The sequence below is a fragment of the Pantoea sp. genome (genome assembly GCF_039594315.1).
Classification (GTDB): domain Bacteria; phylum Pseudomonadota; class Gammaproteobacteria; order Enterobacterales; family Enterobacteriaceae; genus Pantoea.
In genome coordinates this window covers 56,967-114,637 of the sequence record NZ_JBCNNP010000010.1, presented here as the reverse complement: position 1 = coordinate 114,637, position 57,671 = coordinate 56,967, and the positions used below count along the sequence as shown (strand labels likewise).

The window sequence follows — 57,671 nt, the reverse complement described above, 5'->3', positions numbered from 1 at the left end:
TCAGCGCACCGGCGCGCCGATTTCCACCATGATTATCGGCACCTTGCCGGTGGTGATCACCGTAACGGCGAATCTTTGTTATGGCCATCTTGAAGGGCGATTACCGTGGCGCAAGTTGACGCCAGCGTTGCTGATTATTGCCGCAGGTTTAGCGTGTGTGAATGCGGCTGAGTTACAAACCCAAGGGCCCGACTTTGATTGGTCGCGCTATTTAACCGGCTTGTTGTTGGCGGTGCTGGCGGTGGCGTGTTGGACATGGTATCCGCTGCGCAACGGTTTATGGCTGCGCGCACATCCACAACATAAACCCTCAAGCTGGGCGACTGCGCAAGGTTTGGTGACGCTGCCGCTGGCGTTGATTTTCTATCTATTAGTGTGTGGGCAGTTGTATTGGCAGCAGCCAGAATTCGCGCTGCCGTTTGGGCCGCAGCCGCAACGCTTTCTATTATTAATGCTGGCGATTGGGCTGATTTGCTCATGGTTGGGCACGCTATGCTGGAATGCCGCCAGCCAACGTGTGCCGACGGTGATCATGGGGCCGCTGATTGTGTTCGAAACGTTGGCTGGTTTGCTGTGGACATTTCTCTGGCGCCAGCACTGGCCGCCGCTGCTCACGGCCATTGGTATCTGTTGCCTGATTATTGGCGTGATTTACGCGATGCGCATTAAGCCACAACCGCAAGTCACCGCCCTTTAACGAAGCTAAAATAGTACGGCTGAACGGAATTCAGCCGTACTTTTCCCTGTATTTTTAAGAATTTGACCAGCCCCTCAACCGCTTCTAATTGCTTTTTACTGCGTTACACCCGCCTGCGTTATAACGATAATGCGAATTAAAGCTGCTTTTTTAGCCACTATTGGGCATATATACGCGCTCGTTAGCCACACCAACGCGTGGCAATGCGTTTCTTCAGAGATGGTTATCCACTCTTAAGCTGTCATTTAGCCGTCTAAAGCGCAGACAATTGGCAATAAAGCACCGGCACAGAGCGCTAAAAACATGCATTCAGCCTGCTTTTTATTGCCGTTTGGCACTGAAGATTATCACTGGAAAGCCACTTTAAGCTTAAGGGAATGGGCCGATGTTCAGACAGTTTCCATAATTGTCAGATAAAAAACCATTAAGCGCGGCGATGATTAAGGCAGGTAAATTTAACTTATCTGGCGTTTTTTAATAGTTATTGTTTAGGAGGTATAACGTATTTGATCCGGATTATTCCTGGCGGCGAATGAAGCAACAACTGCTACCTGCAGAGTAGAAAGTGAATTTTAGATAACACAGTAGATCCAATTAAAATTAGAGATAATGTGTGAGCGGTTACATGGCGTTGTTCATGAATGCTTAACAGAATTGTCTGCATTCAGTGCTGATGATTAATGTTGGTAAAGTAATAATCGAAGCGCCAATCTCACGTTAATGAGATTGGACTTCGGCTAAATGGCTTGAATAGAGAGACTTTTGCTGATGTGAATCAATTTTACCGCAAAAAAGGAAGCAATTCCGCGATGATATTCATCAGGAAAAAATGGAGCGAATTGTTATATCGTGAACGCCGAATTAAATGATCTTCATATCTTCTGGTAAGAACAAATCTCAGCATTAAGTCAAATAATATCGGCCTTAATGGAGTTAGCGATTATCTGTTCCTGAAGGGTAGTGATAAACACTGCGGCTAATATCCAGCAAGCGACAACTGCGACGAGTACCAATGTCGAAGGTGGTTTGCAGGAAGTTAACCGCCTGGCGCTTTTCATTTGTAGTGAAGAAGTTTTTCAGCACGCTTTGCAGCATTTCTTTGTCGGAACTCAGTGATTGCAGCTCGCGCGTGAGGTTAAGAAGCTGATCTTCTAGCTCCTTGATTTTGCGACCTTCTTCGGAAGAAAGACCAGAGAATTTCTTCTTCCAACTATAGAAAGTGGCCTCGGAAATGCCTAGCTCCTCACAAATCTCCCTGACTTTCACTCCCGTTTCAGAAGCTTTAATGGCATTTGTGATTTGCTCTTCGCTATATCGTGACTTTCTCATAAATGCTATTACCTTTCTTATCAATTAGTGGATGAGAATTACTGTATTAATATCTGGCACTGCAAAAACACTATTAATGCAGTATTAAAGTGCGCGATTAGAATTGCGAGGGTTAAATTAAGATATTTAGAATAAATATCATCATGGGATAAATCTTATTTTATTCTCAATGGCGTTGAACGCCTTCCTGGCTTTAGGTTTTTGATATAAATTCATTCCATCCCAAATGCAGAAAAATACTACATTCATTGTGAATTCGGCATAACCCAGTTGCGTAAATATCGGGGTGTGCTAGTAAACTTTTGCTTAGAATTTAGGCTGAAATCGTTTACATCCACTGAGTTTCGCACCGGATATAATCAGAATTTTCCTGAATATATTTTCTAATACCTGACGCGAATCTCATTTTTCGGACCAGATTGGTTTGAAGTTCATAAATTAAGTCAGGCCCACTGAGCGCTTGTTAATTCATTTCAAGGACGTTGTACCGAAAGTTGTGGTAGTACGGAATACTAAGGATCAGTCAATGAAATTGAGCGTAATGTCGAATGCCGCCTGGATGATGTCTGAAAAGATTGTCTCCGTGTTCGGCGTCATATTTGTGACCTCCTACGTGGCAAAATCCTTTGGCCCAACCATCTTCGGCCAAATGGCGTTTTCGACCTCGCTGTTTTCGATGGTGCAGACCGTGGCGATTTTCGGCACGGAAACCATTCTGTTTAAACGCATCAGTAAGAGTGCGCCAAAAGGCTTACGCCTGATGACGGTCGCACGCAATATGCGCATGGTTTTACTGCTGCTGACATCGCTGCCGGTGTTGATTTGGGTCTGGTACAACATGCAGGAGAATTTCCTCGCCTTTGCTCTGGCCTCGTTTATCTCCTCGGTTTTTGTGACGCAGGATACGTTCAGCGTCTATAACAACGCGCGTTTAGCCTCGCGGCTCAACACCATCGCCAACTCCGTCGGATTGTTGCTGGGCTTCAGCTTGAGTTTCACCATTGCCTGGCTGCACCTCAATCCGCTGTGGCTAACAGTGTCGATTGTGGCTGTGACGCTGGTGCCTTACGTCATCAAGCGTTTCAACTTCTATCGCGAAAATCAGGATGTGGCGCCGCCGCAGGATAAGCGCAACACCTATTTGCGCTATCTGCTGTACGCCGGATTGCCGCTGGCGATCTCCAGCATCTTTATCTCAGTACAGGTCAAAGCGGCGCAGATGTTCTTAGCCGGTATCGCTTCGGCGCGCGACCTCGGTCTATTTGCCGCAGCGAATACTATTTCGGCTTCATGGATTTTTATCCCCGTGGCCATCATCACTTCCTGCTTCTCGGAAATATTCCGCGAGCGTGGAGAAGCCGCCATCAAGCTCACCGCGCGGCTTAATGGCTATGTCATGGGTGTTTCATTGTTGTTGTTAGCGATGATCGCGATGTACGGCGAAAAAATCATCATCGCTTTGTATGGTCACGAGTACACACAGTCAGGAAGTCTCATTACGTTGTTGTCGTTAGCAACCTGCTTTTCGGCGATGGGCACCGTAGCGTATCGCTACATGGTCAAAGAGGGCGGGTTCAATTATCTGCTGAAGAAAATCGTTTGCCTGATGGTGATCAGCCTGCCGCTTTCATGGTGGCTGATTCAGGGCTACGGCATCATGGGTGCCGCCTGGAGCGTCTTCATCTCAGAATTGCTGTCTCTTACCGTAATGAATTACTTCTTCAAAAACGGCGTCATCCAAAAGATTCAAGTTTCCTCACTCAACTACAAAACCTACAAATGAGGTCCGATATGCTCAAGTTGAAAGATGAACTCAGAAGAAGTTTGCAGTATTTCATCAAGAAGATGCCTTGGTCTTACCAGGACCGGATTTACTATTTTCACAAGTTTCGCAAATTGCCAAACCTGCGTGAGCCAAAGGTCTTCAATGAGAAAGTGATGTACCGCAAATTCGTTCACGGCGATTACCAGATTTATGGTCGTCTGTCGGACAAATATTCGGTACGCGAATACATCGCTGAGAAAGTGGGCAGCGAATACCTGATCCCGCTGGTGTATGAAACCAGCGATCCGAGTTCGCTGCATACGCTGCCGCGCTGGAAAAATACCGTTATCAAGCCGAACCACGGTTCCAACATGGTGGAAATCCTGCTGGAAGAACCGGACGCGCTGAAGAAACAGCAGATCATCAGCGATTGCCATCGCTGGCTGAAAACCGATTTCGCCAATGAAGCGCGTGAGATTCACTATCGCTACATTAAGCCGCGCATTCTGGTGGAGCAGTACATTGGCGATGGTAAAACCGCGCCGATTGACTACAAATTCCACATGTTCAACAAGCGCGATGGCAGCTTTGAATATGTGTTGCAGGTGATCTACAACCGCTGCAATCCGCTGTTGTCGATGAATTTTTATGTCAACAATCTCAACGAGGCGTATCACAAAATTCGTGATACCGGGCTGGATGTGTCGAAACAAATGGCGCAGTTACAGCACGCGTTAGATTTAAGCAAAAAGCTGGCGAGTGATTTCGATTACGTCCGCGTGGATTGGTACATCGATGGCGAGCAGATCTACTTCGGCGAACTGACCTTTACGCCGGGTGCAGGATTGGTGACCGGTTTGGATCGGGGACTTAATCAGATGATGGGTGATATGTGGATTCAGGATCGTCGCGGTGCAAAGATACCGGGCGTCTCGGTGGGCGAAGTCGCGATTCCCGCCGTATTGAAGAAAATTTGATAATCACACAGCAAAATAAAAAACCCCGCAGATGCGGGGTTTTTTATTGGCGGCGATTAAGGCATCGGCCAATCGGTTGGCGTCTGGCTCATCACCTGAATAAAGGCGTTTTTGGAGATTTCCATAAAGTTGTGCAAATTCTCCATGCTCAAAGTAATACCGAGCAGGCCGGTCACGAACCAGCAAGACATGCCAACACCAATGCCACCGCACAGCAGCGCCATCACGTGATGACTGTTTTGACGCAGTCGAATTTTCATGGTGCTGGCGAAGAACATCATTACCGCACTCAGCAATTCCCAGCGCATAACAATCAAACTGGTAGTTAACGTAGCCATCTCTAAAGCCTCTTAAATCAGTGATATCCCCGACATTCGATCGACATCACTGGCGGCAAAGAAGGAAGGTCAGGGAGGCCCTTCTGGCCGTCTACGGCATGGTGGAAAGTGTGACTTGGCTCACATTATATCACTCGATTTTAAATTTTGAACAAAATTTATACCGGGTCAGGTAGAAAATTTTTTATCGAAGCGAGACGGGAAAGGCGAGAGAGGATGACGCTTAAAGAGGTGCGCCCGCGAAGGGCGCGCAGAAAAGGTCAGCTAACCGGGCAGCACTCGCCGGTGGTGCGCTGGGCAAAACTGTTCATGTTGTTGTCGGCGCAGTCAAAACTCAGCAAGCGTGGACGCTGAATCATCGCCTGACGGCGCATAGTGTGGCGATACGCGGTGGGCGTTTGCGAGAACTGACGGCGGAATACGCGCGAGAACGTCTGCTGCGAGTCGTAACCGTATTGCATGGCGATATCGAACACCGGGCGTTGCGTCTGGCGCAGCGCTTCGGCAGCCAATGTCAGGCGGCGTTCGCGAATATAGCCACCCAGCGTTTGTTTCGTGACTGCACGGAACATACGTTGCAGGTGCCATTTTGAATAACCTGATTTTGCCGCGACTTCATCAATCGACAGCGCTTTATCCAGATTCTGATCGATCCAGTGAGTCAGTGAATGAATGATTTCCTGTTGCATCATAGCCTCATCCTTCTGATGGTTTTTTGCCTGGTGAGAAATTCGAAGTTTTACTGGGGTGCGAGTATAATTCCTCAAGTTAACTTGAGGTAAAGGCCCTAAATGAAAAAAGAACGCAATTACCCGAAGCCGGTGCTGACGCCCGGTGAAGTGGCGAAGCGCAGCGGCGTGGCGGTCTCGGCGCTGCACTTCTACGAAACCAAAGGCTTGATTTTTAGTTCGCGTAACGGCGGCAATCAACGGCGTTATAGCCGCGATGTGTTGCGCCGCGTGGCGATTATCAAGATTGCCCAACGCATCGGCATTCCGCTGGCGACAGTCAGCGACAGTTTGAATCACGTGCCCGCCAACAAGCGCATGTCGACGCAAGAGTGGGACGCGCTCACCCAGCATTGGCGCGAAGAGTTGGATAAACGCATCGAAACCCTGACGCGGTTGCGTAACGATCTGGACGGCTGTATCGGCTGCGGCTGTTTATCGATGCGCGATTGCCCGCTGCGTAATCCGGGTGACCGCTTGGGCGAGCAAGGTTCCGGCGCGGTGTTGCTCGATCCTGAACAAGACGAACAGAAGCGTTAGGCCCGTATCCGCTATACTTGCCGGGAAACATTTACCGGCAAGGAAAACCGCATGATCACCGTTCATCATCTGGAAAACTCCCGTTCGCACCGCGTGTTATGGCTGCTGGAAGAGCTGTCGGTGCCGTATCAAATCAAACGCTATCAGCGAGAAAACACCTTGCTGGCGCCGGATTCATTAAAGAAGGTGCATCCGCTGGGCAAATCGCCGGTGATCACCGACGGCAACCGGGTGATCGCCGAATCGGGCGCGATTCTCGAATATCTGCAATTGAAATACGACAGCGAGCACCAACTGGCGCTAACCGATGAAGAGGAGCAGATTCAGGCGCGTTACTGGCTGCATTACGCGGAAGGTTCGCTGATGCCGCTGCTGGTGATGAAATTGGTGTTTGCGCAATTGGGCAAGAAGCCGGTGCCGTGGCTGCTGCGTCCGGCGGGCATAGCATTGAGCAAAGGTATTCAAAAAGCGTGGCTGAACAAGCAATTGGCGCTGCATGGCGGCGTGATCGAACAGCATCTTAGTCAGCATCGTTATTTTGCCGGAGCGCGTTTTAGCATTGCCGATGTGCAGATGAGTTTCCCGCTGCTGGCGCTGCAAATGCGCGGTTCGCTGCGTGAGATGCCCGCCACCGCCCGTTGGCTGGAAACCATGCAGCAACGCGCCGCCTGGCAACGCGCGCTGGAGCAGGGCGGCCCGATTCAGTTTCAGAGTTGATTCCCGCACATTCCGTAGCGGCGCGATTTATCGCGTTCAGTTGATTTTAAAAGTCAAAACAACGCAATAAATTGCGCCGCTACGATATCTGCACGCTGTGTGATTCGCCGTGTCCCTGGATTTGTCCTGCTCTACCCACGATTAGTAGTTGAAAACCCCATGCCAAACGCCAGATAATCGTTTGCCTTTTTTCCGCGCCCCTTTTTACGGATCGGAATACGCGGCGACGTAAACGTTTGCCTGGATTTTCAGCACGAAAAACCGCCATCAGGGATCGGCAAAGGTGCGCCGCGCGGCGACTCACATCACAAAAAATATTGAGGAATAACTATGTCTGGCGAATCGCGCCCGGCCAGTGGAAAACTGGACGCTTGGTTCAACATTTCAGCACGCGGCAGCAGCGTGCGTCAGGAAGTCTTAGCGGGCTTAACCACGTTTTTGGCGATGGTCTACTCGGTGATCGTGGTGCCCGGCATGCTGGGCAAAGCCGGCTTCTCACCGACGGCGGTATTCGTTGCCACCTGTTTGGTCGCCAGCTTTGGCTCAATCATCATGGGCTTGTGGGCCAACCTGCCGATGGCGATTGGTTGCGCTATCTCGCTGACCGCCTTCACCGCTTTCAGTTTGGTGCTCGGTCAGCACATCAGCGTGCCGGTAGCGCTGGGCGCGGTGTTCCTGATGGGCTTGTTGTTCACGCTGATTTCGGTCACTGGGATTCGTGCGTGGATACTCCGAAACTTGCCGATGGGCGTGGCGCACGGCACCGGCGTAGGTATCGGCCTGTTCCTGCTGCTGATCGCGGCAGACGGCATTGGCCTGGTGGTGAAGAATCCTGCGCCGGGCTTGCCGGTGGCGTTGGGCCACTTCGTCTCCTTCCCAGTGATCATGTCGCTGATTGGTCTGGCCGCTATTTTCGGTCTGGAAAAACGCCGCGTGCCAGGCGGTATTTTGCTGACCATTATTGCGATTTCGGTTCTCGGTCTTATTTTCGATCCGGCGGTGACTTATCAAGGCTTATTCGCCATGCCGAGCCTGAAGGATGCTAACGGACAATCGGCGATGTTTAGCCTCGATATCATGGGCGCGCTGCAACCCGTAGTGCTGCCAAGCGTATTGGCGTTAGTGATGACGGCGGTATTTGATGCTACCGGCACCATCCGAGCGGTAGCGGGTCAGGCGAATCTGCTGGATAAAGATGGCCAGATCATCAACGGCGGACGCGCATTAACCACCGATTCGGTTAGCAGCATTTTCGCCGGTCTGGTCGGCGCATCGCCTGCGGCGGTGTATATCGAATCGGCGGCGGGTACTGCGGCGGGCGGCAAAACCGGTTTGACAGCAATTGTGGTCGGTTTGCTGTTCCTGGTGATTCTGTTTATGTCACCGCTGGCCTATCTGGTTCCGGCTTACGCCACCGCGCCTGCGCTGATGTACGTTGGACTGCTGATGCTGAGCAACGTCGCCAAAATCGACTTCAATGATTTCGTCGATGCGATGTCCGGTTTGCTGACCGCAGTGTTCATCGTGCTGACCTGCAACATCGTCACCGGCATCATGCTGGGCTTCGCTTCGCTGGTGATCGGTCGCCTGTTTGCCGGTGAATGGCGCAAGCTGAATATCGGCACCGTGGTGATTGCTGTGGCGTTAGTGGCGTTCTACGCTGGTGGCTGGGCCATCTAACGGCAAAGTGGATTAATCCCCAGATTTTTCTCTTTCTTGCCCTCGCCGCACATCGGGTTGCCCCGCTGTGCGGCGTTTTGTTTTACACTTTCCAGCGCAACAACATCGCTTTAATGAAAATGATTCGCCTAAGGAAAGCATGGAAATCTTCTTTACTATTCTCATCATGACGCTGGTGGTTTCCCTCTCCAGCGTGGCGGCACGTATTCTGCCGTTTCAAATTCCGCTGCCGCTGGTGCAAATTGCCGCCGGTGCGCTCCTCGCCTTACCGGTCTTCGGCTTGCATGTCGATTTTGATCCCGAACTGTTCCTCGTGCTGTTCATTCCGCCGCTGCTGTTTGCGGACGGCTGGAAAACGCCGATTAACGAGTTCCTGCATCATGGACGTGAAATCATCGGGCTAGCGTTGGTGCTGGTGCTGATGACCGTGGTCGGCATCGGCTACCTGATTTACTGGCTGGTGCCGGGTATTCCGCTGATTCCCGCCTTTGCGCTGGCGGCGGTGCTGTCGCCAACCGATGCCGTGGCGTTGTCCGGTATCGTCGGGGAAGGTCGCATCCCGAAAAAAATCATGTCGATTGTGCAGGGCGAAGCCCTGATGAACGACGCATCTGGTCTGGTATCGCTGAAGTTTGCCGTCGCAGTAGCGATGGGCACCATGGTGTTCACCTGGGGCGGCGCCAGCGTCGAGTTCCTCAAAGTAGCGGTCGGTGGTTTGGTTGCCGGTGTGGCGATTTGCTGGCTGTATGGCCGCTCGCTGCGTTTGCTGAGCCGCTGGAGTGGTGATGATCCGGCGACACAAACCGTGTTGCTGCTGCTGTTGCCATTCGCTTCCTATCTGATTGCCGAACACCTTGGCGTGTCGGGCATCCTCGCCGCCGTCGCTGCGGGTATGACCATTACCCGTTCTGGCATTATCCGCCAGGCTCCGTTGGCGATGCGTTTGCGTGCGAATAGCGTGTGGCAGATGCTGGAATTTGTCTTTAACGGCATGGTGTTCCTGATGCTGGGCCTGCAACTGCCGGGCATTCTCGAAACGTCTGTCGCGCAGGCGAATGCCGATCCCAACGTTGAACTGTGGATGTTGTTCACCGACGTGGTGCTGGTGTATGCCGCGTTGATGGTGGTGCGCTTCGGCTGGTTGTGGATCATGAAACGCATCAGCCAGCGCTTCCTGAAAAACAAGCCGCTGGAGTTCTCCAACTACTCGCTGCGTGAACTGCTGATTGCCTCTTTCGCTGGCGTACGCGGGGCGATTACATTGGCCGGTGTGTTGTCGATTCCGCTGTTCCTGAGCAATGGCGACGCCTTCCCGGCGCGTTATGAGCTGATTTTCATCGCCACCGGCGTGATTCTGCTGTCGTTGCTGGTCGGTGTGGTGCTGCTGCCAATCTTACTGCGTGATGTTGAAAAGATTGATAAAACCGGCCACCGCCGCGAGATTCAATTTGCGCGTGCGGCGATGGCGGGCGTGGCGATTGAAAGCCTGCACAAGATGGAGCAGCGGCTGGAAACCGATACCGAAGAGAACATCGATCCGGAGTTGCTGAAGGAAGTCAGCCTGCGGGTGATTGGCAATTTACGTCGTCGTGCGGAAGGTAAAAATGACATCGAGCAGGCGCAGTTTGCCGAGAATCTGGAGCGTCGTTTTCGCCTGAATGCATTGCGTGCCGAACGTGCCGAGGTGTATCACCTGCGCGCGACCCAGGAAATCTCCAACGAAACCATGCAGAAGCTGCTGCACGATCTCGATCTGCTAGAAGCGCTGCTGATCGAGAAAGAAGAATAATCCTTTATGGGCGTCCCAACGGACGCCCTTTTTACACCGACAGCCGCGGCGCTTGATCCGGCCAATGCTCACGACAACACTCAATCCACGCCTGCGCGCTGCGCGACAAGTAACTGCCTTCACGCCAAATCAAGCCTAAACTCCATTGCAGCTCCGCCTCCAGCGGCAGCCACAGCAGCGATTGCTTATCCAGCCGCTGACAAATCGGTTCCGGCAGAATCGCCAATCCCATTCCCGCTTGTACCATCGCCGCCAGAAAATCCCACTGCGCGCTGCGCAACGCAATGTTGGGCGTCAGATGCATGCGCTGAAAGGCTTTCATAATCTGGCGATTAAGCGCGAATTCTTCATTGAGGATCAGCAGCGGATGTTGCGCCAGTTCGGCCAAACCGACCTGCGTATGCTTGAGCCACATCTCGTTGCGCGGCAGCAGGACGCAAAGCGGATGGTGCATCAACTCCAGCGCATTCAGCGGCAATTCGGCATCGATCGGCAAGGCGGTGAGGGCGATATCCAGTGCGCCGCTCAGCACCGCTTGCTGCGCTGTCAAACCGCCATATTCAGCAATTTTCAACTGTACGCCGGGATAGCGACGACGAAAGGCGGAGATCGAACCGGCAATCTGCATGCCGACCATTGGCGGAATGCCCAGGCGCAACTCGCCGGTTTTCAATTGGTTGATATCGCCGAGCTGTGCTTCGAGCTGATGAAATTCCTGCAAAATCGCCAATCCGCGCTGATAAACCGCCTGGCCGCTGTCCGTCAGATGCAGCTTGCGTCCTTCGCGCAGCAGCAAGGTGCAACCCAGCTCCTCCTCCAACTGACGCAGCATTTTGCTGATGGTCGGCTGCGTCACGTAGAGTTTCTCCGCCGCGCGGGTGAAGCTTTGTTGTCGCACCACTTCGGTGAAATAGCGCAGGGCACGCACGTCCATAAACATTCCTTTTTGGCATAGTTTGAATGATTTTAATTCATTTCTTTCACAGTTTGGCGCGGATTTATACTAAGCCCTGAATTTATTACTGGGGAAACAGGAAATGATGGCATTAAGTCCGCGCAGAACGGATCTGCTACAACGGGTATGTATTCCGCTGCAATTGGTGTTGTACGTCGGGTTATTTATTTTTAGTGGCGAGTTGGTGAACTGGCTGCATTTGCCGCTGCCTGCCAATGTGGTTGGCATGGTGTTGTTGCTGCTATTGATTATGACTGGCGTGGTGCCGCTGCGTTGGGTCAAAGCCGGTGCAAACTGGCTGCTGGCCGAAATGTTGCTGTTCTTTATTCCGGCGGTGGTGGCGGTGGTGAATTATAGCGATTTGCTGCGCGCTGAAGGTTGGCGCATCTGTGTGGTGATTGCGGTGAGCACGCTGCTGGTGCTGGCATCCACCGCGTTGGTGGTGGATAAATTGTATCGCTTCGAACTGGCTCGCGCGGCGCGTAAGCAGGCTGCTCATGAATGATTTGCTGATAAGTCTGCTGTGTCTGGCGTTCACGTTGCTGATCTACTACATCAACAAAATGCTCTATCGCCGCTGGCGCACGCTGCTGCTGATGCCGTTGGTGTTAACGCCGTTGGTGCTGGTGGCGTTGCTGCTGTGCACCCATGTGAGCTGGAAAAACTACATTGCGGAAAGCCACTGGCTGATTTGGCTGCTCGGTCCGGCGACGCTGGCATTTGCCGTGCCGGTGTATGAAAACCTTGAAATCATTAAACGTCATTGGCTGTCGTTGAGCGTCGGCGTGCTGACCGCGACGCTGGTGGCGGTATGCAGTTCGGTGTGGCTGGCGCGTTTACTGACGTTGCCGGAAAGCATTCAACGTAGTCTGGCGGTACGCTCGATCACCACGCCGTTTGCGTTAGCCGCGGCACAACCGATTGGCGGCCAGCCGGATTTGGTGGCGCTTTTTGTGGTGATCACCGGCGTGTTTGGCATGGCTGTCGGCGACGTGCTGTTTCTGCGCCTCGCCATCAAACAAGGCGTGGCAAAAGGCGCTGGTTTTGGTGCGGCTTCACATGGCGCGGGCACCGCGCGCGCTTACCAAATCGGCCAACAAGAAGGCGTGGTGTCGAGTTTGGTGATGATGCTGTCAGGCGTGGTCACGGTGATTCTTGCACCGCTATTAAGCCATTTGTTATGGGTATCTTAGCGCCAGTTTTTTGAGTCATTGCTCATACAGCCATTTTCTCGCTTTGCTTATTGTTTGCCCGCTTAAACAATAAGGAAGCGATAAATGAAAAGTCAGTATTTTGCAATGGGGCTGGTATTGGCCTCCGCTGGGGTTAATGCTCAAGAGATTGGTGTGAAGGGCGGCGGCGATTTTTTCGCGGTGGCCATTAACAGCCAGAAAACCGCGCCAGGCCTGCAATATGGTGTGGAATATGTTAACGCGAAAAATCAGAGCGAATTGGTTGATGCCAATCTTGGCTACGGTTGGGCATTCGGCGCGCTACGTGTGATTCCGCGTGTTGGACTCTTCTGGGCAGAACTGGACCATGATAAATCGTCCAGTATCGGTGCCAACGCCGGTGTCCGCGTGATGGCTCCGTTGCCGCAAGCTGGCCACACTTGGTTGTATGTGGATTTCAGCATGGCGCCAAACTTCGGCAACTATAAGCTGGATCATCTGCATCAACTGGAAGCCGGTGTTTATTACCAGCCTGCGCACTGGTTGACGTTGAGTTCAGGTTATCGTTATCTCGGTAGCGGTTTGCACGAGTATAAAACCCAGCGATCTATTGATGGTTTGTTCCTCGGCGCTGCATGGCGCTTCTAATGTTGTAAGTGGCCTGCAATGGCCACTTTTTCCCGCTGTAACCCATTTTTACGTAAAGCTTTCCAAATAAAGTTGTCTCAATTTGTCAGGCTGTTAACCTTGCCGCCGAATTAATTGTCCTTCATGGAGTGGAATCACATGTTTAAGCAACTTGTTACTGGAAGCGTATTGGGTCTGGCACTGCTGAGCAGCGGCGCGCAGGCAATCGAGGGCAGTGTTGACGTGGGTGAGCGCAGCACCAACCTGAACCTTGGTCTCGGAACCACTTCGCCTGGCTTGTTCCTGAAAGGCAACTGGCTGCGTAGCGATCACGATGGCAGCACTTACGGTTTGGGTTTGGGCTACAACATTGATGTTGGTGATTTCCGCATCGCGCCAACCGCGAAAGCGCTGTTCACCCATCCGGAAGATGGTAAAGACGGCTTCGGCGTTGCTGTCGGTGCCGGTGCGCAATACAACTTCAACAGCATGTGGGGCTTGTACGGCGAATATTACTACGCGCCAGAAGCGTTCTCTGATCACCTCGATAGCTATAAAGAAGCCTCAGGTGGCGTGAGCTTCACGCCGATTTCACTGCTCAACCTGCGCGTGGGTTATCAGTACATCGAGCTGAACAACAAAGGCAGCCGCAAAGATAACGTACTGGTCGATGGCCCGTATGTTGGTGCTTCACTGCGTTTCTAATGGTTTGATTAGGGTGCGGCCTGTCCCTCACCCTCTCCCATAAATGGGAGAGGGGACCGATCGAGCTCGTTTTTCCCCTTCTCCCACTTGTGGGAGAAGGCCGGGATGAGGGGCAGCCCGCACAATCCCTAATGCGATTTACCCTGTGAAATCCCAATCCCGGTTTGCGAACGAATAAACTGCCCACGGAAGCGAGCACGTTCCTGCGCACCACGCGCGGAATGATCGGTAATCGAGAACAGCCAGATACCAATAAACGCCGCCAGCATTGAGAACAGCGCCGGATACTCATACGGATAAATCGGTTTCTCGTGCCCCAATACCTGCACCCAAATCGTCGGGCCAAGAATCATCAGCACCACCGCCGTAATCAATCCCAGCCAGCCGCCAATCATGGCGCCACGCGTGGTGAGTTTCGACCAGTACATCGACAGCAGAATAATCGGGAAGTTACAGCTAGCAGCAATCGAGAACGCCAGGCCAACCATGAAGGCAATGTTCTGCTTCTCGAACAAAATCCCCAAGCCAATCGCCACCGCACCTAGCACCAGCACGGTGATTTTCGAGATGCGTAACTCCTCGCGCTCGGTTGCCTGACCTTTGCGGATCACGCTGGCATACAAATCGTGCGACACCGCTGAAGCCCCGGCCAGCGTCAAACCGGCGACCACCGCCAGAATCGTGGCGAAGGCCACTGCCGAGATAAAGCCGAGGAACAAGCTGCCGCCCACCGCATTCGCCAGATGTACCGCCGCCATATTGGTGCCGCCAAGCAGCGCGCCAGTGGCATCTTTAAATGCCGGATTAGCACCAACCAGCAGAATCGCGCCGAAGCCGATAATAAAGGTCAGAAAGTAGAAGTAGCCCATAAAGCCGGTCGCCCAAAACACACTTTTACGTGCTTCGCGCGCATCGGCCACGGTAAAGAAGCGCATCAAAATATGCGGCAAACCGGCGGTACCAAACATCAAACCGAGGCCAAGCGACAGCGCCGATATTGGATCTTTCACCAGCCCGCCCGGTTGCATAATCGCCGCGCCTTTTGGGTGGACCGCCATCGCTTCGGTGAATAGCGTGTTGAAGCTGAAGCCCACGGTTTTCATCACCATGATCGCCATGAAGCTGGCACCAAACAGCAGCAGCACCGCTTTGATGATTTGCACCCAGGTAGTGGCTAACATGCCGCCAAACAGCACGTACAACACCATCAAAATCCCGACCATCACCACCGCGACATGGTAATCGAGGCCGAACAGCAACTGAATCAGTTTGCCCGCGCCGACCATCTGCGCGATCAGATACAGCGCCACCACCACCAACGATCCGCAGGCCGACAGCGTGCGAATCGGCTTCTGTTCCAGGCGATAGGAGGCCACATCGGCGAAGGTGTAACGTCCCAGATTACGCAGACGTTCCGCAATCAAAAACAGAATCATCGGCCAGCCGACAAGGAAGCCGAGCGAGTAAATCAGCCCGTCATATCCTGAGGTGTAAACCAGCGCAGAAATACCGAGGAACGAGGCCGCCGACATGAAATCACCGGCAATCGCCAATCCGTTTTGGAAACCGGTGATATTGCCGCCCGCCGTGTAGTAATCGCTGCGTGAACGGGTTCGTTTGGAGGCCCAATAGGTGATGCCTAATGTTGCAGCAACGAACACCACGAACATGATGATGGCTTCATAATTGGTGGCCTGACGCTGCACCGCGCCGGTAATCGCATCGGCGGCGAACACGCTGGCGGGCACCACGGCGAGGAAAATCGACAGCAGGCGCTTCATGATTTCACCTCGCTCAGAACCTGTTTGGTCAGACGATCAAATTCACCGTTGGCGCGCCACACGTAAATGCCGGTCAACACGAACGACACCACAATCAAACCGACGCCAATCGGAATGCCGCGCGTCACATTGGTGCCGGCATGCAACGGCGTACCGAGCCAGCCTGGCGCAAAGGCGATCAGCAAAATAAAGCCGACGTACAGCACCAGCATGATCGCGCTGAGCAGCAGCGCAAACGCCTGGCGCTTGTGCACCAATTCCTGATAGCGCGGATTGCTCTCGATTTGTTGCCAGACAGCTTCCTGTTGGTTCAGGGTTTCGTTCATCACATTTTCTCCAGAGGCAAGGCGGCCAGCATACTCACGATTAAATGATTTAACTGGCTGAATATTCTAGTTTTATAGGTTGTGCGAACTTAGAACTACTTGGCATATAAAGGCGGCCAAATGGCCGCCCCTACAACAGAAGCCGATTACGGCATGGTGATGGACTGTTTCTCCTCCAGCAATTTCTCTACCACGCCCGGATCGGCCAGCGTAGAGGTATCGCCGAGATTGCTGGTATCGCCAGCGGCAATTTTGCGCAGAATGCGGCGCATGATCTTGCCGGAGCGGGTTTTCGGCAGCGAATCGGTCCAGTGCAGCACATCCGGCGTGGCAATCGGGCCGATCTCTTTACGCACCCAATTACGCACTTCGGTGTACAGCTCTGGCGACGGCTCTTCGCCGTGGTTCAGCGTGATATACGCGTAAATCGCCTGGCCTTTGATGCTGTGCGGAATGCCCACCACCGCGGCTTCGGCAATCTTCGGATGCGACACCAGCGCCGATTCAATCTCGGCGGTGCCGAGGCGGTGGCCGGAGACGTTCAGCACGTCATCGACGCGGCCGGTGATCCAGTAATAACCATCTTCATCACGGCGTGCGCCGTCGCCACTGAAGTAGCGGTTTTTGAAGGTGGAGAAGTAGGTTTGCTCGAAGCGATCGTGATCGCCATACAGCGTACGCGCCTGACCCGGCCACGAATCGACGATCACCAGGTTACCTTCGGTTGCGCCTTCTAACGCGTTGCCTTCGTTATCGACTAACGCCGGCTGCACGCCAAAGAAAGGCTTGGTGGCGGAACCGGCTTTCAGTTCAGTTGCGCCTGGCAATGGCGTGATCATGAATCCGCCGGTTTCGGTTTGCCACCAGGTATCAACGATTGGGCAGCGGCCATCGCCAATCTTGTTGTAATACCATTCCCACGCTTCCGGGTTGATCGGCTCGCCGACCGAACCCATGATGCGCAAGCTGCTACGATCGGTTCCTTCAATCGCTTTATCGCCTTCGGCCATCAAGGCGCGAATCGCGGTAGGCGCGGTATACAGCAACGTAACCTTATGTTTATCGACCACTTCAGCCATGCGGCTGGGTTTCGGCCAGTTCGGCACGCCTTCAAACATCAGCGTGGTAGCGCCGCACGCCAATGGGCCGTAAATCAGATAGCTGTGACCGGTGATCCAACCGACATCGGCGGTGCACCAATACACATCATCTGGATGATAATCAAACACATACTTAAAGGTGCTGGCGGCATACACCAGATAACCGCCGGTGGTGTGCAGCACGCCTTTCGGTTTGCCGGTGGAACCGGAGGTATAAAGGATAAACAGCGGATGTTCGGCATCGACGGCGACCGGCTCATGCTGATCGCTGGCCTTCGCCACTAAATCGTGCCACCACAAATCGCGGCCTTCGCGCCAGCCGGTGTCTTTGCCGGTGCGCTTGAACACCACCACGTTTTTTACTGTGGTGACGTTAGGATTGTTTAGGGCATCATCAACGTTTTTCTTCAGCGGAATGCTGCGACCGGCGCGCACGCCTTCGTCAGCGGTGATGATCAATTTGGCGTTGGAATCCACTACGCGACCGGCGACCGCTTCCGGTGAGAAGCCGCCGAAAATCACTGAGTGCACCGCGCCAATGCGCGCGCAGGCCAGCATCGCCACCGCCGCTTCCGGCACCATTGGCATATAGATGGCAACCACGTCGCCTTTCTTCACGCCCAGGCTGCCGAGTACGTTAGCGAAACGGCACACGTCGCCATGCAGTTCGCGGAAAGTAATGGTTTTGCTTTCGCTGGCGTCGTCGCCTTCCCAAATAATGGCGGGATGATCGCCACGCGTCGCCAGATGGCGATCAAGGCAGTTGGCGGCGAGATTTAGCGCGCCGTCTTCATACCAGCGAATTGAAATATTGCCGGGGGCAAAGGAGGTATTTTTCACTTTGCTATAAGGTTTAATCCAGTCGAGGATTTTGCCTTGTTCACCCCAAAAGGTGTCGGGATCGTCAACCGATTGTTGGTACAGCGCCGCATACTGATCGGCATTTATCAGGGCATTCGCTGCGATGGCAGCGGGTACGGGATGCTTGTGTATTTGGCTCATGGCTGACCTCCTTGAAGATGTTAATCATATGTCAATCAAAGGTTAATTGAAGCGCGTTCAAAAGCTTTGTTTCTGTTTTGTAGTCTGGATCACGACCTTTCAGCCCGCCATAAAATGGCTGAATCGCTTCTGACAAATGCATCCATAAATGCAGCCAATTCTGCTGTTAATTCGCTAGCATGCCGTTATGGCTGTGCAAAAATCCAGCAAACGCACTCGGCGAGTTTTTGCCCACTATTGCATAGCTATGCGGAAACTTATCGAATTAACACTTTTCATAACAGCGAGTTATAGTCGTTAACTCATCTCAGCATTTTATGCTACTAACCTGAATAAGATTTGCGCTATCCCGCCGGGGGTTGCATTTACCGTAGTGAAAATGGTACTTATCTCGGCCCTGTTCAGCAGGTATCAACTCTGATTGCATCATTTCGCAGGCGCAAAATGCCGGCACGGCAAGAAATGAAAGCAATCAACAATAACCCTCTATTTTATCGGGCTTTTGCTCACTTCCCTGTGTGACATTTCTTCTGCACCTTCGCAGCAGAGCAAGGGGTTTTTGACTTGAGGAAATAAGCGTTATGAAAGGTTTTAAGTTCACCCTCGCATGGCAGATTTTGCTAGCGCTGATTTTAGGCGTCATCGTGGGAACTGTGCTGCATAATCAGCCAGACGATCGTGAATGGTTAATCACTAACATTCTGACGCCAGCTGGTGACATCTTTATTCATCTGATCAAGATGATTGTGGTGCCGATTGTCATTTCTTCGTTAATTGTCGGCATTGCTGGCGTTGGCGATGCGAAAAAGCTCGGCCGTATTGGTGTCAAAACCATCATTTATTTTGAAGTGATCACCACCCTTGCCATTGTGGTCGGCATTACGCTGGCCAACGTATTCCAACCCGGCAGCGGCATTGATATGTCAACGCTGGCAACGGTGGACATCTCTAAATACGAAGCCACTACCGAAGCGGTGCAGGGTGCGCCTCACGGCCTGGTTACCACCATTTTGTCGCTGATCCCGCAGAACATCTTTGCCTCGCTGGTGAAGGGCGACATGCTGCCGATTATCTTCTTCTCGGTGCTGTTTGGTATGGGCCTGTCAGCGTTGCCGAAGGAACATCGCGATCCGCTGGTAACGGTGTTCCGTTCGATTTCCGAAACCATGTTTAAAGTGACGCACATGATCATGCGTTATGCGCCAGTCGGCGTGTTTGCGCTGATTGCGGTCACTATCGCCAACTTCGGTTTTGCTTCGCTCTATCCGCTCGCCAAGCTGGTGTTGCTGGTGTATGTGGCGATCCTGTTCTTTGCGTTCGTGGTACTCGGTGCGGTAGCGCGCTTCTGTAAGCTGCGCATTACTACGCTGATGCGCATTCTGAAAGATGAGCTGATTCTTGCCTATTCGACCTCCAGTTCCGAAACCGTGCTGCCGCGCATCATGCAGAAAATGGAAGCCTACGGCGCACCGAAAGCCATCACCAGCTTCGTGGTGCCAACCGGTTATTCGTTCAACCTCGACGGTTCAACGCTGTACCAAAGTATCGCGGCGATCTTTATCGCACAGCTGTATGGCATCGACCTGTCGCTGACCGATGAAATCATTCTGGTGCTGACGCTGATGGTGACGTCGAAAGGCATCGCTGGCGTACCGGGCGTCTCCTTCGTAGTGCTGCTGGCAACGCTGGGCAGCGTGGGTATTCCGCTGGAAGGTTTGGCGTTCATCGCCGGTGTCGATCGCATCATGGACATGGCGCGTACCGCACTGAACGTGATCGGCAACGCGTTGGCCGTATTGGTGATTGCGCGCTGGGAAGACCAGTTCGACACCAAGCAAGCCGCCGCATACGAGCTGCAAATGCGTACGCAAAGCGCCAGTTAATCTCAGGCGCTTAACGTGATCAAACCCGCTTCGGCGGGTTTTTTTATGCCCGTTGGCACATAATCTAAAAAAAATTCGTCAATCATGAGGAATTGATAATTCCATATGATATATAGTTTGACGAATAAATTATTCTCTCTCACAGGAGCGTGTCATGCAGATCGATCTAAGCCAGATGATCACCGAAGGTCGTAATCCCGCCAGTCAGAACATTGATGAACTCGCCACTGAAGCGATGCTGCGCGTGATTAATGATGAAGACAAAAAAGTGGCACTGGCGGTGGAAGCCATCGTGCCGCAGATTGCGCAGGTGGTGGATGCCATCACGGCGGCCTTCAGCCAGGGCGGACGTTTGATCTATTGCGGCGCGGGCACTTCAGGGCGTTTAGGGATCCTCGATGCCAGCGAATGCCCGCCGACGTTTGGCACGCCGCGTTCGCAAGTAGTTGGACTGATTGCCGGTGGTCACACCGCGATTCTGCAAGCGGTGGAGAACGCCGAAGATAACGTCGATCAGGGCGCGCAGGATCTGCGTGATATCAACTTTCAGGCCAGGGATGTGTTGGTGGGGATTGCTGCCAGCGGGCGCACACCGTACGTGCTCGGCGCGCTAGCCTACGCACGCCAGCAGGGCGCGTTTACTGCGGCGTTAACCTGCAATCCCAACAGCCCGATGTCGCAAGCGGCGGATGTGGCGCTGACGCCGGTGGTCGGCCCGGAAGTGGTTACTGGCTCATCGCGCATGAAAGCCGGTACCGCGCAGAAACTGGTGCTGAATATGCTCACTACTGGCGCGATGATTCGCAGCGGCAAGGTGTATGGCAATCTGATGGTGGATGTTGAAGCCACCAATCAGAAGCTGGTGCAGCGCCAAATCAACATCGTGAAACAAGCCACCGAATGTGATGATGCCACGGCGCAGCAAGCGCTGGCAGCATGCGGCGGACATTGTAAAACCGCGATTGTGATGGTGCTGGCGGGATTAGATGCTGCTGAGGCGAAATCCCTGCTGAACCAGAATAAAGGCTTTATTCGTCAGGCATTACGCGATGCAGGAGCACAATGATGGCCGCCATCAACGAAGGATTGCTGCGCGATATCCTGCAAGCGGTAGGTGGCGCGAACAACGTGGTGCAGTGCGGTAACTGCATGACGCGCCTGCGTTTGACGTTAGCGGATGCCGCGCAGGTGGATAGCGCGAAACTGAAAACCTTGCCTGGCGTGCTCGGTGTGATCGACAGCGATGCGCAATTGCAGATCGTACTCGGTCCCGGCAAAGCGCAAACCGCGGCAGAGAAAATGCAGCTGCTGCTTAACGATGGCGATCAACCGCCAGCGCCACGCGATTTGCACAGCATTGCCAGCGCGCAGAAGCAGCAGATGAAGGCGAAACAAACCAGCGGATTGCATCGCTTTCTCTCCTGCTTTGCCACCATTTTTACCCCGCTGATCCCCGGTTTTATCGGTGCCGGTTTGTTGCTGGGTTTTGCCACCTTGATCGAACAGATCTTCCACCTCAATCAACCCGGCGATCACGCACGTTGGCTGCTGGACACCGTGGCGTACATGAAAGTGTTCGGCAAGGGGCTGTTCACCTTCCTGAGTATTTTGATCGGCTACAACGCGCAGAAAGCCTTTGGTGGTACCGGCGTCAATGGCGCGATTATCGCCGCGCTGTTTGTGTTGGGTTATGTGCCCAAAGCCACTGTCGGCTATTACAGCGGCATGGAAGATTTCTTCGGCATGGCGATTGATCCGCGTGGCAATATTATTGGCGTGTTGTTGGCGGCGATATTTGGCGCGTGGATTGAAAAACAGCTGCGTAAAATCATTCCTGATAATCTCGATATGATCCTGACATCGTTGCTGACGTTATTAATTACCGGTGCGGTCACTTTCATGGTGATTATGCCGATTGGCGGCGAATTATTTAAAGGCATGTCGTGGCTGTTCATTCATCTGAATAACAATCCATTTGGTTGCGCCATTCTTGCCGGACTGTTTTTAATTGCGGTGATGTTTGGTATTCATCAGGGCTTTATTCCGGTCTATTTCGCGCTGATGGAAACGCAGGGCTTTAATTCGCTGTTCCCAATTTTGGCGATGGCCGGAGCCGGGCAGGTCGGCGCGTCGCTGGCGTTATGGTGTAAAGCCGATAAACATTCGCTGCTGCGTCAACAGATTAAAGGCGCGATTGTGCCGGGACTGTTGGGCGTGGGTGAACCGCTGATTTATGGCGTCACGCTGCCGCGCCTCAAGCCGTTTATTACTGCGTGTTGTGGCGGCGCACTCGGTGGTTTCTTTATCGGGCTGGTGGCGTGGCTGGGACTGCCAGTGGGGATGAATACCGTGTTTGGTCCATCGGGATTAGTCACCTTGCCGCTAATGACATCTTCACAGGGCATCTTCGCGGGCATGGCGGTGTATCTCGCCGGGCTGATTGTGGCGTGGGTTGGCGGCTTCGCCTTTACCTGGTGGGGCGGCACGCGCGGCGTCGATTTAAGTTAAGTCCGGACAAGGTTCAATTCTCACGAATTGCACTTTTTTGAAGCGGCGCGATTTATCTCGTTCTTTTGGACGCTGCTCTGTCTGAAAAACAACGCGATAAATCGCACCGCTACGAATAGTGCACTGTTAAAGTGAGGTGATAATTGAATTTAATTGTGATGCAAGTCACATTTTTTGCATAAGCCGTATCGCTTAGCCTGGCACTGAGGCATTTCACGTTAACGGGCCATCTGTAAGTAAAGCGTTATGAAAAAATAAAGGGTTTATTAACGAGATACAAAGCTAGCACTTAACTTAACGCTGGCCTTTATTTATTTTGAATATCCATCCCGCATCGCATTTATTTCTCCAATATGACAATAGGTTAGCCATAATTCCCTTTTGCGTCTGATGGCAAAAAAGTCTATACCTAAAGCCAATAAATCTATAACAACAGTTCCGTTCCCATTTTCGCTGCACCGTACTTTCTTCACACAGGCTTCAAATAAATTGCTAACCGGGATTGGTGTTATTCCTGCCGTTTTATCCCCCCGCGATGAATTTAACGCTGTTGGCTAACAGCGTGGACGCTTTACGCCCATTGGAGGAAGTATGAGGTTCAGATTAAATCCGATCGCTTTGAGTATTTCTGCTGCACTTGCGCTGTTTTATCCGTCAATCAATGTTCAGGCAATCACCCTCGGCAATTACACGCCACAGACCAATGATAACCAGGTTGGTGCACCCGCTAACAGCGTAAACGGAAGTGGCGTTAGCGATACCTTGACCGGTAGCGCCACCTCAATTGCGCCCGGAACCGATGGTGCCGTCACCACCACCTTAGGCCAGGTCGCGATCACCTCAGGATCTGAATTCCTCAATCAAACCCGACTCGATCCCGGCCCGCAGAACTTTGCCATCGCGGTTCCCGATCCCACCACTGGCGGCAACACCACCTTCCAGGTGTACAACTCGGCCAGTTTGGTGGCGCAGGCTCCAGTGACATCCAGCACCAGCGTGCCGGATATCCAAAACGTTAATGGCGATCAGTACATCAATGCGCGTATCGCCAATGTCACCAACGGCGGCACGCTTAACGTCAATATCGGCCAGGCTAACGCTAACAGCAGCGCCACCAGCAACAGCTGGAGTATGGCGGCCAAGCAAACCACCTTGTTCCAGGTGAACAGCGCGAGCACCTTGAACTGGGATTCCAACAACCGCATCAACTTCTTTGGCAGTGTGGCGCAGGCCAATGGCGCGACGGCCACGCAAACTTATCAGGTGCAGAACGTCGCCACTTATAACGGCAGTTTCAGCGTGCAAACGCTGGATGGAAAAAGCAACAGTTTCACGGTTACCAACGCCAGTCAGTTGCAGACTTATAACAACTGGCTGATCAGCCAACTGCAAGCCGGTAATCTCAGCACCAGCAACTACCTGACCGAGTTCAATAAAGCGGTCAGCGTCAGCAATCAGAATATCGTTTACAACGTCAGCGCCACGCCGCCCGATGAAGTGACGCAGCCGATTGGCAATCGTATTGTGGTCAATGCCGATGGTGCGGGTTCGACGGTGCATCTGGCGGCCGGAAAAACGCTGGAAGTGAATGGTGCAACTGGCGGCGCGGTTAAAGCCTCGAACGGTGCGCAAGCGGTGATTGATGGCAAACTTGCCAGTCGTGGCAGCGCAGCCAACAGCGGCACCGCGCTGGTATTAGCGGATGGCAGCAGCGGCAGCACCAGCACCACCGGCGTGATAAACGGCGGCTTCCTTAATCGTGTGGATGGCACCGGCATTGGCTCAACCGGTTACGGTGCCAATGGCGTGCTAGTGCAAAGCGGCAGTACTTTCGACAACAACGGCATCGTTAACTTCGCCACCACCGGCAGCAACACGCCATTTGGCGTCGCTGGGATTCGCCTCGATGACGGTGCCAGCGCCAATAATAACGGCAATATCAACGTCGGTGTAAACGGTTCGAGCGCACGCGGTACCGCATCGGGCGTATTACTGACCGCCGACAACGCTAACTTCAATAACAGTTCTGGCGGCCAGATTTATATCGGACGCGGCCCGCAAAACAGCCTAACCGACAATGTTGCTGATACTGCGATGAACCAAAGCGGCTTAACCAGCGGCATCGCGCTGGTCGCCAACGGTACGGCGACTAATGAGGGCAATATTACCATCGGTTCGAAGGTGCAAAATGCGGCGGGGATGTCGGCGACCGGCGTCAACGGCGGCACCTTGATCAATGCCGGAACCATTGATGTTAACGGCGCGGCGGCCAGCATTCCACGCGAGAACGTTGGTATGTTAGTGACCAACAGCAATGGCACGATCAATAACGCAGGCACCATCAACCTAAATGGAGTGAATGGCACCGGCTTAAAAGTGTTGGCGACCAATGGCGGCACAGCTGCTGCTAATTCTACCGGTACGATTAACGTGGCAGGCGGAGCCGATCCCGCCAGCGGCACGCGCAACTTTGGCGTGTGGGTGGAAGGTCAGGGCAGCGGGACTGCTAGCGCCACCATTGATGGCCCGGTAAACCTGAGCGGCAACGGCGCAATTGGCGTGCACGCGCGCGGTAACGCCACGGTGAATGTAGCGCAGGACGCCATTCCCAGCTTCACCTCCGGCAGCAACCAAATCGCTTTCTTCGCCTTTGGCCCGAATGCGCGCATCAACGTAGCGGGCAACAATCCGTTTGACGTCACCACCACCAACTCCACGCTGTTCCGCGTCGAGCAGGGCGCGGATTTTGATGGCAGCAACTTGTCGCTCACCGCCTCGGGCGCGGGTTCGACCGCAGTCAATGGCAGCGGCGGCGCCGGTACCGAAGTGTTTACCCGCAATGCCACGCTGAATGTCAGTGGTGCGGGCGCCACCGGCGTCAATATTGAAGGCGGCGCCAGCGGCACTATTGATGCCGCCACCAACATCAATCTCACCGGCAACAATGCGATTGGCGCGATTGTCGATGGGCAGAAGCATGCACTTTCCGGTGCTAACACAGGAACGCCGGTGAGCAGTACCACGCTCAATTCAGCGGCGGCACTTAACTCCTCGCAAAGTGGTTTGATCGGCTATCTGGCGCGCAACCGTGCACAGTTAACCAATACTGGCGATATCAATTTCAGCGGCGCGAATGCGACGGGCATCCGTGTTGAGAGCGGCGCAACCGGCAATAACAGCGGCAATATCACCATTAACGACGGCGGCACCGGCATTGCGGTCAACAGCAACGGCAGCACATCCAACACCACCGCCAACAACAGCGGCAACATCAATGTGAACGGCGGCAGCATCGCCAGCCGCAGCCGCGGCGTTAGCGCCAGCGGTAATCGCGCAGTGGCGAATCTCAACAATGGCACCACGCTCAACCTGAACGGCACTGGCGCGATTGGCGCTGAAGCGTTGAACGGTGCGCTGGTGAATGTCGGCAACAGTGCAACGCCGGTGTTTAACAACAGCGATCAAATTGCGTTTCATGCCGCGGGCAGCGGATCGCGCATCAGTTCGGCGGCCAATGCGTTAGATATCAACAGTAACGGTTCAACCGGCTATCGCATTGATGATGGCGCCGCGCTGAGCTTCACCAATCCAACCACCTTGACCACTAGCGCCAGCAATAGCACCGGCGCGATTATCTCCGGCAGCGGCAGCAGCCTGAACAGTCGTAACGCCAACTTCACCGCCAGCGGCCAGGGCAGCACGGCGATCCGTGCCGAAGGCGGGGCCAACGCCACGCTCGATAGTGGCAGCAATATCAATATCAGCGGCAGCAACGCGGTCGGCGTGCTGGTGAATAATCTGCGCACCGATCTGAGCAATGCGCTGGATGGCAGTTCCGCCGCCACCAGCGTCACCAGCAACGGCAATGTTAACGGAGCAGGCAGCGGCGCGATCGGATTTGACGTCACCAACGGCGCTAATCTGGTGAATAACGGCGCGTTGAATCTCACTGGCAATAACAATATCGGCATCCGTTCGCGCGCCGGCAGCACGCTGACCAACAACGGCACGGTGAATGTCGCCAACGGTACTGGGCTGGACGTCTCCGGCAGCGGCAGCACGCTGGCAAAAGGCGGCGCGATCAACGTCGATAATGGCGTTGCGGGTGTACGCATCAGCGATGGCGCGCAGCTGGCGTTGACCGGCAGCGATACGGTGATCACCACGCGCGGCAACGCGCACGGCATTTTGCTGGATAGCGGCGCGTCTGCGCTCAGTGCTAGCGATGCCACCATCAATGTGCTTGGCAGCGGCAACGGCATCGAAAACCGCGCTGAACTGAGCAACGTTGGCCTGAGTAATCTCACCATCAACGTTGGTGACGGCAGCGGTATTCGCACCGCGGTGCCGTTCGATCCGACTTCCACCGTGACCACCAATGTGTCGGGCAGCGGCACTGGCTTGAACATCGCTAATGCCGATGGCAGCACCACCAACGGTGATTTAAACCTCGGCTCCGGCTATCAGTTTAACGTTACTGGCGCAGGCGGCACCGGCATCCGCGCCAATACCACCGGCAATGTGACTACCGCCGCCAACGTGAATATCGACAACGCAGCGGGCGGTTCGGCGCTGGTCTCCAGCACCGCAGGCACCATCGTGAATACCGGTACGTTTACTTCCAATAGCTTGACCGCGCCGGTGGTGGATTTGCGCGGCGGCAAAACGGTGTTCGAGAACTTTGGCAACATCATCACTGCTAATCCGCAAACCGTGGCGGTTGCGGGCAGCAACGCCGATGATGAAATTCTGCTGACCGAAGGCGAAGTGCAGGGCGACATCAATCCCGGCGGCGGTTCGGATACCTTCCGCTGGACCGGCGGCACGCTCAACGGCAGCCTGACGATGGGCAATGACAACAACAATTCGGCGTTGGTGAGCAATGTCGATCTCGGCACCACTTACCATCTCACCAGCGGTACCGGCACCGGCAATACCTTAACCTTCAATCAGATCAATTATCGCGGCGGCAGCTTCAGCGCTGACGATCTCAGCAAAGGCGTCAATCTCGGCAGCGGTTGGAGCACCATCAACTTCGCCAATACGCAATGGACCTTGACCGACAATCTGCAACTGGCGCATAGCACCATCAACGTGGATGCCGACTCAACGCTGTTCGCCGGTGATAATGTGCATCCCACCTTGTCGGGCGGCACCGCGGATTCGTTGGTGGTGAACAACGCCGGTACGCTGGATCTCACCAACGGCGCGGGTTCGCCTGGCAACACGCTGGATATCAACGGCTCGCTGGCGTCGAGCGGCGGCCAGGCCAATCTGATCACTAACCTCAACAGTGGCGGCGCGTTGAGCAATCAATTCACTGACCACCTTAACGTCACCGGCAATGCCACAGGCACCACCTTGTTAAACGTTAATCTGGCGCAGGCCAGCACTGGCGCGCTGACCGATCTCAATCGCAACGGCGGCGTGGAAGGCAACGAAGGGATTTCACTGGCGCAGGTTGGCGGCAATGCCAGCGCCAATAGCTTCGCGCTGAAAGATGGCTATCTCGCCGCAGGTCCGTGGCAATACCGGCTTTACACCTTTGCGCCGGGCAGCAGCGATCCGAATCAGCGTTTAGTCAGCGGCAGCGGCAACAATTACTGGGATTATCGTCTGGCGAATTACTACGTCTGCGAGAATAGCGCCAGTTGCCAGCCAACCTTTGTCACTGATGCGTTCGGCACGCCGCACAGTTACGATTCACGTCCAGCGGTGGTGCCACAGGTGCCTTCGTACGTTTCTGCGCCGGTTGGATTAGCTTATTACACCGCGGCGATTATCGACGATCTGCATAAACGTTTGGGCGAGTTGCGCCATGAGCAAACACGACCAGAAGGCGACGGTGGCGAGATGTTCGTGCGCTATATCGGTTCGAACCTCAAGTACAAAACCGATCAAAGCTTCCGCGATTATGGCTACGACTTTGACCTTGATTACAGCGCAGTGCAGGTCGGCGGCAACTTGCTGCGTCTGGATGGTGAAAAAGACAGCCTGCGCGGCGGCTTAGCTTACACGCGCGGTAACACGCGCATCCGCCCACACGCCGCCGACGGGTATAGCAGCACCACCTTCGACAGCGACAGCCTGGCGTTGTACGGTACCTGGCAGCGCCAGAGCGGTTTCTATCTGGATGGCGTGTTGTCGTTTGACTGGCATCGCGGCGAAACCGATACCGCGCGTACGCAAGAAGTAGCGAAGCTGAAAGCTCATGGCTGGACCGCTTCGCTGGAGAGCGGCTATCCGTTTGAATTAGGCAATGGCTATAAACTCGAACCGCAGGCGCAGCTGATGTACATGAAGTTGAATATGAACGACTTCACCGATCAAGATGGCAACCAAGTGCGTTACGGCGACTACAAGCAAACCATCGGCCGTCTCGGCGCGCGTCTTGATCGTACCTGGACAGATGACAGCAATCGCCAATACACGCCATATCTGCGCGCAAACTATTACAAAGGTTGGGGCGGCACCGCGAGCACTAACGTCTCTTCGGTGGATAATCCGGCGTTTGGCGGCACCTTCAACAGCGGGCATTTTGGTCAGATGTGGGAAGTGGGTGCGGGCGGTACGGCGACCTTGCAGAAGGATGTGTCGCTGTATGCGGAAGCTGATTATCGCAAAGAGATCGATGGCAACGGTGCCAAAGGTTGGCGTTATAACGTCGGTGTAAGGTGGCAGTTTTAAGCATAAAAACGGATGGCTCGCGCCATCCGTTTTGCGTTATATCATGACTAACTTAGAGCTTAGATTGCCTGATACTGCTCTTCTTGCAGAGCTGAAACCGCAGCGGTATTGGTCGCAATACCTGAAGTAGTCACTACCGACAGATCCGCCTGAGAAAGATTCAGGCTAGCCGGCTGTGCTTCCACCTCAACGTCTTTAGACAGCAAGGTTTCTTGCGCATCGCCCAGCAACTCTGTACCCAAGATATCAAACAGGTTGATCTCTTCGTTTTTGGTGGCAGGCGCAGGTTCACCGATCTGGAAGGTAAACACTTCGCTATCGGCACCGTTCACACGGGCAATCACGCTGTATTCGCCATCTTCAATGCGGCTATCCACTTCGAGATACCATTTACCGTAGACGTTTGCGCCGGTGAAGCCGAGTGAACGGCCATCGGTGGTCAGCAGTTGAACGGTAGCATCCGGCGTTGCTTTGCCGTACAGCACGATGCTGTTGTCATTGATTGGCTCGCCGCCTGAAGGTTGTGCATTGCCATAATCAAAGAAGCGGCCGGTAATGGAGTCGATACTCACGGCATCAGCAACATCCGCTGCAACAGTGAATTCGCGTGCCAGCAGGGCATCTTTATATTCCCCTTTGACTTCAATGCGATGCGCGCCATCTGCCAGCTCCAGCTGGAATGACCAGGTGCCATCTTGTGCGGTCAAAACGCTGCCCACTTTCTGGCCGTTATCGTAGATTTCCAGCACGATATTCTGGCCAGCAAGACCGCGAATTAGTGGGGTGCTATCGTTGGTCACTTCGCCACGACCAATGAATGCTTCACCGGCTTCGTCGTTGTAGACGCTGAACTTAATTTCAATTTCTTCAGGATCGATCAGCGAGACAATCAGCGTAGCGCCTTTGTTGCCATTCACATCAGTTGCAACCACTTCGTGTCCACCTGCCGCCAATGGTTCAGTTGTCTGGAAGCTCCAGCGACCGTATTGATCGGTGATAGTGCTGCCAATTAACTGACCATCAACGGTAATGTTAACCGACGAGCCCACCTGCGCTACGCCATTGAACACCGGCGTGTTGTCATAGATGGTCGCGTTGTAGGCGAAGTTATCAACACCATCAAAATCGCTGATACCGCCCAGCACCCATGGCGCAAAGACTTGAGTAGCAACGACATTAAAGGTAAAGGACGCGCTGACATTGCTCGCGCTTTCACCCACCGTTAAAACGTGCTGGCCCAAAGCCAAGGCGCTGCCTGGTTCGAATTCCCAGTTACCTTGTGCGTTGGCGAGAGCAGAACCAATCTCAATACCCTTGTCAAAGATACGCACCACGCTATTTGCTGGCGCTTTGCCCGCCAGTTTCGGCTGGTTGTCATCAGTTGCCGCATTGGCGCTGATGGCACCGGTATTCATGAAGAAATTATCAATTACTTCGTTAAGCTGGAACGGACTTTCAGGCTCGACCGGCGCGACCGGTGCGATGATGACGAAGTCGAACTGCTCGCTGCTGTTATCCGTTGTGGATTTAGCTACGATGCTATGTGCGCCGCCTTCCAGTGGCGAGGTGAAATCAAATTTCCAGCTGCCATTGGTTTTGCTGGCAATCACTGAACCGATCTCTTTTTCACCTTCATACAAGCGAATCAGCGCGCCTTTCGGACCGCGGCCGGTAATGAACGGCGTGGTGTCTTCTGTTGCATTTTCACCGGTGTATTCACCTGAATTACTGCCAATCAAATCGACTGATACCGGCACTTTAACGATGAAGTCCAATGCTGCGGTTTCGGTACCATTGCTGCTTTTGATGACAAAGCTGTGTTTACCGTTTTCCAGATAGGCTGGATTAACCGGGGTGAAATCCCAGTAACCGGTAGAAGAAACGCGACGTTCGCCGATTTTCACGCCGTTATCGAAGATTTGCACCAGACTGTTTGGCTCAGCGTTGCCGAAGAATCGTGGTGTATCATCATCGGTGGTTGCGCCTTTCTCAATCAGACCGCGCTGTTGGCCGAAATCATCAATGATGTACTCAATTTCTGGCACCTGCGGGGCGATCGGCTGCGGTGCTGCGATAGTGATAATGAACGGTGCGCTTGCAGTGCCTTCTGCCGTTTTGAACACCAGATTGAAGCTACCGAAAGGCAACTCAGGTGTCAGCGACCAGTTGCCATAGGCGTCTGAGAATGTTGAGCCAATTTCTTTTTCGCCGTCATAAAGACGGATAAGCGTATTTGCACCCGCTTTACCAATAAAACGTGGTGTGGTGTCTTTGGTGGTGGCACCCGAATGAATTTGCTGGTTGTAGCCATTTGAGTTATCAAACGCACCAAATACTTCAATCGGTTCCGCAGCTGCAGAGGCAATCGTCACCGGGAATGGTTTGGTTTGAGAGCCTTCACCCGCTTTAAAGACTAAGTTGTAGCTGCCAGAGGTCAATGTTGGCGTCAGGTTCCAGTTGCCATAAGCATCAGAAACCGTTGAACCAATGACTTTATCGCCATTGTAAAGGCGAATCAGCACGTTAGCCCCCGCTTTCCCATAAAAATAGGGCGTGGTGTCTTTGATTGTAGCGCCCGGCTGAAGCGGCTGGTTATAGCCGCGAGAGTCTTCGAGCGCGGCAAAAATCTCAATCGGCTGCGAATCAGCAGAAGTGATGTCCAATGCGAATGGCTTGCTGGCTGTACCTTCACTGGTTTTAAACACCAGATTGTAGCTACCTGCAGGAAGCGATGGCGTCAGGCTCCAGTTACCGTAGGCATCTGAAAGCGTTGAACCAATCTCTTTATCACCATTAAACAGACGAATCAATGTGTTAGAGCCAGCCTTACCATTGAAACGCGGTGTGGTATCTTGGGTACTATCACCCGATTTCAACGGTTTGTAATAATAACGGTCTGAGTCATCGTAAACATTGAGGACTTCGACCGGCTGAGCTTGTGCCGAGGCAATCGTCAGGGCAAAGGGTTTACTCTGCGAACCCTCACCCGCTTTGAACACCAGATTGTAACTACCTGCAGGCAGATTAGGCGTCAGGCTCCAGTTGCCCCAGGCATCGGAAACGGTTGAACCTATCTCTTTATCGCCATTGAAAAGACGAATGAGTGAGTTAGCACCGGCTTTACCATTAAAGCGCGGAGTGGTGTCTTGGGTGATATCGCCCGATTTCAATGGTTTGTAGTAATAGCGATCGGAGTCGTCAATAACATTCGTGATTTCAATTGGCTGCGCTTCTGCAGAGGTGATTGTAAGAGCAAAAGGCTTACTGGCAGAGCCTTCACCCGCTTTAAACACCAGATTGTAACTGCCCGCAGAAAGATTAGGCGTTAAGCTCCAGTTGCCCCAGGCATCAGAAACAGTTGAAGCAATCTCTTTATCGCCGTTAAACAAGCGAATGACGGTATTGGCCGCTGCTTTACCATCAAAACGTGGCGTGGTGTCTTGGGTGGTATCGCCAGGTTTTAACGTCTTCGGCACGTAAGGGTTATTATTATCGTAAACAAAATCGATGGTTACCGGTTGAGTTGAAACCGCTGGAATCGTGATGTCATAGCTGGCAGAAATAGGATTACCGGCGCCAACCACTTGTACCGTGAAGTGATGCTCTTCACCTTTAAAGGTATTTGCATCATAAACCCAACGGCCAGACGAGTTAGTAATAACACGAGCAATTTCAATGCCATTATCATAAATGATGACTTGTTTATTGGCTGTCGCGCGACCTTCAAATATCAATGTACCTTGTTGAACTTCACCGCCGGATTCAATGGGTGTGAGTCGGTTATTAATCGGTGAGCGAATGGTATCGATAATCGCTTCATCGTACTTTATCGGCACAATCGGTGGCAGCGTGTTGACTGCTGCGCTGGCGATAGATGCAGCGGTGGTACTTGCTTGTGCAGGGCGAGAGGCATTTTGGTTCTTAGATGTGCTCATTATTCAATCCTTTTAATTACTGTGCGTCATGTGAAATCAGCGCGCAGTATTTATGGAGTGAAGCGAATATTTGACGAGAAACGTCCCAATTGATTGTCAACAAATGTATGCATCAATGTTGTTGATTAAAGTTCAATAAATTCAATAATTTGATTTTTTTAATTGATTTAAATTTTTCGTTATAAATTCAATTAATGAATCCTAAAATATTGTGATTCGGAGCTTCGAGCAAACTCTCAATCTCAAGGCGAATAAAGTAAGATTTTAACTGAGCCTGAAACACGTCACGTTTTCCATTATTACTCGCCGCTAAACCTCGATTCTATCTACCCTAAATAAAAATTTATCGTTCAAACGCCGGCGATAAAGTGCGAGGCATTTCCCAAACCTGATGCAATCAGGAGAAAAACGCTAAAGCCACACGCCTGATATGCCGAAAAGATAAAAAAGCATAATTGATTTTTTCCTTTAGCCTGCGTATTGCAAGGACACACACATGCGTAACAACCAGCCCGTCACTCAGCGCGAATTCATTTTTGATGATAACGCCACGCTGATGTCGACCACCGATCTCAACAGCTATATCACTTATGCCAATGATGCTTTTATTGAGGTCAGCGGTTTTAGCCCGGAAGAGGTTAATGGACAGCCGCACAACATGGTGCGCCACCCGGATATGCCGCCAGAAGCGTTCGCGGATATGTGGTCGACGTTGAAACAGGGCGAGCCGTGGACGGCGCTGGTGAAAAACCGTCGTAAGAATGGCGATCACTATTGGGTGCGCGCCAACGCCATTCCGGTGGTGCGCGACGGCAAGGTGCAGGGTTTTATGTCGGTGCGCACTAAGCCCTCGGCGCAGGAGATTAAGCAGACGGAAACGCTGTACCGTGATTTTCGTGAAGGTCGCGCCAAAGGCCGCCGTTTCCATAAAGGCTTAATTATTGGCACTGGCTGGCGTCGCCTCGGTTCGATTCTGAAAACCTTGCCGCTGCGCTGGCGTATCCGATCCACTTTGCTCACGCTGCTGCCGCTTTCGGTGATTGGCGTGTGGCTGCTGGGTCTCGCACCGCTGGCGATCGGCTGCTTTGCGGGCGGCATGGCGGGCTTGTTATTGCTGGCGAGTTTATGGCTGGAGCAGCAGATTTCGCGTCCGATGGAGCGTATGTGTAAGCAGGCTCTGAGTGTGGCGACCGGCGCCAGCCACAGCGTCGAGCAGATCGATCGTGTCGATGAAATTGGCGTCACGCTGCGCGCCATCGGCCAATTGGGCTTGATGTTCCGCTGGCTGGTGGATGATGTCAGCGGTCAGGCAATCAACGTGCTCAACGCCAGCGATGCCATCTCACGCAGCAACGATGAATTGAGCCGTCGCACTGAACAAGCCGCTGCCAACGTGCAGCAAACCGCCGCCACCATGAATGAAATGACCGCCACGGTGAAAAGCAACACCGACAGCGCCAAAGAGGTGAATGGTCTATCAGAGAACACCAGCCACGCGGCAATCAAAGGCGGTGAAGTGATGCAAGAAATGGTTGGGATGATGGCGGAAATCGCCGACAGTTCGAAGCGCATCGCTAACATCACCAGCGTGATTGATGGCATTGCTTTCCAGACCAACATTCTGGCGCTGAATGCGGCGGTGGAAGCGGCGCGCGCCGGCGAGCAGGGCAAAGGCTTTGCCGTGGTGGCGGGTGAAGTGCGCAGCCTGGCGCAGCGCAGCGCCACAGCCGCCAGCGAAATCAAAATGTTGGTGGAAACCAGCGCCAGCCGCGTGCAATCCGGCAGCGATCACGCCGATGCGGCCGGTCATACCATGCAGGAAATTGTTGGGCAGGTGCAGAATGTGACGGCGTTGATTGCGCAAATCAGCGGCGCGACGGCGGAACAAGCTATCGCGTTGACCCAGGTTAGCACCGCGGTGGAAGATCTCGACGATATTACCCACCAAAACGCCGCGCGCGTGGCGGAAAGCGCTGAAGCTTCTGAACGTATGAAGCATCAAGCCAATCGCCTGGTGGAAGCGATCAGCGTATTCCGTTAACGCTCAGCGCGTTCGGCGCGTAATGCGCCAGGCGGCGTGCCGACTATGCGTTTAAAGGCGCGACTAAATGCCGCCAGCGAACCGTAACCGAGGTGGAAGGCCACGCTTTCCACCGCTTCGCCTTCATGCACAATGCGTTCTACCGCCAATCGCATGCGCAGTTCGGTGAGATACCGCAGCGGCGTCATGCCGGTAGCGCTCTGGAAACGTGCAGCAAACACCGAACGTGAACTGCCCGATTCGCGCGCCAAACGTTCCACCGTCCAGTTTTCGCCCGGTTCACGGTGCATCGCCGCCATCGCCAGGCTCAAGCGGGGATCGCGCAGCGCCTGTACCAAGCCGCTGCCTTTGCCGCAGCCGTTTTCTACCCAGCCACGCACGATCTGCGCCGCCACCACATCCGCCAGTCGCGACAAAATTCCGGCGAAACCGGCTTTGCGCTGGCGTGTTTCACGCTCCATCGCATCCAGAATCGGTTGGATTTCGGGATATTGCGCCAGTAGCGTGCTGACCAGCATCACATCCGGCATGGTATGTACCAACGGCTGCATGCCACCGAGTTCAAACGCCATGCAGGCGCTAAACAGAATTACGTCGCTGTCATCGGCGCACACTTCTGCGCTGTCGTCGATGGCACACACGCTGTCGCAGATGGGTCGGCTATTAAACGTTGAAATCGGCACGCAGGTGGCTGCTTCGTCAGAGATCAACGCGTGCGGTTTGCCGTGCGGAATCAAGATAGCGTCACCAGCTTGCAGCGGATAAATCACGCCGGAAGCGGAGCGGATCAGCAATGAACCGCGACCCACAAAATGCAGCTGCGCCTTGCCCGGCGCGTCGTCATATTGCAGACCAAACGGCGCGTGCAGCGCGATACGCTGATATTTCACGCCATACAGGCGCATGCCCATCAGCAATTCACTGGTCAGATCTTCATAACGGCTCATACGAATCCAGACGAATAATCAAAAAACAAAGTTTCTGCATCATAGATCGTCTTGCATTGTCTCACTATGCTTAACGCTAAATATTTTGTGATGGGGATCACAGATGAGCCTGGATACTGAAGTTACCGAAACACCAATAGAAGTGGATAAACCGGCGTGGGGCGCAGTGTTCGCCATGGCATTTGGCGTGTTTGGTTTGATCACCGCAGAATTTCTGCCAGTGAGCTTGCTGACACCGATTGCCGATTCGCTCAGCATTAGCGAAGGGCAAGCCGGGCAAACCGTCACGGTGACTGCATTGGTGGCGCTGCTCACCAGTTTAGTGATTGGTAATGTGACGCGCCAACTTGATCGCCGCGTGGTAATGCTGGGCTTTACCTTGCTGCTGATCGCCTCAGCACTGCTGGTGGCCTTCGCGGAAAACCTGCCGATGATTCTGCTGGCGCGCGTGCTGCTTGGCGTGGCGATTGGCGGCTTCTGGACGCTCTCAACGGCGATTACCATGCGTTTGGTGCCGAGCGATCAGGTGCCGCGTGCGCTCTCCATCGTCTTTAGCGGCATTTCGCTGGCAACCATTATTGCTGCGCCGCTGGGTAGTTATCTGGGCGGCATTATCGGTTGGCGTAACATCTTTATGCTGACGGCTGCGCTCGGCGTGTTGGCGCTGTTGTGGCAGTTCTTCACCTTGCCCGCCATGCCGCCGGTTAACAAGGCGCGCAGCGGTGGCGTATTGGATTTGCTGCGTAAAAGCGTGATGCGCTGGGGCATGCTGGCGGTGATCATGATGTTTACCGGCCACTTCGCCTTCTTTACTTATCTGCGTCCGTTCCTGGAAGGCAGCGCACAACTTAACGTTAATCAGCTGTCGTTGGTGCTGCTGGCGTTTGGTGTGGCGAACTTCTTCGGTACCTCGCTGGCCGGGTATCTGGTGACGCGCAGCGTGTCGCTGACCTTGACCGCGATGGCGCTGGTGATGAGCGTGACGGCGTTGCTGCTGGTGAGTTTTGGCGACGTGTCGTGGTTAGTCGCGGCGGGCGTAGCGCTTTGGGGCCTGGCGTTTGGCTCGATGCCAACCGGTTGGTCAACGTGGATTTCGCGTGCGGTGCCGGATGATGCGGAATCCGGCGGTGGTTTGCTGGTTGCTACGATTCAGTTGGCGATCACTGCTGGCGCGGCGGCGGGCGGCTGGATGTTCGATCTGCAAGGTGCCGGCGGCGTGTTCCTCGCCAGCGGTGTGCTAATGCTGTTGGCCGCTATCACCATTTTCACCCGCGTTCGTCATCACGGTTAATCCGACTGCAATCCATAAGGTCGCCATTCCTGGCGACCTTGTTCAATCCCGCACTGCTTCACCTATCACAGCCATAAATCCTGCCTTTTAATCAAAACCTGGTTTTTTAACCGTTTGCGTCAAATCTAACCTTAATGTGCTTTTGATGTTCAAAATAATCGAACGACTACGGCAAATCTCTCCGCTTTTTACTGATCGATAATCGGCCTACTATGTATCTCAACAAGGCGATGACGCCTTAATCAATCAAACGACCATTAAGGAATTGACCATGAAATCTATCAAAACTTTTGCTGCTGTTGTTGCTCTTACCGTTCTGCCATTCGCTAGCTTTGCGCAAAGCATCACTGCAACTGCTTCAACCATCGATGGTGCAGAAGCGCAAATCGCTGCTCAAGCGCATGAAGCTGGTGCTTCCTATAAAGTGACCGAAGCCAACTTCAACAACGGCGTGCACATGACTGCCGAACTGACCAAATAAGTTGCATTAACGTTCTGTGCTGACAGGGTGCCTTCGGGCGCCCTGGCGGCGTTTCTGCACCGATAAAATTCTGTCACTTTCCTTCCGAAATGATTACTATTCTCAAAAAGTAACATCCTTCGTCAGCTCGCCTCGGGCTGTCTTTTTAACATTGGTTGTAATGTCGAGCTTTCATTCCACTGCCAAAGGCGGTGTTTTTGCTATGGAGAAGTTATGAAGGCGAATAAAAAATCATGGGCGTTGCGTCCGTTGCTGTTAGCCACGGCGCTGTTTGCTACCTCTGCGACTATCGCGGCTGAAACGCCGCCGTTGAATCAAGTGATTTCCAAAGGTGCTTACGAACTGGCGTTCAGCAACAGCGATAACGCGCTGTTCCTCGCCACCGCACAAAGCAGCAGCGATAAAAAAGGCGGCACCGTTTATCGTCTCGATCCGCAGGATTTAGCGATCAAGCAAACCATCAATACCGATTTGCCGACCTTCGGCGCGGCAATTAATCAACAAACCAACATCTTGTACCTCGGCAATACGCGTGATGCGTCGCTGACGGCGGTCGATGCTAGCAGCGGCAAAGTGATTAACACGCTGTTGTTGGATGGGCGTCAGCGCAGTGAAACCGTGCGTCCATTGCAGCCGCGCCAGGTGGCGGTCGATCAGGCTACCAATCGCGTTTACATCACCGGGCTGGGTGAGCAGAGCGTGGTGTGGGTGGTGGATGGCAAAACCCTGAAGCTTGTCAGCACCGTACCGAACACCGGCAAAATGGGCACCGGTTTAGCCATCGATTCAGCGGCGCAAAAACTGTATGTCACCAACGCCGACGGTGAGCTGGTGACCATCAATACGCGTCTGAATGCTGTTGAAAAACGCCAGGAAATTGATGGCGATAAAGATCACTTCTTCCTAAATATCTCGCTGGATACCAAAGGAAAACGCGCTTTCCTCAGCGATTCCAAACAATCGCAGGTGTTGGTGCTGGATCTGCGTACTCAGCATGTGATCCAAAAGATCGATGTGCCGGAATCATTGGCGGTGCTGTTCAATGCCGATCGCGATGAGTTGTACGTCACACATCGCAAAGCCGGTGAAATCAGCATCATCGACGCCAGCAACTATCAAGTGAAGCGCACGGTGAAAGCGCCGGGTTTACCAAACAGCCTCGCGGTATCGGCAGATGGCAAAACACTATTTGTCAGCATCAAGCAGCCGGGCACACGCAAAGAGCCGCCGAAGAATCCGGATAGCGTGCTGCGCATCGAACTCTGATCGGTAGTTTTCTGAAACTGGAGGGCGGCTTGTGCCGCCCTTTGCATTTCCGCACTCCGCAGCGCTTTTATCGCGCTATATAAGCTACCTTGTAGGACGACAACACCATTGGAGGGAAGGCAATGAGCCAGTTTTTTATGCATGAGAAAAACGATCTGGTCAACGAAGCCATCGAAGGGGTGCTGCTCAGCACGCCGTGGCACAACCTGAGCCGCCTTGATCTCGGCGACGAGATTCGCGTAGTGGTGCGTTCCGATTGGGATAAAAGCAAAGTGGCGCTGATCTCCGGCGGCGGATCGGGCCATGAACCGGCGCACGCCGGATTTGTCGGCAAAGGCATGTTAACCGCAGCGGTGTGCGGCGACATCTTCGCCTCGCCGAGTGTTGATGCGGTGCTGAACGCCATCGTCAATGTCACCGGCGATGCTGGCTGCTTGTTGATTGTGAAGAACTACACCGGCGACCGTCTTAACTTTGGTTTGGCCGCCGAGAAAGCCAAGAATCTTGGCTACAACGTTGAATTGGTGATGGTGCAGGACGATATCGCCTTGCCAGAAAATCCGCAGCCGCGCGGCATCGCAGGAACCGTGCTGGTGCACAAAATTGCCGGTTTTGCCGCTGAACAAGGGCAATCGCTGGACGAAGTGAAAGCGCTGGCACAGCGCGCCATTGATGCGACGTCGTCGATTGGTCTGGCCTTTGCCACTTGCCATATTCCTGGCGAAAAGCGCGACGAACGCGTCGAAGCGGGACACAGTGAATTGGGCATGGGCATTCACGGTGAGCCGGGCGTGGTGACGCTGGATACGCAAAACAGCCGCCAAATCACCAACATCATGACCGATAAACTGGCGCAGGCGCTACCGGATGGTAAACAGGCGCTGTTGTTGATCAACAACCTCGGCGGCTTTTCACAGCTTGAATTAGCGGTGCTGACGCGTGAAGTGCTGCAATCACCGCTGGCGGCGCGCATCACTCATTTGATTGGCCCTGCGACCTTAGTCAGTGCGCTGGATATGAAAGGTTTCTCGCTGTCGCTACTGGCGCTGGAAGAACCGTTCCTGGAAGCGCTGAACGCGCCGGTTCAGGTGCTGGGTTGGGTGCCGGTGTATGACTTTGCGCCGATCAGCCTGAAACCTGCCGAGAAAATCGGTAGCGTGCTGGATTTCGATGCCTCCGAGAATGCGGAAGTGGCAAAGATTGTTGAGCGTGTGACGCAAACGCTGATCGATCTGGAAAGCGAGCTGAATGCGCTGGATGCTAAAGTCGGCGATGGCGACACCGGATCAACCTTTGCCGCCGGGGCGAAGAAGATTCAGCGTGGCTTGCAGGATAAGCAATTGCCGTTGAATGAGTTGCCGACCTTGCTGGCGCTGATTGGTGAGCAGTTGGCGACGGTGATGGGCGGATCAAGCGGCGTGTTGATGTCGATTCTGTTCACCAGCGCTGGGCAGCAGCTGGAAGAGGGCAGCGCGTTACCGCAAGCGTTGATGCACGGTCTGGAGCGCATGAAGCATTACGGTGGCGCGCAGCCGGGGCATCGTACTTTAGTCGATGCGTTGCAACCGGCGCTGGAAGCGTTGGTGGCGGGTGAATCACTGGCTGCGGCAGCGCAGGCGGCAAAACAGGGCGCGGATGCCACTGCGCAGATGCAAAGTGCCAAAGCGGGGCGTTCGGCCTATCTAAACCAGCAAAGTTTGGATGGGGTGAAAGATCCTGGCGCTTATGCCATTGAACAGGTGTTTAAGGTGTTGGCGGGCTGAGATCGTGCGATTTGCCCCTCACCTCGGCCGTCGCCATATGCTCGATCGGTCCCCTCTCCTGCTTGCGGGAGAGGGTTAGAGTGAGGGACATAAACGCGCCTTACTCAGATGCTTCGCGCATCATCTCGTCGTGCGGGATATCCTGCAAAATCTGCTCGAAACTGCGCAGACGTTTGTAGATCGACATCAGCTCAATCAACGTTGACCACGAGGTGATGAGATACTGGAATGAAGAACGTACCTGATCGAATACATTCAATATCTGATTCATTACACCTAATGTTAACGTGCCCGCGACAATCGCCGGAAACAGCATCAAGTAGCCGAACACATTATCCACCTGTAAATAGAGAAAACGCGTTACGTTGAAGTAGAGATAGTGGAAATACAGGCGGAAATAGTTATAGCGTACGCGGCTGAACAACTCCTGTACCGTTGGTGGCGAAGCGCGTGACGCGTCATCTTCGCCATAGACCAACTCTTTACGATAGGCCGCTTCAACACGCTGATTACGAAATGCCAGCCCCGGCAATTTGATACCGACAATTGCCAGCAGTGCGGTGCCAAACACTGACCACAGAATGGCCGCAATCACCAGACCGTATGGAATAGCCCCGAGGATTGGAATGTCTTTCACATGGTGTGATAAGGCTAATAGCACGGGTAAAAATGCCACTAACGTCATAATCGCCTTAATAAAACTGACTCCCCAGCCTTCAAGCGTATCGGAGAAGCGCATGGTGTCTTCCTGCACACGTTGGGCTGCCCCTTCTACATGACGCAAGCGCTGCCAGTTGTGCATGTAGTAATTGTTCATCGCGGTACGCCAGCGGAAAACCCAGTGACTGATGAAAAAAGTGTTCGCCACCAGAATGGTCACGGCGATCAGGGCTATGCCAAGAAAATCAAAGGTTTCACTATAAAACTCAGAAATCTGTACCGAGCCCGCTTTGGTGAGCGCTTTCTGGATTAAATCGTAGAAAGGTTCATACCAGGCATTGACCGCCACGTTTACTTGCACGTTAAACCATGTGACGAAGATGATCAGCGCGGTGCCCCATACTGACCAGCGCTGCCACGGATGGTTATCTATTACCCGCCAAGCGAGGGCGAAAAGCGCGACAGCAGCCCAGTAATAGGCATAGAACCACAGTTGGCTGGCATGGATAAAGCGGCTGGCATTGGTCGGTAACGGCTGTTGCATCGCCGCCTGCAAGGCAGGCCAGCGTGCTGGGAAGTCACTAAAAAAGCCAAACCAGGCAAAAATTGCAATCAAACTCCAGATCGCCGCCGAGCTGAAAAACAGCGATGGCCGCGGAAAAAAGGACTTAAACATAGGCACTCCGCTGTTGTGTGTACTCTTTTATACCGTCTCAGACCGTTATCTGTCTGTTGTGGGATGTATCTGACGATGACAGCATCGCCGCTGCAATGTAAAGCGGCAGCTACAATTGTTAAGTAATTAGTGCGAATTTGTTTCTAAGAACTAATTAAACCCCAGCAATGGTGTTACAATATTTGCACTGTTACCGGTAACAGCGCTGCTGTATCCCTTAAGCTATCACTAAAAAAACAATACAACGCAACTACTTAACTTTCATGCCGCATTATATGTGGTACTGAGGCAATGTCATGTCAGAACAAAAAAATGGCCATACTCGCAGGGATTTTCTGCTGAGAACCATCACCCTGGCGCCGGCAATGGCGGTAGGCAGTACGGCGATGGGCGCACTGGTGGTGCCGATGGCCGCCGGGGCAGCAGAATCAACCGCTTCACCCCAACAGGCGCGCAGCTATCAACCGAGCTGGTTCACCGCCGAAGAATTCGCCTTTATTACTGCGGCCGTGGCGCGCCTGATCCCCAATGATGATCGCGGTCCTGGCGCGCTGGAAGCCGGTGTGCCGGAATTTATCGATCGCCAAATGAACACGCCTTACGCCACCGGCAGTAACTGGTACATGCAAGGCCCGTTCAACCCGGATCTGCCAAAAGAGCTGGGTTATCAACTGCCTTTAGTGCCACAACAAATCTATCGCCTTGGCCTGGCCGATGCCGATGGCTGGAGCAAAAAGCAGCACGGCAAAGTGTTCGCGGAGCTCACCGGCGAACAGCAAGATGCCTTGCTGACCGCGTTTGAAAGCGGCAGCGCCGAGTTCCCGCAGCTGCCGGCCAAAACCTTCTTCTCCTTCCTGCTGCAAAACACCCGCGAGGGTTATTTCAGCGATCCGATCCACGGCGGCAATCAAGGCATGGTGGGCTGGAAGCTGATTGGCTTCCCAGGCGCACGCGCTGACTTTATGGATTGGGTGGAACGCGGCGAACGTTATCCGTTCCCGTCAGTGGATATTCGCGGGGAGAGGGCGTAAGCGTGGCAAATGAATTGAAAAAAGTGGACGCGGTGGTGGTCGGCTTCGGCTGGGCTGGCGCGATCATGGCAAAAGAGTTGACCGAAGCAGGCCTGACGGTGGTAGCGCTGGAGCGCGGTCCGCATCGTGATACTTATCCGGATGGATCTTATCCGCAGTCGATTGATGAATTGACTTATAACATCCGTAAAAAGCTGTTCCAGGATCTGTCGAAAAGCACCGTCACCATCCGTCACGATGCTTCGCAAACCGCGGTACCGTATCGTCAGCTGGCGGCGTTTTTGCCGGGAACCGGTACCGGCGGCGCCGGTTTGCACTGGTCGGGTGTGCACTTCCGTGTTGATCCGGTGGAACTGAACCTACGCAGCCATTATGAGCAGCGTTACGGCAAAAACTTCATCCCGGAAGGCATGACGATTCAGGATTTCGGCGTTAATTACAACGAGCTGGAACCGTTCTTCGATCAGGCCGAGAAAGTGTTCGGTACTTCGGGTAGCGCCTGGTCAATCAAAGGTAAGTTGCAGGGCAAAGAGAAAGGCGGCAACCCGTACGCGCCCGATCGCTCCAGCGACTTCCCGCTCCCGGCGCAGAAGCGCACCTACTCGGCGCAGCTGTTCGCGCAAGCCGCTGAATCGGTGGGCTATCATCCGTATGATATGCCGTCAGCGAATACTTCTGGCCCGTACACCAACACCTACGGCGCGCAGATGGGGCCGTGCAACTTCTGCGGCTATTGCAGCGGGTACGCCTGCTACATGTATTCCAAAGCCTCGCCGAACGTCAATATCCTGCCTGCGCTGCGTCAGGAGCCGAAGTTCGAGCTGCGCAACAACTCTTACGTGCTGCGCGTCAATCTGACCGACGACAAAAAGCGCGCCACTGGCGTGACCTATCTCGACGGCCAGGGCCGCGAAGTGGTGCAGCCAGCGGATCTGGTGATCCTGTCGGCGTTCCAGTTCCACAACGTGCACTTGATGCTGCTGTCCGGCATCGGCAAACCGTACAACCCGATTTCCAACGAAGGTGTGGTGGGCCGTAACTTTGCCTACCAGAACATCTCCACGTTGAAAGCGTTGTTCGACAAAAACACCACCACCAACCCGTTTATCGGTGCCGGTGGCGCAGGTGTGGCGGTGGATGATTTCAACGCCGACAACTTCGATCACGGTCCACACGGCTTTGTTGGCGGCTCGCCATTCTGGGTTAACCAGGCGGGTACTAAACCGATTTCTGGTTTGCCAACGCCAAAAGGCACGCCGAATTGGGGCAGCCAGTGGAAATCTGCGGTTGCGGATACCTACAACCATCACATCTCGATGGATGCGCACGGCGCGCACCAATCGTATCGTGCCAACTACCTCGATCTCGATCCGAACTACAAAGATGCCTACGGCCAGCCGCTGCTGCGTATGACCTTTGACTGGCAGGATAACGACATCAAGATGGCGCAATTTATGATTGGCAAAATGCGCAAGATCACCGAAGCGATGAACCCGAAAATGATCATCGGCGGTGCGAAAGGGCCGGGATCGCACTTCGATACCACCGTGTATCAAACCACGCACATGAGCGGCGGGGCGATCATGGGTGAAGATCCGAAAACCAGTGCGGTTAACCGTTACTTGCAGAGCTGGGATGTATCGAACGTGTTTGTGCCGGGCGCTTCTGCGTTCCCGCAGGGACTCGGCTACAACCCAACCGGCATGGTCGCGGCCTTGACCTATTGGTCGGCCAAAGCCATTCGCGAACAGTATCTGAAAAACCCTGGCCCGCTGGTACAAGCATAAGGAACACGGCGATGATCAAAAGCATTTTAGCCCTGTTTCTGGGCACCATGACGTTCGCCGCAATCGCGGACGATGCAGCTTCGGACGCGTTGGTGAAGCGCGGTGAATATCTGGCGCGCGCCGGTGACTGCGTAGCCTGCCACAGCATAGAAGGCGGCAAACCGTTTGCCGGTGGACTGCCGATGGCGACGCCGATTGGCACCATTTATTCCACCAACATCACGCCAGATAAAGCCAACGGCATTGGTGACTACAGCTATGACGATTTCCAGAAAGCGGTGCGTCACGGCGTAGCGAAAAATGGCGACACGCTGTATCCGGCGATGCCGTATCCGTCTTACGCCGTGGTCAGCGACGACGACATGAAGGCGCTGTACGCCTACTTCATGCACGGCGTGCAGCCGGTAGCGCAGGCCAATAAAGACAGCGACATTCCGTGGCCGCTGTCGATGCGTTGGCCGCTGGCAATTTGGCGCGGCATGTTTGCGCCAGACGTGAAAGCGTTCCAGCCTGCGGCGCAGGAAGATCCGCAGTTGGCGCGCGGTCGTTATCTGGTGGAAGGGCTGGGTCACTGTGGCGCTTGCCATACACCGCGTAGCATCACCATGCAGGAAAAAGCGCTGAATAATGACGAAGGGAATAACTATCTCTCCGGCAGCAGCGCACCGATTGATGGCTGGACTGCCAGCAATCTGCGTGGCGATAACCGCGATGGTTTAGGCCGCTGGAGTGAAGACGATCTCAAACAGTTCCTGCGCTTTGGCCGCAACGATCACACCGCAGTGTTTGGTGGCATGACCGACGTGGTGCAGCACAGCCTGCAATATCTGAGTGATGAAGATATCAGCGCCATCGCTAAATATCTGAAATCCCTCGGCGCGAAAGACACCAGCCAGGCGGTATTCACGCAGGATGATGCTGTCGCGAAAGCGTTGTGGAAAGGGGATGACAGCCAGCCAGGCGCGGGCGTGTATGTGGATAGCTGCGCCGCGTGTCACAAAACCGACGGCAGCGGTTATCAGCGCTTCTACCCGGCGCTGCGCGGCAATCCGGTGGTGATGGCTGACGATCCGACTTCGCTGATTCACATTGTGCTGGTTGGCGGTACTTTACCGGGCGTGCAAGGCGCTCCTTCGGCGATCACCATGCCGGCGTTCGGCTGGCGTCTCAATGACCAGCAAGTGGCGGATGTGGTGAACTTCATTCGCGGCAGCTGGGGCAATGGCGTGAAGTCTGGCGTGACGGCGAAAGATGTGGCGAAGTTGCGTAAGGAGTCACCTCACCAAGGTAACGCGGATATTAAGGTGTTGGAAGGGGAGTAATTTTTCCCTCGCCCTAACCCTCTCCCACAAGTGGGAGAGGGAACCGATCTAGCACGAATGTAGATTTGTTCTCCACCGAAACATCCCCTCTCCCGCTTGCGGGAGAGGGCTAGGGTGAGGGACAAACGACTCAGACCCTAAATATTTTCTAAATCCATCCCACGGGTTTTCGGCCCATAAATTCCCACTGACAGCATTACCATCAACATGCTCAGCACGATAAAGGCGATCACGCCCTGGCTGCCGGCATACTGCAAAATAATGCCAATCAAAATGCTGCTAAACACCGTCGACAGGCGGCTGAACGAATAGCAGAAACCCACGGCGCGGGCGCGAATGTGTGTCGGGAAAATCTCGGTTTGATAAGCGTGATAGCTAAAGGTCAGCCACGCGTTGCTGTAGGTGATCAAGAAACCGCAGATGATCATCAGCACCGGATTGGTCATAAAGGCGAACAGCGTGCCGAACACCACCGTCATCAGCGATGACAAGACGATCTGCCATTTGTTTTCGATCTTATCGGCGTAGCGGCTGCAAATCAGCGAACCGAGCGGGTACGCCAGCGTAATGAAAAACGCGTACAGCAGGCTGTGGGTAACGGTTGCGCCTTTGCCCGACAACAGCGCAGGCAGCCAGTTGCCGAAGCCAAAGAATCCGATCGCCTGGAAGAAATTCATCACCACCAACATCAGTGTGCGCTTGCGATACGCCGGTGCCCAAATTTCGCTGAACTTGCCTTTTTTCGGCAGTTGCGTGGCGGCATCATTATTGGAAAAGTCTTCGCCGGGCTCGATACCACAGCGTTTTTCCATCGCGCTCAATACCTGATGCGCTTCCTGATGACGGCCTTGTTGTGCCAGCCAGCGCGCCGATTCCGGCAAGTTTTTACGAATCAGCCAGATCACCAGCGAACACACCGCGCCGGCAATCACCACCCAGCGCCAGCCTTCCAGATTGAGAATGGTTTGCGGCACCAGCCACCATGACATCAACGCCACCGCCGGTACCGACAGAAATTGCACGAAGAATGAGAAGGCGAACGCGCGGCTGCGCAGGTGCGCGGGTACCCATTCCGAAAGATAGGTATCGATGGTTACCAACTCCACGCCAAGGCCAATGCCGACCAGGAAGCGGAACAGGATGATCATCTCGGCGCTCTGCTGGAACGCCATTAACAGCGAGAACACGCCGTACCACGCCAGCGCACACATAAAGGTCAGGCGGCGGCCAAAGCGGTCGGCGTACGGCGCGAGCAAGCTAGCTCCGACGAACAGGCCAAGGAAGGTGGCGGAGGCAAAAGCGGCTTGATCGGCGATGCCAAATACGCCTGCTGAACCGGTGTGGAACACGCCAGCGGCCACCAGTCCGGAACTGATGTAGCCGGTTTCAAACAGATCGTAGAGTTCAAAGAAACCGCCCAGCGCCAGTAGCGTGATGAAGCGCCACAAACCAGCGGAAGAGGGCAGCGCATCGATGCGCCCGGCTAAGGTGCGGCGATCCGCGCTGATGTGATCGTTCGCCATCCCTGTCGACGTGATTGTTGTCATTGTTGTTATACCTCGGTGTTTGCAGAACCCGCTGACGGCTGAGATTGGTTTTAAAAATAATTAACCGTTAGCAAGCGAAGGAATAGCAGGATAATAAATTCAGCAGAAGTTGCCGAGAGGCGTCACGATGACATTTTGGCAACGTACGTTGCAGTTCACAGAAATGTGATCGCCATCCGTGGCGAAGGGTTACGGCAGGTTGGGATAGACGCCCGGACCAATCGGTAAACCGAGGGCGTACCACGCCAGCAGCAGCACAATCCAGCTAATGAAGAACACCACTGGATAGGGGAAGATCAACACATAATAGGTGCCAAGTTGCGCATCTTTTTGATAGCGCTGGAGGAAGCCCAGGAACAGCGGCAGGAATGGCGACATCGGAGCCAGTGGTAACACCGCAGAATCGGCGATACGGAAAATCATTTGCGCGAAAGCCGGATGGAAGCCAAGCAGCATAAACATTGGCACGAACACCGGCGCGAGGATCGACCAAATCGCCGAGCCGCTGGCGATAAACATGCACAAGAACGCCGACAGGAACATCAAACCGAGAAACGCCGGTGCGCCGCTGATACTCGCGCTCTCCAGCACATCGGTCAGGCCAATCGCCATGAACTTGCCCATGTTGCTCCAGTTAAAGAAGGCGACAAACTGCGACAGTGGAAACACCATCACAATAAAGCCCGCCATACTTTTCATCGGATCAACCAGCAACTGCGGAATATCGTCCGGGCGGCGAATCTGCTTGGTTACCGCGCCATAGGCAATCGCCACCACAAAGAAGAACAGGATGATGATTGGCACAATACCCTGAATAAATGGCGAGGGAATAATGCTGCCGGTTTTCGGATCGCGCAGCGGTGCGTGTTCCGGCACCACCAGCAGCGACATCAATGCGATAAACACCAGCGCGGCGATACCGGCGGCTTTTAGGCCGCGATTCTCCAGTGCGGTCAGCGGCGGCAGGCGATCGTTATTGCCGCCGTTCCACGCGGGCAGGCGTGGTTCGACGAATTTATCGGTTAGCAGCGCACCGACAATGGTCAACACAATCACCGAACTGGCCATAAAGAACCAGTTGTCGATGACGCTAACATGCACAGTTTCGCTCACCGCTTTGGCGGCTTCGGTACTGATGCCGGACAGCAACACATCGGTGGTAACGATCAGTAAGTTGGCGGTAAATCCGGACGCTACGCCGGCAATCGCTGCCAGCAATCCGGCCACCGGATGACGACCAACCGCGAGGAAGATCAGCGCACCGAGTGGCGGCATCACCACCAGCGCGGCATCGGACGAAATGTGGCTGAAGAAGGCGATAAACAGCACCATGTAGCTGGCATAACGGCGGCTAACGCGCGAAGCCATCTTGACCATCAGCGATTGCAGCAGGCCGACTTTCTCCGCCAAACCGGCACCAATCACCAGCGCCAGAATCGATCCTAACGGTGTGAAGCCGCTGAAATTTTTGATGATGTTGGGCAAGATCCACTGAATGCCGGCGACGCTCAGCAGGTTGTTCACTCGCACCAATTCGCCATTGGTGGGATTTTTTACCGCTAAATCCAGGTTGCTGATAATCGCAGTGGCTACCATCAGCACCACAATCAAATAAACGAACAATAAGAATGGGTTGGGCACTTTATTGCCGACCCGTTCAATTAGGCTGAACAGCTTGCCGGGGCTGCGGTTCTCCGTGGTGGCTTCCATTGATTTTCCTCGTCAGTCGTCTTGTTGTGTTTGCATGCCCTCTTGGGGCTATATTTTTTGTTTTTTTGTACTGAGGTCACCATAAGTGGCGACCTCTTAATCGTGCGGCTTTCTATGCGGTCACCATAAATGGCGACCCTACGATGATAATTTTGATGGTTTTACGTCGGATGGAATCGGGCAAACGTAGGCTTGTTCGCTGCGCACGCGCGCAAACTCCGCGCGGCAACGCGCCAGTGCTTCGTCATCCTGCAACAACGTTAGCGCGGTGGCGGCCATCACTTTGGCGGCCAGGCACATGCCTTTATGCGCAATCGAAGTTCGGCCTTGCGCCACCAGCTGCCAGGTGTGCAGCGGCGTGCCGAAGGCGAAGCAGGGCGCGAAGCACTGCGCGGTTGGCGTGACCCAACTGACATCGCCGACATCGGTCGATCCGTACAACAACTCGCGCGTCACCGCATACGGTGCCACTTCATCCATCAAAATCTTGCCACCCAGCGCCTCGGTCCACGCCACGCCCGCTTCGCCGCCGGTACGCGCCGCATTGAGACGGGCGTTGCGCAGATCGTCCTTGCTCAGCGTGGATCGAATCTCGGCGGCAAAGGCGCGTTCTGCTTCACTGTAGTCAGGCAAACCAAACTGATGCAAATAGCGCTCCATCACGCTTTCCAGCGCGCGATTCGGCACGTAATTCGAGCAGGCTTTGTCGAAGCGCACCGTCATCTGCGTGTCTGTCATCAGGGCCGCGCCTTTGGCGATGTTAATCACGCGCTGATAAATATCTTGCGCTTGATCGAGCTGCGGCGCGCGAATCAGGTACAACACTTCGGCATCGGCCTGCACCACATTGGGGGAAACGCCGCCGGTATTGGTCACCGCATAGTGCAAACGCGCTTCCTGCACGATGTGTTCACGTAGAAAGTTGGCGCCGGTATTCATCAGCGTTACCGCATCCAGCGCGCTGCGTCCCAAATGCGGCGAGTTAGCCGCGTGCGCCGCCACGCCTTTGAAGTGAAAAGCGGCCTGGATGTTGGCAAGCGTGCTGAGGTTGAACATGCCGCTAAAGCCTTCGGGATGCCAGGTAACCGCCGCATCGACGTCATCAAATAAGCCTTCACGCACCATAAAGGTTTTGCCCGATCCGCCTTCTTCGCCCGGACAGCCGTAAAAACGCAGCGTGCCGCGCTGGCCGTGTTGCGCCCACCAGGCTTTGATGGCGAAGGCGGCGGCTAGTCCGGCGGTGCCGAGTAGATTGTGTCCGCAGCCGTGGCCGTTGCCGTTTTCCACCAGCGGCTGCGGCGTGGCGCAACCCGATTGTTGGCTCAAACCTGCCAGCGCATCAAATTCGCCGAGAATGGCGATCACCGGCTTGCCGCTGCCGATGCTGGCGACAAAAGCGGTGTCGATGTTGCCGACGCCGCGTTCGACGTGAAAACCCTCCTGTTCCAGCGCATCGGCCAGCAGCGCAGAGGATTGCGTCTCTTCAAAACGCGTTTCTGGCACATCCCAAATCGCATCGCTTAACGCACTGAAACGCGGCTGGTTTTCGTTGATGTAATGATCGATAAATTCACTGTGGCTCATCGTTGGCCTCCAAACTGCGCTTGATTCAGCGCCAGCGTCGCCAGCGTATGCACCGCCGTCGCCATGATCGCTTCATCAAAATCGAATTTGGCGTTGTGGTGGCCCGCCGCCAGTTCACAACCAAAGATCACGTATGAGGATTGCCCGCCGCGCTGCTGCACGCGTTCCAGCATGTAGGTGGCATCTTCGGATCCCGCCGCCTGCTGTTTGGTATCCACTACCGAGGTGAAAATGCCTAATGCGTCGGCTTGTTGATGGATGAAATCAACCCACGGTTGGCTTGGCGTGCAACTGCGAGCGCCGCCCATCAGTTTTACGTCGTGCTCAACACCGTACATCGCCGCAGCACCGGCAATTACGCGCAGCGCTTGCTGATAGATATCATCGTTGACCTCATTGCTGGCGCCGCGTGTTTCCACCTTCATCAATGCGAAATCCGGCACGACGTTGCGTCCGCTGCCCGCCTGCAACACGCCAACGTTAACGCGTGCCACGCCGCCGCTGTGTTGCGGCAAATTATGCAGCGCCAAAGTGGCTTGCGCCGCCGCCAGCAACGCATTGCGGCCCTCTTCGGGCTTGCCGCCTGCGTGCGCACCAACGCCGGTGAATTGGACATCGAGCTTGGTGGTGGCAAGGAAGCTGTCGCTGCCGCAGACAATTTCCCCAGCTGGCACGCCGGTGCCGAGGTGAATGGCGGTGAACAGATCGACATCATCCACCACGCCGGCGGCGACCATCGCTTTCGCGCCGCGCACGCCCTCTTCAGCGGGCTGGAAAATGATTTTGAGGGTGCCGCTCAGTTGATCCTTCATCTCCATCAATACGCCCGCCAGCGCCAGGCCGATGGTGGTGTGACCGTCGTGACCGCAGGCGTGCATCATGCCTGCGTTACACGAAGCAAAGCCTTCACGTGTTGGCAGGTGATCGGCGGCGCGGCTTTCGTTTTGATCGAGCGCATCCATATCCACACGGAATCCCATCACCGGGCCGGGACGACCGGTTTCCAGCGTGGCAACCACGCCGCAGAAACCGCCGGAGAAGTGTTTAATCCACTGTGGCAGCGCGCCTTGCTCCAGCGCACGCGCTTCTTGCTGCGCCAGCACCTCGTCGGAGGGCAAGCCCATGCGCGCATCGGCATCAATCACCTCGCGGCCGAGCTTAAGTTGATAACCAAGTCGATGTAGCTCCTCGGCTACCAAAGTAGCGGTACGGAACTCCAGCCAGCCCGATTCAGCAAACTGGTGCAGATCGCGACGCCAGGTTTGCATCTGCGGGATACGCGCGTTGACAAGATCAAGCAGGGTTTTCATCGGCATTTCCTTTGTGTTGGTTTTTTATGCATTCAGTCGAATCTACACATTGGTTTTACCCGGCATAAGATGCGAATATCTTGCTACTGATAAACAACGGTTATCACCCAACGATGTCGACTCATCTCAAACTTCATCAGCTGCGTGCTTTTGTTGACGTGGCGCGTCAGGGCAGCATTCGTGCCGCCAGCCGTTTGTCCGGGCTGTCGCAGCCCGCGCTGACCAAGGCGATTCAGGAGCTGGAACTGACGCTCGGCGCGCGCCTGTTCGAGCGCAGGCAGCAAGGCGTTACGCTCACCGATATCGGTGATAACTTTTTTCAACATGCCAGTTTGGTGCTGGAAGAGTTACGCGTGGCGCAGGAGGATATTCAGCAGCGGCTGGGTTTAGCCGGTGGACGGGTGAATATTGGCGTCGGCGGCAGCATAGCGCGCACCATCATGCCGCTGGTGATTAATCAGTTTCATCGTGAATATCCGCTGGTGAAGGTGCGTATCGTCGAAGGCCAACTGGTTTCAATGGTGCATGAACTGCGCCAGGGCGAACTGGATTTCACCATCAATACCTACGATAAAAACCATCTCGATCAGGAGTTGCTGTTCGAGCGTTTGATGGAGCGCGAATATCAAGTGGTGATGCGCAGAGGCCATCCGATGGCGCATGCGCGTACGTTGGCTGAGCTGCAACACTGTGACTGGACCATGCCGACGCCGCAGGGCAGCTATTATCGGCTACTGCACGATATGTTTGGCGAACGCGGCATGGCACCGAAAATCGTTGTTACCTGTGAAACCTTTATGGCGTGCACCAGCCTGGTGGCGCAGAGCGATTTCGTCAGCATTATCTCGCGTGACGTGATTGAAGATCCTACGCACGGCGGGCAGTTGATTGCGCTGGAACTCGATGAGCCGTTGCCCAAAGCCACCTTCTATTTAATCCAGCGCAAAGACACCGCGCTAACGCCAATGAGCGCCTATATGGCGCAGCTGTTCCGTCGCTATTGTCAGCAAAGGTAAGAGTGCGGCCTGGCTCGCAACTGTTTAATTATTGCCCACTACACTTGCATTGGACGATCCATTGAGGGAGAGCAAACCATGCAAGTGACACCCTATTTGTTTTATGACGGCCGCTGTGAAGAGGCGATCGCCTTCTATCTTGCGGCGACCGACGGCGAACTGCTGTTTAAGATGACGTTTGGCGATATGCCGGATGAAACGCCGGTGGAGGACGAAGGTTGTCCATCCGGGATGAAATTTTCCCCTGAGGATATTATGCACGCGCATGTGCGCATCGGGCAGGGCGAAATCATGATGAGCGACGGCGGACAGCCGCAGAATTACGGCGGGTTTGCCGTGAGTTTATCGACGCCGGATGAAGCGCAGGGCAAGCGCTGGTTTGATGCGTTATCGGCGGGCGGCCAGGTGACGAAAAATTGGGAGCCGACGTTTTGGGCCAATGGTTTCGGCATGTTCACCGATAAGTTCGGCGTGCCGTGGATGGTGAATGCGTATAAGCCGCAGATTTGATCGGTGTGCGCTGGCCCTCACCCCAGCCGCGGGAGAGGGTGTTGACCGAGAGAGGTTCAAGTAATTTACAGGTTTGAAAATTCTCTCGAGCGGTTCCCTCTCCCACGCGTGGGAGAGGGTTAGGGTGAGGGCCAGACAACTCAATGCTTAGAAGTTATAACCCACCACCAGGTAGTAACCCCAACCGGTTGATTTCACTTCAAACGGGCCGTTACCGAAGTTCAGCTCCTGGCCGTCAGCCCATTGGCCGCCGTTGTGGAAGTAACGCGCCACGGTCGAAACGTGCCAGTGATCGTAGTTCAGCGACAGAATGTGGCTAGACGCAATTGAATTGCTGGTACGTGAAGGACCCGTTTCATCACGCAAATCTGAGCCCCAATCGAAGTTGGTGAAGCCGATATAGCTCAGCTTGCCGCCCCACAGATCGGTAATCGGCACAAAGTATTTCACCTTGAAGCGATAGCCATCCCAGCTGTTTTCGTTCGCCGCACCGTAGTTTTCCCACTGATATTTAGCGTAAACGTTCAGCGATAGGCCCACTTTGCTGTGCGTGTCGATATCGGTGCCCAGACCCATGTACCACGTGTTCTGACGGCTATCGCTGTTGCGACCCATGTCATAAATGTAGTTGTTGGCGAAGTACCACTCTTTGAATGGACCAAACGACAGGTCGGTTCCGGTCAGCTTATCAATCGAGAAACGTGGCTCAATTTCCATGAACATCGGCGAACCGTGGTCGAACACGCCGTTGGCGTTGCTGTTACCCACGCCGAAGAAGTTGGTCAGATCGAGGTAGCCGTAGAAGTCGAACCAATCTTTCTTGGCGAAGGCTTCGTATTCCAGATACACGTCGTTGTTGAACTGCGGTCCAAAACGGGTGTGATAGCTGCCGACCACGTTAACGCTTTGATGCCACCAATCTGAAACGTACTGCGGATCGCTGTCTGCCGCTTGTGCCGCGCCGGTCCAGCTACTGGCCAATAAGGCCCCTGCTATCAACGATTTATAATTCATTATAGTTAACCACATGCTTATGACCGCTGGACTAACGCCGCGATCGGGTGAAATTGATCCCAGGGGATGGGCGGTGTGTTGTTGTATCCGGTCTGAATCGCCAGATTTTCAAGCTCGCGTAATGTGCCTGTAACAGAGGCATAGAAAATAGATTTTGGTCACGTTTGTCAAAAAGTGTTGCAGTTTGATTCATTGTATTTGTGACGAACATCACATAAAAGGCGTGAAGCGAACGGAACCCCGCAACCGATTACGTTGTCGCGTTCAGCAGAGAAAGTGATTGATGTAGGGAAAGGATGTAGCGGCGCGATTTATCGCGTTGTTTGATTCTGCACCGTGCCCACAGCAACTTTGCGCAATAAATTGCGTCGCTACGGCACGGTGCGGCTTATGGCAATGTAACGCGCACCTGCAGGCCAGCAATCTCGCCTTGCGCATTGTGGCGATTGGACAGCGCCACTTGCATCTGATGTTTCTGCGCCACGCTGCGCACAATCGACAGCCCTAAACCGCTGCCTTGCGCCTGCACATCGGGCGAGCGGGTAAAGCGATCAAAAGCGCGTTCGATAAAGGATTCCGCCATGCCGGGGCCGTTATCAACGATATCCACCACGGTATGATTGCCGACACGATGCAACAGCACATCGACCAAACTACCTTCTGGCGTATGCAACATGGCGTTGCCGATCAGATTATCGAACAGGCTGCGCAAATCAGAACGACTGGCGTGCAGACGATAATGCGTGGTGCCGTTGAAACCGATATCAATGCCGCGCTTATCCGCCACCACCATCAGCTGCTCAATACTCTCTTTGAGCAAATCGTCCAGTTCGATGGTTTCCACCGTCGCCACTACCGATTGATCTTCCTGACGCGAGATATTCAGCAACTGCGTCACCAAATGTCGCGTACGCGTCACTCCGGCCTCCAGCTGATCAAACTGGCGGCTGGCTTCACCCGGTTGGATATGCTGACGCAAATTCTCCAATTGCAACGTCACTGCCGTAACTGGCGTACGCAGCTCATGCGCGGCATCTTCAAGGAATTGGCGCTGCGATGACCAGGCCGCGCGCAGCTTATCCAGCAATGAGTTATAGGCGGCGACCAGCGGCAGCACTTCATCCGGCAAACCATCGGGCGAAACCGAATGCGGATGCAGCGTTTCCTGCGCGGCGATGTGGCGTGAAGCCACGCGCAAATCACGCGTGATGGCGCGCACCACCAGCCAAATCACCAGCAGCGAAAGCGGCATCATTAGCATCAACGGAATGATCGCTGACAGCGCGCGCTTCAGCATCAAACTCTTCATATAGCCAATGTTGTGCAACACCTGAATATTGCCGATTTCGCTGCCTAACTCGCCGGGCCGCGTGTACACGCGCCATTCGCAGTCATCGCCGCAGTCACCGACTTTAAGATCGTGCCAGCCTTTTTGCGCTTGCAGTGGTGCACGTAAATCGGGCCACGAACTGGCGCGCAGCTTATTGTTGGTATCCCAAAGTTGGACGATGTAGGTGCTTTTCAGCTTCTCAGCGTGCATCACCATCGGCATCAGCGCTGGCATGCGTTGGCTGGTGGCCCACGCATCCGCGATTTTGGCCAGCTGATCGTCCTTCATGGTGCCCATCATGTCGCCGTAGCAGTGATAGAAATACCAGGTGACACCGCCAATCATCGCCAGATGCAGAATCACCAGCGTGGTCAGCAGTTTGTTACGCAGCGAGCGCATAAAGGTGAAAGGTTTCATATTGCGGGGACTCGCCAACCGAGTCCGCGGACATTGCGGATCACTTCATTATCCAGTTTGCGGCGCATGCCGTGAATCAACACATCGACGGCGTTGCTACTGACTTCTTCGCCCCAGCCGTAAATGCGGTTCTCTAATTGTTCGCGCGACAAAATCGCGCCCGGACGCTCCAGCAACGCGTAGAGCAGGGCGTATTCACGCGCGGTAAGTTGTTCGCGTTGGCCTTTGTATAAGACTTCGCGCGTCATAATGTCGATTTGCACATCGCCGCTGCCGAGCAGGGAATCCGCCGCACCGTGGCGACGTCGGGTAATGGCTCGCATGCGCGCTAGCACCTCTTGCAGATCAAAGGGTTTCAGCAAATAGTCATCCGCGCCGCTATCCAATCCCTGAATGCGTTGCTGCACGGTGTCGCGCGCGGTCAGCACTAACACTGGTGTCATATCACCACGCGTACGCGCCCGACGCAGTACGTGCAGGCCATCTTCGCGTGGTAAGCCAAGATCCAGCAATACGCAGGTGTAACCGCCTTCGGCCCAGGCATTGCTGGCAAACACGCCATCGCGTACCCAATCCACCGACCAACCTGCGGCTTCCAGCGCTTGCTGCAAATTGGCGCCAATCATTTCATCATCTTCTACCAGCAGCACACGCATGATGTCCTCCAACTTAAGTGAACGCAGTTTAACGCTGGATAATTAGCGCAGAATTACACCGCTTTTCCCCC

The 57,671-nt window shown here is 54.2% G+C and carries 42 protein-coding genes (1 of these 42 only partly in view); 25 read left to right on the top strand and 17 right to left on the bottom strand.

Annotated features, from left to right (window positions below; translation table 11 throughout):
- A protein-coding gene (locus ABDW13_RS09620; protein WP_343552335.1) for a DMT family transporter crosses the window boundary here: on the top strand, positions 1-697 show its 3' portion. The gene continues 257 nt to the left of window position 1, outside the view; only the last 697 of its 954 coding nucleotides appear in the window; its start codon lies off the left edge, out of view; it ends in the stop codon at positions 695-697.
- Between the two features lie 933 nt (positions 698-1,630).
- Here the strand turns inward: ABDW13_RS09620 and ABDW13_RS09615 are convergent.
- Positions 1,631-2,026 carry a transposase gene (locus tag ABDW13_RS09615; protein ID WP_097095207.1) on the bottom strand — a complete coding sequence of 132 codons (396 nt, stop codon included), beginning with the start codon at positions 2,024-2,026 and terminating at the stop codon, positions 1,631-1,633.
- Positions 2,027-2,552: 526 nt separating this feature from the next.
- On the opposite strand from ABDW13_RS09615, the gene ABDW13_RS09610 reads away from it, so the two are divergent.
- On the top strand, positions 2,553-3,809 hold the full coding sequence (locus ABDW13_RS09610) for a polysaccharide biosynthesis C-terminal domain-containing protein (protein WP_343552334.1): 1,257 nt from the start codon (positions 2,553-2,555) through the stop codon (positions 3,807-3,809).
- Positions 3,810-3,817: 8 nt separating this feature from the next.
- Entirely contained in the window at positions 3,818-4,768 is a 951-nt protein-coding gene (locus ABDW13_RS09605; RefSeq protein ID WP_343552333.1) for an ATP-grasp fold amidoligase family protein, read from the top strand.
- A 56-nt stretch (positions 4,769-4,824) separates the two neighbouring features.
- Here the strand turns inward: ABDW13_RS09605 and ABDW13_RS09600 are convergent, their stop codons facing one another.
- Together ABDW13_RS09600 and soxS are read right to left on the bottom strand one after the other, a co-directional pair.
- On the bottom strand, positions 4,825-5,106 hold the full coding sequence (locus ABDW13_RS09600; RefSeq protein WP_343552332.1) for a YjcB family protein: 282 nt from the start codon (positions 5,104-5,106) through the stop codon (positions 4,825-4,827).
- 260 nt (positions 5,107-5,366) lie between these two features.
- Entirely contained in the window at positions 5,367-5,798 is a 432-nt protein-coding gene (soxS, locus tag ABDW13_RS09595; RefSeq protein ID WP_343552331.1) for a superoxide response transcriptional regulator SoxS, read from the bottom strand.
- Positions 5,799-5,897: 99 nt separating this feature from the next.
- Between soxS and soxR the strand changes: the two genes are divergently transcribed.
- The 4 genes from soxR to ABDW13_RS09575 all read left to right on the top strand — a co-directional run bounded on the left by soxR (position 5,898) and on the right by ABDW13_RS09575 (position 10,560).
- Positions 5,898-6,374: a redox-sensitive transcriptional activator SoxR gene (gene soxR, locus ABDW13_RS09590; RefSeq protein WP_009128647.1), complete on the top strand. Its 477-nt coding sequence runs from the start codon at positions 5,898-5,900 to the stop codon at positions 6,372-6,374.
- Between the two features lie 51 nt (positions 6,375-6,425).
- Positions 6,426-7,091: a glutathione S-transferase gene (locus ABDW13_RS09585; protein WP_343552330.1), complete on the top strand. Its 666-nt coding sequence runs from the start codon at positions 6,426-6,428 to the stop codon at positions 7,089-7,091.
- A 330-nt stretch (positions 7,092-7,421) separates the two neighbouring features.
- Positions 7,422-8,771, top strand: a complete 1,350-nt coding sequence (locus ABDW13_RS09580) for an NCS2 family permease (protein WP_343552329.1) — start codon at positions 7,422-7,424, stop codon at positions 8,769-8,771.
- A 139-nt stretch (positions 8,772-8,910) separates the two neighbouring features.
- The gene (locus ABDW13_RS09575) at positions 8,911-10,560 is read left to right on the top strand and encodes a Na+/H+ antiporter (RefSeq protein WP_343552328.1); all 1,650 of its coding nucleotides are present in this window, start codon (positions 8,911-8,913) and stop codon (positions 10,558-10,560) included.
- A gap of 31 nt (positions 10,561-10,591) precedes the next feature.
- On the opposite strand, the gene ABDW13_RS09570 is transcribed toward ABDW13_RS09575, so the two are convergent.
- The gene (locus ABDW13_RS09570; protein ID WP_343552327.1) at positions 10,592-11,494 is read right to left on the bottom strand and encodes a LysR family transcriptional regulator; all 903 of its coding nucleotides are present in this window, start codon (positions 11,492-11,494) and stop codon (positions 10,592-10,594) included.
- 103 nt (positions 11,495-11,597) lie between these two features.
- On the opposite strand from ABDW13_RS09570, the gene ABDW13_RS09565 reads away from it, so the two are divergent.
- From ABDW13_RS09565 to ABDW13_RS09550, 4 genes are all read left to right on the top strand, one after another.
- Complete coding sequence (locus tag ABDW13_RS09565; protein WP_343552326.1) at positions 11,598-12,020, top strand: CidA/LrgA family protein; 423 nt, start codon at positions 11,598-11,600, stop codon at positions 12,018-12,020.
- On the top strand, positions 12,013-12,708 hold the full coding sequence (locus tag ABDW13_RS09560; RefSeq protein WP_343552325.1) for an LrgB family protein: 696 nt from the start codon (positions 12,013-12,015) through the stop codon (positions 12,706-12,708). The genes ABDW13_RS09565 and ABDW13_RS09560 overlap by 8 nt, the downstream gene beginning before the upstream one ends.
- 84 nt (positions 12,709-12,792) lie before the next feature.
- Positions 12,793-13,335, top strand: coding sequence for a YfaZ family outer membrane protein (locus ABDW13_RS09555; RefSeq protein ID WP_343552324.1), 543 nt, complete (start codon positions 12,793-12,795; stop codon positions 13,333-13,335).
- A 138-nt stretch (positions 13,336-13,473) separates the two neighbouring features.
- A complete protein-coding gene (locus tag ABDW13_RS09550) occupies positions 13,474-14,019 on the top strand; it encodes a YfaZ family outer membrane protein (RefSeq protein ID WP_343552323.1) in 546 nt (181 codons plus the stop codon).
- A gap of 128 nt (positions 14,020-14,147) precedes the next feature.
- Here ABDW13_RS09550 and actP read toward each other — a convergent pair whose 3' ends face one another.
- From actP to acs, 3 genes are all read right to left on the bottom strand, one after another.
- Entirely contained in the window at positions 14,148-15,800 is a 1,653-nt protein-coding gene (actP, locus tag ABDW13_RS09545) for a cation/acetate symporter ActP (RefSeq protein ID WP_343552322.1), read from the bottom strand.
- Positions 15,797-16,126, bottom strand: coding sequence for a DUF485 domain-containing protein (locus ABDW13_RS09540; RefSeq protein ID WP_343552321.1), 330 nt, complete (start codon positions 16,124-16,126; stop codon positions 15,797-15,799). The genes actP and ABDW13_RS09540 overlap by 4 nt, the downstream gene beginning before the upstream one ends.
- 146 nt (positions 16,127-16,272) lie before the next feature.
- Entirely contained in the window at positions 16,273-18,228 is a 1,956-nt protein-coding gene (gene acs / locus ABDW13_RS09535) for an acetate--CoA ligase (RefSeq protein WP_343552320.1), read from the bottom strand.
- Positions 18,229-18,809: 581 nt separating this feature from the next.
- On the opposite strand from acs, the gene gltP reads away from it, so the two are divergent.
- The 4 genes from gltP (at position 18,810) to ABDW13_RS09515 (ending at position 29,306) form a co-directional block, all read left to right on the top strand.
- Positions 18,810-20,111, top strand: a complete 1,302-nt coding sequence (gene gltP / locus ABDW13_RS09530; protein ID WP_343552319.1) for a glutamate/aspartate:proton symporter GltP — start codon at positions 18,810-18,812, stop codon at positions 20,109-20,111.
- 154 nt (positions 20,112-20,265) lie between these two features.
- Positions 20,266-21,177 (top strand): N-acetylmuramic acid 6-phosphate etherase, encoded by a 912-nt coding sequence (gene murQ / locus ABDW13_RS09525; RefSeq protein ID WP_343552318.1) that lies wholly within the window; start codon positions 20,266-20,268, stop codon positions 21,175-21,177.
- A complete protein-coding gene (murP, locus tag ABDW13_RS09520; RefSeq protein ID WP_343552317.1) occupies positions 21,177-22,619 on the top strand; it encodes a PTS N-acetylmuramic acid transporter subunit IIBC in 1,443 nt (480 codons plus the stop codon). Before murQ ends, murP begins: the two co-directional genes overlap by 1 nt.
- A gap of 591 nt (positions 22,620-23,210) precedes the next feature.
- Positions 23,211-29,306 (top strand): autotransporter outer membrane beta-barrel domain-containing protein, encoded by a 6,096-nt coding sequence (locus tag ABDW13_RS09515; RefSeq protein ID WP_343552316.1) that lies wholly within the window; start codon positions 23,211-23,213, stop codon positions 29,304-29,306.
- A 59-nt stretch (positions 29,307-29,365) separates the two neighbouring features.
- On the opposite strand, the gene ABDW13_RS09510 is transcribed toward ABDW13_RS09515, so the two are convergent.
- Entirely contained in the window at positions 29,366-33,241 is a 3,876-nt protein-coding gene (locus ABDW13_RS09510) for an Ig-like domain-containing protein (RefSeq protein WP_343552315.1), read from the bottom strand.
- 496 nt (positions 33,242-33,737) lie between these two features.
- On the opposite strand from ABDW13_RS09510, the gene ABDW13_RS09505 reads away from it, so the two are divergent.
- The gene (locus ABDW13_RS09505) at positions 33,738-35,282 is read left to right on the top strand and encodes a methyl-accepting chemotaxis protein (RefSeq protein ID WP_343552314.1); all 1,545 of its coding nucleotides are present in this window, start codon (positions 33,738-33,740) and stop codon (positions 35,280-35,282) included.
- Here ABDW13_RS09505 and ABDW13_RS09500 read toward each other — a convergent pair.
- Positions 35,279-36,229, bottom strand: a complete 951-nt coding sequence (locus ABDW13_RS09500) for an AraC family transcriptional regulator (protein WP_343552313.1) — start codon at positions 36,227-36,229, stop codon at positions 35,279-35,281. The genes ABDW13_RS09505 and ABDW13_RS09500 overlap by 4 nt on opposite strands.
- 103 nt (positions 36,230-36,332) lie before the next feature.
- On the opposite strand from ABDW13_RS09500, the gene ABDW13_RS09495 reads away from it, so the two are divergent.
- The 4 genes from ABDW13_RS09495 (at position 36,333) to ABDW13_RS09480 (ending at position 41,030) form a co-directional block, all read left to right on the top strand.
- On the top strand, positions 36,333-37,520 hold the full coding sequence (locus tag ABDW13_RS09495) for an MFS transporter (RefSeq protein WP_343552312.1): 1,188 nt from the start codon (positions 36,333-36,335) through the stop codon (positions 37,518-37,520).
- A 271-nt stretch (positions 37,521-37,791) separates the two neighbouring features.
- Entirely contained in the window at positions 37,792-38,001 is a 210-nt protein-coding gene (locus tag ABDW13_RS09490) for a DUF1471 domain-containing protein (protein WP_343552311.1), read from the top strand.
- A 213-nt stretch (positions 38,002-38,214) separates the two neighbouring features.
- Positions 38,215-39,267 carry a YncE family protein gene (locus ABDW13_RS09485; protein WP_343552310.1) on the top strand — a complete coding sequence of 351 codons (1,053 nt, stop codon included), beginning with the start codon at positions 38,215-38,217 and terminating at the stop codon, positions 39,265-39,267.
- Positions 39,268-39,389: 122 nt separating this feature from the next.
- On the top strand, positions 39,390-41,030 hold the full coding sequence (locus ABDW13_RS09480) for a dihydroxyacetone kinase subunit DhaK (RefSeq protein ID WP_343552309.1): 1,641 nt from the start codon (positions 39,390-39,392) through the stop codon (positions 41,028-41,030).
- A gap of 100 nt (positions 41,031-41,130) precedes the next feature.
- Here ABDW13_RS09480 and sbmA read toward each other — a convergent pair whose 3' ends face one another.
- On the bottom strand, positions 41,131-42,366 hold the full coding sequence (sbmA, locus tag ABDW13_RS09475) for a peptide antibiotic transporter SbmA (RefSeq protein WP_343552308.1): 1,236 nt from the start codon (positions 42,364-42,366) through the stop codon (positions 41,131-41,133).
- A 296-nt stretch (positions 42,367-42,662) separates the two neighbouring features.
- On the opposite strand from sbmA, the gene ABDW13_RS09470 reads away from it, so the two are divergent.
- Genes ABDW13_RS09470 through ABDW13_RS09460 form a run of 3 tightly spaced genes read left to right on the top strand, consistent with a single transcriptional unit; the run spans position 42,663 to position 46,506 of the window.
- Positions 42,663-43,397, top strand: coding sequence for a gluconate 2-dehydrogenase subunit 3 family protein (locus ABDW13_RS09470; protein ID WP_343552307.1), 735 nt, complete (start codon positions 42,663-42,665; stop codon positions 43,395-43,397).
- 2 nt (positions 43,398-43,399) lie between these two features.
- Positions 43,400-45,184 carry a GMC family oxidoreductase gene (locus ABDW13_RS09465; RefSeq protein WP_343552306.1) on the top strand — a complete coding sequence of 595 codons (1,785 nt, stop codon included), beginning with the start codon at positions 43,400-43,402 and terminating at the stop codon, positions 45,182-45,184.
- Between the two features lie 11 nt (positions 45,185-45,195).
- The gene (locus ABDW13_RS09460; protein ID WP_343552305.1) at positions 45,196-46,506 is read left to right on the top strand and encodes a cytochrome c; all 1,311 of its coding nucleotides are present in this window, start codon (positions 45,196-45,198) and stop codon (positions 46,504-46,506) included.
- A 137-nt stretch (positions 46,507-46,643) separates the two neighbouring features.
- Here the strand turns inward: ABDW13_RS09460 and ABDW13_RS09455 are convergent, their stop codons facing one another.
- The 4 genes from ABDW13_RS09455 to ABDW13_RS09440 all read right to left on the bottom strand — a co-directional run bounded on the left by ABDW13_RS09455 (position 46,644) and on the right by ABDW13_RS09440 (position 52,657).
- A complete protein-coding gene (locus ABDW13_RS09455) occupies positions 46,644-48,053 on the bottom strand; it encodes an MFS transporter (protein WP_343552304.1) in 1,410 nt (469 codons plus the stop codon).
- Positions 48,054-48,242: 189 nt separating this feature from the next.
- Positions 48,243-49,763 carry a p-aminobenzoyl-glutamate transporter gene (abgT, locus tag ABDW13_RS09450; protein ID WP_343552303.1) on the bottom strand — a complete coding sequence of 507 codons (1,521 nt, stop codon included), beginning with the start codon at positions 49,761-49,763 and terminating at the stop codon, positions 48,243-48,245.
- 138 nt (positions 49,764-49,901) lie between these two features.
- Positions 49,902-51,347 (bottom strand): M20 family metallopeptidase, encoded by a 1,446-nt coding sequence (locus tag ABDW13_RS09445; protein ID WP_343552302.1) that lies wholly within the window; start codon positions 51,345-51,347, stop codon positions 49,902-49,904.
- Complete coding sequence (locus ABDW13_RS09440) at positions 51,344-52,657, bottom strand: amidohydrolase (RefSeq protein WP_343552301.1); 1,314 nt, start codon at positions 52,655-52,657, stop codon at positions 51,344-51,346. Before ABDW13_RS09440 ends, ABDW13_RS09445 begins: the two co-directional genes overlap by 4 nt.
- A gap of 113 nt (positions 52,658-52,770) precedes the next feature.
- Here ABDW13_RS09440 and ABDW13_RS09435 point away from each other — a divergent pair, with 113 nt between their 5' ends.
- Entirely contained in the window at positions 52,771-53,673 is a 903-nt protein-coding gene (locus tag ABDW13_RS09435; RefSeq protein ID WP_343552353.1) for a LysR family transcriptional regulator, read from the top strand.
- A gap of 78 nt (positions 53,674-53,751) precedes the next feature.
- Positions 53,752-54,183, top strand: coding sequence for a VOC family metalloprotein YjdN (yjdN, locus tag ABDW13_RS09430; protein WP_343552300.1), 432 nt, complete (start codon positions 53,752-53,754; stop codon positions 54,181-54,183).
- A gap of 147 nt (positions 54,184-54,330) precedes the next feature.
- On the opposite strand, the gene ABDW13_RS09425 is transcribed toward yjdN, so the two are convergent.
- From ABDW13_RS09425 to ABDW13_RS09415, 3 genes are all read right to left on the bottom strand, one after another.
- The gene (locus ABDW13_RS09425) at positions 54,331-55,197 is read right to left on the bottom strand and encodes a nucleoside-specific channel-forming protein Tsx (protein WP_343552299.1); all 867 of its coding nucleotides are present in this window, start codon (positions 55,195-55,197) and stop codon (positions 54,331-54,333) included.
- Positions 55,198-55,585: 388 nt separating this feature from the next.
- Complete coding sequence (locus ABDW13_RS09420; RefSeq protein ID WP_343552298.1) at positions 55,586-56,944, bottom strand: ATP-binding protein; 1,359 nt, start codon at positions 56,942-56,944, stop codon at positions 55,586-55,588.
- Positions 56,941-57,600 carry a response regulator gene (locus ABDW13_RS09415; RefSeq protein ID WP_343552297.1) on the bottom strand — a complete coding sequence of 220 codons (660 nt, stop codon included), beginning with the start codon at positions 57,598-57,600 and terminating at the stop codon, positions 56,941-56,943. Before ABDW13_RS09415 ends, ABDW13_RS09420 begins: the two co-directional genes overlap by 4 nt.
- Between the last annotated feature and the right edge of the window lie 71 nt (positions 57,601-57,671).

What these genes read in the sequence shown, in the direction of transcription:
- ABDW13_RS09615 (WP_097095207.1), bottom strand. Translation starts at nt 2,026, where the DNA reads ATGAGAAAGTCACGATATAGCGAAGAGCAAATCACAAATGCCATTAAA.
- ABDW13_RS09610 (WP_343552334.1), top strand. Translation starts at nt 2,553, where the DNA reads ATGAAATTGAGCGTAATGTCGAATGCCGCCTGGATGATGTCTGAAAAG.
- ABDW13_RS09605 (WP_343552333.1), top strand. Translation starts at nt 3,818, where the DNA reads ATGCTCAAGTTGAAAGATGAACTCAGAAGAAGTTTGCAGTATTTCATC.
- ABDW13_RS09600 (WP_343552332.1), bottom strand. Translation starts at nt 5,106, where the DNA reads ATGGCTACGTTAACTACCAGTTTGATTGTTATGCGCTGGGAATTGCTG.
- soxS (WP_343552331.1), bottom strand. Translation starts at nt 5,798, where the DNA reads ATGATGCAACAGGAAATCATTCATTCACTGACTCACTGGATCGATCAG.
- soxR (WP_009128647.1), top strand. Translation starts at nt 5,898, where the DNA reads ATGAAAAAAGAACGCAATTACCCGAAGCCGGTGCTGACGCCCGGTGAA.
- ABDW13_RS09585 (WP_343552330.1), top strand. Translation starts at nt 6,426, where the DNA reads ATGATCACCGTTCATCATCTGGAAAACTCCCGTTCGCACCGCGTGTTA.
- ABDW13_RS09580 (WP_343552329.1), top strand. Translation starts at nt 7,422, where the DNA reads ATGTCTGGCGAATCGCGCCCGGCCAGTGGAAAACTGGACGCTTGGTTC.
- ABDW13_RS09575 (WP_343552328.1), top strand. Translation starts at nt 8,911, where the DNA reads ATGGAAATCTTCTTTACTATTCTCATCATGACGCTGGTGGTTTCCCTC.
- ABDW13_RS09570 (WP_343552327.1), bottom strand. Translation starts at nt 11,494, where the DNA reads ATGGACGTGCGTGCCCTGCGCTATTTCACCGAAGTGGTGCGACAACAA.
- ABDW13_RS09565 (WP_343552326.1), top strand. Translation starts at nt 11,598, where the DNA reads ATGATGGCATTAAGTCCGCGCAGAACGGATCTGCTACAACGGGTATGT.
- ABDW13_RS09560 (WP_343552325.1), top strand. Translation starts at nt 12,013, where the DNA reads ATGAATGATTTGCTGATAAGTCTGCTGTGTCTGGCGTTCACGTTGCTG.
- ABDW13_RS09555 (WP_343552324.1), top strand. Translation starts at nt 12,793, where the DNA reads ATGAAAAGTCAGTATTTTGCAATGGGGCTGGTATTGGCCTCCGCTGGG.
- ABDW13_RS09550 (WP_343552323.1), top strand. Translation starts at nt 13,474, where the DNA reads ATGTTTAAGCAACTTGTTACTGGAAGCGTATTGGGTCTGGCACTGCTG.
- actP (WP_343552322.1), bottom strand. Translation starts at nt 15,800, where the DNA reads ATGAAGCGCCTGCTGTCGATTTTCCTCGCCGTGGTGCCCGCCAGCGTG.
- ABDW13_RS09540 (WP_343552321.1), bottom strand. Translation starts at nt 16,126, where the DNA reads ATGAACGAAACCCTGAACCAACAGGAAGCTGTCTGGCAACAAATCGAG.
- acs (WP_343552320.1), bottom strand. Translation starts at nt 18,228, where the DNA reads ATGAGCCAAATACACAAGCATCCCGTACCCGCTGCCATCGCAGCGAAT.
- gltP (WP_343552319.1), top strand. Translation starts at nt 18,810, where the DNA reads ATGAAAGGTTTTAAGTTCACCCTCGCATGGCAGATTTTGCTAGCGCTG.
- murQ (WP_343552318.1), top strand. Translation starts at nt 20,266, where the DNA reads ATGCAGATCGATCTAAGCCAGATGATCACCGAAGGTCGTAATCCCGCC.
- murP (WP_343552317.1), top strand. Translation starts at nt 21,177, where the DNA reads ATGGCCGCCATCAACGAAGGATTGCTGCGCGATATCCTGCAAGCGGTA.
- ABDW13_RS09515 (WP_343552316.1), top strand. Translation starts at nt 23,211, where the DNA reads ATGAGGTTCAGATTAAATCCGATCGCTTTGAGTATTTCTGCTGCACTT.
- ABDW13_RS09510 (WP_343552315.1), bottom strand. Translation starts at nt 33,241, where the DNA reads ATGAGCACATCTAAGAACCAAAATGCCTCTCGCCCTGCACAAGCAAGT.
- ABDW13_RS09505 (WP_343552314.1), top strand. Translation starts at nt 33,738, where the DNA reads ATGCGTAACAACCAGCCCGTCACTCAGCGCGAATTCATTTTTGATGAT.
- ABDW13_RS09500 (WP_343552313.1), bottom strand. Translation starts at nt 36,229, where the DNA reads ATGAGCCGTTATGAAGATCTGACCAGTGAATTGCTGATGGGCATGCGC.
- ABDW13_RS09495 (WP_343552312.1), top strand. Translation starts at nt 36,333, where the DNA reads ATGAGCCTGGATACTGAAGTTACCGAAACACCAATAGAAGTGGATAAA.
- ABDW13_RS09490 (WP_343552311.1), top strand. Translation starts at nt 37,792, where the DNA reads ATGAAATCTATCAAAACTTTTGCTGCTGTTGTTGCTCTTACCGTTCTG.
- ABDW13_RS09485 (WP_343552310.1), top strand. Translation starts at nt 38,215, where the DNA reads ATGAAGGCGAATAAAAAATCATGGGCGTTGCGTCCGTTGCTGTTAGCC.
- ABDW13_RS09480 (WP_343552309.1), top strand. Translation starts at nt 39,390, where the DNA reads ATGAGCCAGTTTTTTATGCATGAGAAAAACGATCTGGTCAACGAAGCC.
- sbmA (WP_343552308.1), bottom strand. Translation starts at nt 42,366, where the DNA reads ATGTTTAAGTCCTTTTTTCCGCGGCCATCGCTGTTTTTCAGCTCGGCG.
- ABDW13_RS09470 (WP_343552307.1), top strand. Translation starts at nt 42,663, where the DNA reads ATGTCAGAACAAAAAAATGGCCATACTCGCAGGGATTTTCTGCTGAGA.
- ABDW13_RS09460 (WP_343552305.1), top strand. Translation starts at nt 45,196, where the DNA reads ATGATCAAAAGCATTTTAGCCCTGTTTCTGGGCACCATGACGTTCGCC.
- ABDW13_RS09455 (WP_343552304.1), bottom strand. Translation starts at nt 48,053, where the DNA reads ATGACAACAATCACGTCGACAGGGATGGCGAACGATCACATCAGCGCG.
- abgT (WP_343552303.1), bottom strand. Translation starts at nt 49,763, where the DNA reads ATGGAAGCCACCACGGAGAACCGCAGCCCCGGCAAGCTGTTCAGCCTA.
- ABDW13_RS09445 (WP_343552302.1), bottom strand. Translation starts at nt 51,347, where the DNA reads ATGAGCCACAGTGAATTTATCGATCATTACATCAACGAAAACCAGCCG.
- ABDW13_RS09440 (WP_343552301.1), bottom strand. Translation starts at nt 52,657, where the DNA reads ATGAAAACCCTGCTTGATCTTGTCAACGCGCGTATCCCGCAGATGCAA.
- ABDW13_RS09435 (WP_343552353.1), top strand. Translation starts at nt 52,771, where the DNA reads ATGTCGACTCATCTCAAACTTCATCAGCTGCGTGCTTTTGTTGACGTG.
- yjdN (WP_343552300.1), top strand. Translation starts at nt 53,752, where the DNA reads ATGCAAGTGACACCCTATTTGTTTTATGACGGCCGCTGTGAAGAGGCG.
- ABDW13_RS09425 (WP_343552299.1), bottom strand. Translation starts at nt 55,197, where the DNA reads ATGAATTATAAATCGTTGATAGCAGGGGCCTTATTGGCCAGTAGCTGG.
- ABDW13_RS09420 (WP_343552298.1), bottom strand. Translation starts at nt 56,944, where the DNA reads ATGAAACCTTTCACCTTTATGCGCTCGCTGCGTAACAAACTGCTGACC.
- ABDW13_RS09415 (WP_343552297.1), bottom strand. Translation starts at nt 57,600, where the DNA reads ATGCGTGTGCTGCTGGTAGAAGATGATGAAATGATTGGCGCCAATTTG.